A 57,671-nucleotide genomic window follows, 5' to 3' on the forward strand; every position below is an offset into this window, starting at 1 on the left:
AATCCATGCGCAGCCAGAGTGAAATCGTCGCTCAGGACATCGCCGAAGTGCTGGTCGCCCTGCAGTTCCAGGATCGCATCAGCCAGATGCTCGGCCATGTGCGCGACGATCTGGACAAGCTGCAACTGCACGTCGAAGAACGCCAGCGCCTGCGCTCGACGGGTGAAACGCCGCCAATGCTGGACAGCCAACGCTGGCTGCAGGAGCTGGCGCAGACCTACACCATGCCCGAACAGCACGCGATTCACCGGGGCGATGCGCCCGGCAAACGCAACGATTCCGAAATCACTTTCTTCTGAGGTACCCCATGGGCAAGACCGTACTCATCGTCGACGACTCGGCCTCCATTCGCCAGGTCGTGAGCATCACCCTGAAGGGGGCCGGCTACGACGTGATCGAAGGCTGCGACGGCAAGGATGCCCTGAAAAAACTCGATGGCCGCAAGGTGCACCTGATCATCAGCGACGTAAATATGCCGAACATGGACGGCATCACCTTCCTCAAGAACGTCAAGCAACTGCCCGCCTACAAGTTCACCCCGGTGATCATGCTCACCACCGAAGCCGGCGAAGCGAAAAAGGAAGAAGGCCGTGCGGCCGGGGCCAAGGCCTGGGTGGTCAAGCCCTTCCAGCCGGCGCAGATGCTCACCGCCGTCTCCAAACTGATCCTGCCATGAGAACGGCGCCATGACCGACGTGCCGGGCGAGAACCTGTACCGCATCCTGCCGCTGGAAGGTGGTCTGACCATCTACAGCGTCAGCGAAAACCTGGATCTGCTGATGCGCGCACTGGCGCCGGGTGCGGAGGTGGAACTGGATCTCTCCGCCCTCGACGAAATCGACTGTGCCGGACTGCAACTGCTGGTGCTGACCAAGCAGGAAGCCGAACGCCAGGGCTGCCAGCTGCGACTGAGTCATCACAGTCCGGCCGTCATAGATGCCTTCGAACTCTCTGGCCTGGCGTCCTTCTTCGGCGACCCCATCCTGATCAAACCCAGCGGCGAGTGACACGGCATGGATATGGACGAAGTACTCAAGATATTCATCGCCGAGAGCCGGGAACTGCTCGAACAGATGGAGGAAGCCCTGCTGGTGCTGGAAAGCGCCCCGGATGACGCTGACACCATCAATGCGATCTTTCGTGCCGCCCACACCATCAAGGGTTCGGCCGGCCTCTTCGGCCTCGACTTGATCGTCGGCTTCACCCATATCGCCGAGAGCGTGCTGGATCGGATTCGCAATGCCGAACTGCGCTTCGACGGCACCCTGACCGCTCTGTTTCTGCAGGTGGGCGACCACCTGGGCCTCCTGATCGACCTGCTCGACGAAGGCCAGACACTCGACCAACTCGACCCCGCCCTGCTCGAACAGAACCATCAACTGGGCGACCAGCTCAGCCTCTATATGGACGCGCCGCAGAACACGAGCAACCTGCCGTCCAGCAATGGGCTGGTCGAGCGCAGCAGTGTCGGCGGCGTCAGCGCCGACCATTGGCACCTCTCGCTGCGTTTCGGCCCGGACACGCTGCGCAATGGCATGGATCCGCTGTCGCTGTTGCGCTACCTCAACACCTTCGGACGCATCGTCAGCATCGTACCGCTGCTCGACCGCGTACCGCCGGCCGCCGAGATGGATCCGGAAACCTGCTACCTGGGCTTCGAAGTCGCCTTCTCCAGCGAGGCGGACAAGGCCACCATCGAAGGGGCCTTCGAGTTCGTCCGCGAGGACAGCCTGATCCGCATCCTGCCGCCCAACAGCAAATCCGAGGAATACCTGGAGCTGATTCGCACCTTGCCGGAAGAGGACATGCGCCTCGGCGAAATCCTCATGCGCTGCGGCACCCTGACCGCTGCCGAACTGCAGGAGGTGCTGCACACCCAGGTGCAAGGCCAGCAACAGGCTGAAGCGCGCCCCATCGGCCAGGTGCTGATGGAAGAGAGCCTGGTGCAGCCGCCGGTGATCGCCGCCGCCCTGCAGAAGCAGCAACAGGTCAAGGAAAACCGCAGCAACGAAGGCAACCTGATTCGCGTCGATGCCGGTAAGCTCGACCAACTGATCAATCTGGTCGGCGAACTGATCATCGCTGGCGCCGGGGCGCGCATGACCGCCCAGCAATGCGGCCATGCCGAAATGCTGGAATCCACCGAGCTGCTCTCACGCCTGGTCGAGGAAGTCCGCGACAGCGCCCTGACCCTGCGCATGGTGCAGATCGGCGCCACCTTCAACCGCTTCCAGCGCGTGGTACGCGACGTGTCCAAGGAGCTGGGCAAGGACATCGCCCTGTCCATCAGCGGCGGCGATACCGAACTGGACAAGACCGTCGTCGAACGCATCACCGACCCACTCACGCACCTGGTGCGCAATGCCATGGATCACGGCATCGAGTCCCAGGCCATGCGCCAGGCGCGGGGCAAACCGGCTCAAGGCAACGTACACCTGAACGCCTACCACGATGCCGGTAGCATCGTCCTGGAAGTCGCCGACGATGGCGGCGGTCTCGATCCGCAGCGCATCCTGGCCAAGGCCCGCGAACGCGGTCTGATCAGCGAAGGGCAGACGCTGACCGAGAAGGAAACCTTCAACCTGATCTTCGAGCCAGGCTTCTCCACCGCCGAGCAGGTCAGCAACCTCTCCGGTCGCGGCGTCGGCATGGACGTGGTCAAGCGCAACATCACCGCCCTGCGCGGCAGCATCGACCTGGACAGCACCCTCGGCGAAGGCACCTGCGTACGCATTCGCCTGCCGCTGACCCTGGCCATCATCGATGGCTTCCTGGTCGGTGTCGGCCAGGCCGGTTACGTGATTCCGCTGGATCTGGTCGAGGAATGCATCGAGCTAGAGGTCAGTGCCCGCCATGATCGCGGCCACATCTCGCTACGCGGCGAAGTGCTGCCGTTCATCCGCCTGCGCGAGTTGTTCGACGAAGCCGGACAGCCGCCCAGGCGTGAGAACGTCGTCGTGGTCAGCTACGCCGGGCAGCGTGTCGGCCTGGTGGTCGACCATCTGATGGGCGAGTTCCAGACCGTGATCAAGCCGCTGGGCAAGTTGTTCGAAACCTGCCGTGGCGTTGGGGGCTTCACCATTCTGGGCAGCGGCGCCGTGGCGCTGATTCTCGATATCCCCAGTCTGCTCACCGACCTGTCCAGTTCCACGACGAATGCGGCTCCGCTCACCAGCGAAGCCTGAAATCAGCCAATGAGCGCACATCATGAGTCTTCCTGATAATCCGGCGAGTTCGCCGCAGCACCCGGTGGCAATGCTCCCGCCCTCAGGTGCGGTGGTCGACGAGCAAGACGCCTCGCGCCAGTACCTGACCTTCGAACTCAACGCCCGACGCTATGCCCTCGACGGCCTGAGCGTGCGCGAGATCATCGAATACCCGCAGCTTACCCGTGTGCCCATGGCAGCCTCGTGCATCCATGGCGTGATCAACCTGCGCGGCGCCGTGGTGCCGGTGATCGACCTGGGCCTGCGCTTCGGCCAGGGCCCAAGCCGCATCGACAAGCGCAGCTGCATCATCATCGTCGAGGTGGTGGAAGAAGAGGACGCCCAGGTACTGGGCATCATCGTCGACGCCGTCAGCGAAGTGCTGGAGGTCGCCGCCGCGCAGATCCGCCCGGCGCCCGCGTTCGGCAACCCCATTCGCAGCGACTTCATTCACGGCATGGTGCGCCAGGGTGACGACTTCATCGTCCTTCTGACCATCGAAAACACCCTGGCGGTCGCCGAAATTGCGGCTTCCGGCAACAAAGCACGCACCTGAGCAACCGACCAGGTCATATGGAGAAAGTAACCATGTTCAAGAATATGAAAGTGGCGACCAAGCTGGGGCTGGGCTTTGGTGTGGTCATCGTGCTGCTGGTGGTATCACTGATACTTAGCATCTCTCGGATGCAAGTTATAGATAATGCCAGCACCATTATCGTTGAGGATAGCTACGTCACGGTTAGGCTGGCTGTCAGCATCAAGGAAGAAACCCTGAACCAGGCAAGATATATCCGCGACCTCCTGCTGATCGATGATGAGGCAACTGATCAGAAAACTATGGCATCGATAAATGACAGCCAAAAAAGGCGTAGCGATGCAATTGAAGAACTCGGGAAGATGGTCGAAACCCCTCAGGAGCGCGAAAGCCTGGCGAAAATAAACGCTGCGCGTGAAGTTGTTCGCGAGCGTCTGGAAGAACTGTATTCAATGCTCGGCGAACAGCAACGTGCAGAAGCCTATTTATACAACCAGATAATCCCTGCCAATAACGCCCTAATGGCCGCTGCGGATGAGATGTTAAAGCTGCAGGGCGACCTCATGCAGCAGACTTCTGATGACGGTACGGCCCTCTACGAGGAGTCGCGCCTGCAATTGCTGATCGTAGGCGGCGTTGCCATCCTTATGTCCATACTGATCGCCTGGTTGATCACACACAGCCTGGTACGCCAGCTCGGCGGCGAGCCGAGCTATGCCTCAGAGGTGGTGTCGCGCATCGCCGAAGGCGACCTGCGTGTGCAGATCAATACCCGTCCAGGCGACACCACCAGCATGCTGGCCGCCATCCACGGCATGTCGCAGCGCCTGGCGCAGATCATCTCCGAAGTGCGCAACAATGCCGACGCGCTGACCAGTGCCTCCGAGGAAATCTCCGCGACCGCGCAGAGCATGAGCCAGGCGGCCTCCGAACAAGCGGCTTCGGTAGAAGAAACCAGCGCCTCGATGGAGCAGATGTCCGCCTCCATCGCGCAGAACACCGAGAACGCACGCATCACCGACGGTATGGCGAGCAAGGCCAGCGGCGAAGCCGGCGAAGGCGGCCAGGCGGTCAAGGAAACCGTACGGGCGATGAAGACGATCGCCGACAAGATCGGCATCGTCGATGACATCGCCTACCAGACCAACCTGCTGGCGCTCAACGCCGCCATCGAAGCTGCCCGTGCCGGTGAGCATGGCAAGGGCTTCGCCGTGGTCGCTGCCGAAGTGCGCAAGCTGGCCGAACGCAGCCAGGTCGCCGCGCAGGAGATCGGCGAGGTGGCCAAGTCCAGCGTGCAACTGGCCGAACGCGCCGGCACCCTGCTCGACGAGATCGTGCCGTCCATCGCCAAGACCTCCGATCTGGTGCAGGAAATCGCCGCCGCCTCCGAAGAGCAGAGCTCGGGCGTGGGCCAGATCAGTACGGCCATGAATCAGCTCAACGAAATCACCCAGCAGAACGCCTCCTCCTCCGAGGAGCTGGCAGCCACTGCCGAGGAAATGAGCGGCCAGGCCGAGCAGCTGCAGCAACTGATGGACTTCTTCAAGCTCAACAGCACGCCGGGGGCTCGCAGCCCGCAGCGTCACGCTCCGGTACCGCGTTCGGGCCATGCGCCACGCGCCACTCAGGCCGATGACGATACGTCCACGCTGATGGCCGGCGGCCTGCCTGCCGGCTACGTGCGCTTTCAGGAGTAGTCGATGACTGCCGTCACCCGCAGTGTCGCCGGCCAGTACCTGACCTTCGCCCTGGCGCAGGAGCTGTTCGCCGTCGACATCCATGCCGTGCGCGAAATCATCGAGTACGGCCACCTGACCAGCGTGCCGATGATGCCGCCGAGCATCCTCGGCGTGATCAACCTGCGCGGTGCCGTGGTGCCGGTCATCGACCTGGGGCTGCGCTTCGGCGGCAGCGCGACCGTAATCGGCCCACGCACCTGTATCGTCATTCTGGAAATCGCCACGGAGGACGGCCTGCGGGTGATCGGCATGGTGGTCGATGCGGTCAGCGAAGTGCTGGAACTCGGTGCCGAGCAGATCGAGCCGGCACCCAGCTTCGGCAACCGTATCCGCGCCGACTTCATCCGTGGCATGGGCAAGGTCAACAATCGCCTGGTGGTGCTGCTCGACGTGGGTCGCGTTCTGTCCGATGACGAAATCAGCCTGCTGGAACAAGCCGGCGCGCAGCGAGCCCCCGCCCAGGAACAGTCATGAGCAGCACCGCAGTCGCGCTCAGTGATCGTGAGTTCGAGCAGTTTCGCCAGTTGATCCACGACATTGCCGGCATCAGCCTGTCCGATGCGAAAAAACCGCTGGTGGCCGGGCGCCTGAGCAAACGCCTGCGTGAATTCGAGCTGGACAGCTACGGCGACTACTTCCGGCGCCTGAACCAGAGCCCGGCGGAGTTGCAGCACTGCGTCGACCTGCTGACCACCAACGAAACCTACTTCTTCCGTGAGCCCAAGCACTTCGACTTCCTGCGTGAACGCCTGGGCCAGCCGGGGTTGATCCCCAGTGGGCGCCCACTGCGTATCTGGAGCGGCGCCTGCTCCAGCGGTGAGGAGCCTTACAGCATCGCCCTGCTGCTGGCGGATGTGCTCGGCGAGAGGCCCTGGGAAATCCTGGCGTCGGATATCAGCCAACGGGTGCTGGATCGCGCCCGCGCCGGCGTCTATCGTCTGGAAGACAGCGAAGACATCCCACGCCAGATGCGGGTGCAGCACTGCTTTCGTGGTGTGGGCGCCAACGAGGGCAGCATGCTGATATGCCCTTCGATCCGGCGACGCATACGCTTCGAACAGATCAACCTGAACAACCCACTGCCGGAGACCGGTCTGTTCGACGTGATCTTCCTGCGTAACGTCATGATCTACTTCAACGGTGATACCAAGCGTCAAGTCGTCAAGCGTCTGCTCAGCCGCTTGCGGCCAGGCGGCTACTTTCTGATCAGCCACTCGGAAAGTCTCAACGGTATCGATGACACGCTGAAGGTCGTGAAACCATCGATCTACCGCAAACCTGATGCCTAGGCCCGTTACAACGCGTGACGTCTACCTGCAACCGGGCGATGTGCACTTTGCCGGTGTCGGCACACGCATCCGCACGCTGCTGGGCTCCTGCGTGTCCCTGGTGTTCTGGCACCCGCGCCATCGACTCGGCGGCATGTGCCATTACATGCTGCCCACCCGTGGCCAACCCACTGCCAAACTGGACGGACGCTACGGCGACGAGGCCATGCTCATGCTGCTGGAAGCCATCAGCGCTCACGGCACCCGCGTCAACGAATATCACGTGCGCATCTTCGGTGGCGGCAATATGTTTCCGAACGTCGGAAATCGCGGCAAACGCCACGTAGGTCAGCAGAATATCGACATGGCCTACAAGCTCCTCGCCATGCACGGCTTGATGAGCCATGGCGAGCACGTCGGTGGAACCGGCCACCGGCACCTGCTTTTCGACATCTGGAGCGGCCAGCTCGCCCTGAAGCTGTCGCCCATCGTACCCGGCAGTGGAAGCCCCACTGGAGTGCAGTCTGCATGAAACCCATCAAAGTCATGATCGTCGACGATTCCGCCGTCGTGCGTCAGGTGCTGGCCTCGGTACTGGGCGCCGACCCGGCCATCGAGGTGCTGGGCACCGCTGCTGATCCGCTGTTCGCCCTGAGCAAGATGGAGCGTGAGTGGCCCGACGTGATCGTGCTCGACGTCGAAATGCCGCGCATGGACGGCATCACCTTCCTCAAGAAGCTGATGGCCGAGCGCCCGACGCCCGTGGTGATCTGCTCCACACTCACCGAAAAGGGCGCCAGCACCACCATGCAGGCACTGGCTGCAGGCGCCGTGAGCATCGTCACCAAGCCGCAGATGAGCCTGCGCAAATTTCTCGTCAACGCCAGCGATGATCTGCTCGGCGCAGTCAAGGCCGCCGCGCGCGCCAACCTGCGCCAGCTCAAGGAAAAACCCGCCGTCACGCCCAAGCTGGGCGCCGACGCGGTATTACCGCCCGCCAGCCCGAGCGCCATGGCCCGTACCACCGAGCGGGTCGTCGCCATCGGCACCTCCACCGGCGGCACCCAAGCGCTGGAATACGTGCTCACCGCCTTGCCGCGCGTGTGCCCGGGCATCGTCATCGTCCAGCACATGCCGGAGAAATTCACCGCGGCCTTCGCCGAACGTCTCAACGGCCTGTGCCAGATCGAAGTGCTCGAAGCCCGCCACGGTGACCGGGTCATTCCCGGCCGCGCCCTGATCGCTCCCGGCGGCCGCCACATGCTGCTCAAGCGCAGTGGCGCGCAGTACATGGTCGAAGTGGTCGACGGTCCACCCGTGAGTCGCCACAAACCCTCGGTGGACGTGCTCTTTCGTTCCACCGCCCGCGCCGCCGGCGCCAACGCCACCGGCATCATCATGACCGGCATGGGCGACGACGGTGCTCGTGGCCTGCGCGAGATGCACGAGGCCGGCGCCTTCACCCTCGGCCAGGACGAAGCCAGTTGCGTCGTCTACGGCATGCCCAAGGAGGCGAAGAAACTCGGGGCGGTCAGCCGCGAGATTCCGCTGGAGCAGATACCTGCGTACATCCTGCGCACCGAGCGCGCCTGAGCCGGGGCTCAATACGCCCGCCGCAACCTGAAAACTGACCCATACTGGAAAGGTCATGCCATCGGGGGAAGGCTTTGGAAGAGACGCATACGACAGATGCCCTGCGTGACGCAGCATGGCATACGGCACCGGTCGGTCTAGGCGTACTGGATCTCGACGGTTGCCTGAAGCAGGGCAATCCCGCCCTGCTGCGCTTGCTCGGTACGCCGCTGCAGGTGCCGACACACCAGCCGCTGACGCACTGGTTGCACCCGCAAGATCAGGACGCGCTCACTTACGCTCTGGAGCGCGCACGCCGCCAGCAGGCCGATATTCCCTGCGGCGAGTTGCGCATTGGTAACCCAGGCGAGGCCTACCAATGGCTGAGAACCAGTGTTTCCGGCATTTCGACGAATGGATCGGACGTCGATCATTTCCTCATTCGCCTGAGCCCACCCCGTTCGACCCAGGAACGTGCCGAGCTGGTCTATCTGCTCAGCTTCGCGCTCGACTTCACCGCCGACGGCGCCCTGCTGCTGGATGACGCGCTGAATATCCGCTACCTCAATGAAGCGGCCACCGTACTGATGGGCCAGGCTCGCAAGTATCTGCTTGGCCAGAACATCGGCCAGGCCCTGATACCGCTGGCCCTGCATAGTGACGAACAGTTGCAGGAGCTCATACGCGACCAGCAAGCGGTGCATCTGGAACTGAGCAATCCCATCGACGGTACACGCCGTCACCTGTCGGTGAAATTCACTCGTTTCCACTACGATCGGCGCGGCTACAGTCTGGCATTGCTGCACGATCTCACCGAACAACAACGTCTGACCGATACCCTGCGGCACAACGAGCGCCAGTTCCGTGCCCTGATCGAGAACACCCATGACGCCATCGGCCGCCTCACTCCCGACTTCCGCCTGATCTATGCCAACCCGGCGCTGGAAGCACTGTGCCGGCTGCCTCTGGTGGAGGCCAGAGGCCGCCCGGCACGTGATGCCTTTGGCGACAACTCACAAGTCGACATCATGGCCGAGATGGTGCGGGAGGTCGCCAAAAGCGGTAAGTCCCTGGAAGAAGAACTGATCCACGGCATCGATGGCCCCGTCGACCAGCACCTGCACTATCTGGTGCAACTGGTACCCGAGCGTGATGACCGCGGCGAGGTGACCAGCGTGCTGTCCCTGGCCCGCGACATCACCAACATCCGCAAGGCCGAGCGAAAGCTGGCCGCCAGCAACCAGCAACTGCGCGAACTGACCAGCCGCCGGGAATCGGCGCGGGAAGAAGAGCGCAAGCTGATCGCCCAGGAAATCCATGACGAACTGGGCCAGCACCTGACGGCCTTGCGCATGGGCATTTCCATGCTAAACCTGCAATTCGGCAGCCAGGCGCCGGGGTTGCCCCCTGCCGTGGACAACCTGATGGGGCTGTGCGACCGCACCATCCAGGTGGTGCGCACAATCGCCACCAGCCTGCGCCCGGCCGTGCTCAACATGGGCCTCTACCCGGCACTGGAATGGCTGATCAGCGAGTTTCGCCAACACACCCGGATTGCCTGCGAACTGACCACCCACAGTGAAGAACCGGCCTTGACCGACGACCAAGCCACCACCGCCTTTCGCATCGTCCAGGAGGCGCTGAACAACGTCGCCCGCCACTCAGGCGCGACGCGCACCGTGGTGAGCCTCGAGCGCATCGACGACACCTACCGCCTGGATATCACCGACAACGGTCGTGGCTTCGACCCCGCCTCGGTCAACAAACGTTCGCTGGGGCTGGCCGGCATGCGCGAACGCGGCATCAGCCTGGGCGGCGAAGTGGTCATTTTCAGCCACCCCGGCCAGGGCACCACCGTCCAGGCGACCCTGCCCATCAAGTCGGCCCAGGAGGCCCCATGACGCGGATCATGATCGCGGACGATCACACCATCATGCGCAACGGTCTCAAGCAGTTGATCGAGTTCGACAACCGCCTGCAGGTAGTCGCCGAAGCGGAGAACGGCGGCCAGGTGCTGGAAAGCCTGCGCAACGTGGAGGTCGATCTGGTGCTGCTGGACATGAGCATGCCCGGCATCAGCGGCGAGGATCTGATCGCCCGCATCCACGGCCATTACGCCAAGCTGCCCATTCTGGTGCTGAGCATGCACAACGAACCGCAGATCGCCCAGCGCGCGCTGCGGGCCGGCGCCAGCGGCTACCTGACCAAGGATCACAACGCCGAAACCCTGCTCGCCGCCATCAACAAGGTCGCCGGCGGTGGTCGCTACCTGGATCCGCGCATCGCCGAGCAACTGGCCTTCGCCAATTCCGAACCGCGCGACAGCGGCCTGGACAGCCTGTCGGATCGGGAATTCCAGATCCTGCGCCTGCTCGCTGACGGCCTGGGCGTCAACCAGATCGCCGAGCGCCTGGCCATCAGCAACAAGACCGTCAGTACGCACAAGACCCGCCTGATGGAAAAAATGGGCTTCAGCTGCAATGCCGACATCATCCGCTTCGCCATGACGGAGCGCCTGTCGAGGTAGGAATCGTCCTACAAAAAAAAGGAGTGGCCCTACGCCATCATCGGGATGCACCGATGCCCTGGCCAACGCCGACACACCATCCTGATAGCCAAGAACGGGCCGCCCATGCCCGGCTTCGCTGCTCGATGGAGTGTCAACGTGACCACCCAGACCAACGCCCCCCGGATCTCCTGGCTTCCCGCCACGCTGGCCAGCCTCGGCAGCCTGCTGCTCGTCTGGCTGGTGCTCATGCTGCCCAGCGCCTATTGGCTGATCGCCGCGCTGCTGCCCGGCGCTCTGGTGCACGCCAGCGTGCGCAGCCTGGCCGGCAAACAGGCCGAAGCGGCTGCGCAGGCTTACCAGAATGGCATCCGCGACGGCCAGGCAGAGGAGGCCCAGCGCCATGTCGACGGCCTGGCCGATCTGTGCCGTGGCCTGTCCCCCGTCTGGTCGCAACAGATCGAGGCGGCGCGCCAGCACACCGAAACCGCCATCGAATCGCTCAGCGCGCGTTTCACCCAATTGGCTCAGCGCATCAGTGCGGTGATCAGCACCGACAATCAGGATGACGAACAATCGCTGCTCAGCCTGCTGGCTAGCAGCGAGAGCGACCTGGAGGACATCGTCGGTCAGTTGCGCCAGGCGCTGAGCAGCAAGGAAACCCTGCTGGCTGAGGTGGTCAGCCTCAGCGGCTACACCACGCAACTGCGCACCATGGCCAAGGAGGTCGGTGACGTCGCCAAACAGACCAACCTGCTGGCCCTCAACGCCGCCATCGAAGCCGCACGGGCTGGCGAGGCCGGCCGTGGTTTCGCCGTCGTCGCCGATGAAGTGCGCAAGCTTTCCACCCTTTCGGAAGCCACTGGCAAGCGCATCGACGAGACCATCGAGACCGTCAGCGCGGCCATCGAGCGCACCCTGCAGGTTTCCAACGAACACACCGACCGCGACGCTAACACCCTGAAAAGTGCCAGCGAGGTGATCCACCACCTCATCACCGACCTGCGCGGCAGCGCCACTCGCCTGGTCGAGCACGGCACGGTGCTGCATCAGGAGAACAAGGCCGTGGGCGACGAAATTTCCGACGTGCTGGTGGCGCTGCAATTCCAGGATCGTGTCAGCCAGATGCTCGGCCACATGCGCGACGACATCCAGCGTCTGGGCACCCACCTGAGCGAACCCTGCGAACGGGTCGACGCGCGCACCTGGCTCAACGAGCTGTCGCACACCTACACCATGCCCGAGCAGCACGCCATCCATCACGGTCGCCGCAACACCGCCGCCGCCGATAGCGCTTCCGACATCACCTTCTTCTGAGGACATGCCCCATGGCCAAGACCATTCTCATCGTCGACGACTCCGCCTCCATTCGCCAGGTCGTCGGCATGACCCTGAAAAGCGCCGGCTACGACGTCATCGAAGGCGTCGATGGCAAGGATGCGCTGACCAAGCTCGACGGACGCAAGGTGCACCTGATCATCAGCGACGTGAACATGCCGAACATGGACGGCATCACCTTCCTGAAGAACGTCAAGACCCTGCCCAACTACAAGTTCACCCCCGTGATCATGCTCACCACCGAAGCCGGCGACGCCAAGAAGAGCGAAGGCCAGGCTGCCGGTGCCAAGGCCTGGGTGGTCAAGCCCTTCCAGCCGGCGCAGATGCTCACCGCCGTTTCCAAACTGATCCTGCCCTGATTCGCGAGGTGCGCCATGCACGCGACCACCACAGCCGATGAGATCCGCCGTCTGGCGCTCGAAGGCGCACTGAGCATCTACACCGCTGCCGATACCAAGCCACGCCTGAGCGTCGCCCTGCAGGGCGCCATCGCTCTCGAAATCGACCTGAGCGGCATCGACGAATTCGACTGCGCCGGCCTGCAACTGCTGCTGGCCACCCGCGAGCAGGCACGCCGCCAGGACATCGAGCTGCGCCTGCAGGGCGCCAGCAACGTGGTGCGCGAACTGCTCACCCTGAGCGGGCTGACCGATTTACTGACCGACCCGGAGGTCAACTGATGAACCTCGACAGTGTCATCGGCACCTTCATCGCCGAAAGCCAGGAACTGCTGCTGCAGATGGAAGATGCCCTGCTGCAGGTGGAACACAACCCGGACGATCCCGAGCTGATCAACGCCATCTTCCGCGCGGCCCACACCATCAAGGGCTCGTCCGGGCTGTTCGGCTTCGACGGCATCGTCGCCTTCACCCACGTTGCCGAAAGCGTGCTTGACCGCGTGCGCGGCGGCGAGCTGCACCTCGACGCCGACCTGATCGCCCTGATGCTCAAGGTCGGCGACCACCTCGCCGGGCTGATCCGCCATCTGGCTGACGGCGGCGACCTGGCGGAGTTGCCCGAAAGCGTGACCGCCAACGGCCAGGAACTGATCACCGCTCTGAGCCGCTACCTGCAGGCGCAACCGGCCAGCGCAGAGCCTGCACCATGCGCCAGCAGCGAACAGGAAATTCGCGCCACGGGTGGCAGCCCGCACTGGCACCTGTCGCTGCGCTTCGGCCCCGACACCCTGCGCAACGGCATGGATCCGCTGGCCTTCATCCGTTACCTGAGCACCCTCGGCCAGGTGCTGCATATCGAAACGGTGCTCGACCACCTGCCCACGCTCGACGAGCTGGATGCGGAAACCTGCTACCTGGGCCTGGAGCTCAGTTTTGCCAGCGACGCCGAGGCCAGCGCCATCGAAGGCGCCTTCGAGTTCGTGCGCGAAGAAGGCAGCATCCGCCTGCTGCCACCCGGCGCCAGCCTGAGCGACTTCCAGGCGCTGCTGCACGAGCGCGCCAGCGAAGGCGAGGCACAACTCGAACGCCTGGCGCGCTGCACCGGCCTGAGCGCTGAAATGCTCAGCGCCAGTGCCGGCGCACCGACCCTCATCGATGCCGCCACAAGCCAGGTCGACAGCAGCGCCCAGGTACCGGCGGCCAGCCCGGAGGCGCGCAGCAATTCGGGCAAAGAGGCCGCCCGCAGTGGCAACGATGCCAACCTGATCCGCGTCGACGCGACCAAGCTCGATCAACTGATCAACCTGGTCGGCGAGCTGATCATCGCCGGCGCCAACACGCGCATGCTGGCCCAGCGCAGCGGCCTGACCGACATGAGCGAGTCCGCCGAAACCCTCTCGCGCCTGGTCGAGGAAGTTCGCGACAGCGCCCTGACCCTGCGCATGGTGCAGATCGGCGCTACCTTCAACCGCTTCCAGCGCGTGGTGCGCGACGTCTCCAAGGAGCTGGGCAAGGACATCGTGCTGCAGATCAGCGGCGGCGACACCGAGCTGGACAAGACCGTGGTGGAGAAGATCGGCGATCCCCTCACCCACCTGGTACGCAACGCCATGGATCACGGCATCGAATCGGCCGATGCGCGGCGCGAAAGCGGCAAGTCGGTGCAGGGCGTGGTACGCCTCAACGCCTACCACGAGGCCGGCGGCATCGTCATCGAAGTCTCCGACGATGGCGGCGGTCTCAACCCGCAGAAGATCCTGGCCAAGGCCACTCAGCGCGGCCTGATCAACGAAGGCCAGCAGCTCAGCGACAAGGAGATCTTCAATCTGATCTTCGAGCCCGGCTTCTCCACTGCCGAGCAGATCAGCAACCTCTCCGGCCGTGGCGTCGGCATGGACGTGGTCAAGCGCAACATCACCGCCCTGCGCGGTACCGTCGAACTCGACAGCAAGCTGGGCCAGGGCACCTGCGTGCGCATCCGCCTGCCGCTGACCCTGGCGATCATCGATGGCTTCCTCATCGGCGTCGGCCAGGCTAGCTACGTGGTGCCACTGGACATGGTCGAGGAATGCATCGAGCTGCCCAGCGAGCAGATCTCCGGCCAGCAGCACCTCGACCTGCGTGGCGACGTGCTGCCCTTCATTCGCCTGCGCCAGATGTTCGATGACCAGGGCCAGCCACCACGGCGTGAAAACGTGGTGGTGGTGCGCTACGCCGGCGTACGCGCCGGGCTGGTGGTCGACCAGTTGCTCGGCGAATTCCAGACCGTGATCAAACCGCTGGGCAAGGTGTTCTGCCAGGTGCCGGCGCTGAGCGGCTTCACCATCCTCGGCAGCGGCGCCGTCGCCCTGATCCTCGATATTCCGGGCCTGCTGGCCCAGATCACGCAAAGCGGCGGCGCCCGAGCCGTTGCTTCATCAAGTCCGTCAAGGAGTGCCGTGCAATGAACATCAGCATTCGTATCGCGGCGCTGCTCGCGACGGCTACCCTCGCCCTGTTGGCCCTGGCCTTCAACCTGTCTGCCAGCGTAGCCATGCCCATTGCGATCCTGGCCATCATCGCCGTAGTCGTCCAGGGCCTGCTACTGCAGCTCAGCCTGCAGAAACTGGGGGCAGAGCCCCAGGCCCTGATCGATTTCGCCGAGCAGTTGACGCGCGGCGAAGTTGGCCGCCAACCGCAGATGATTGCCGCTGCCGGTTCGCTGCAAGATCGCCTGCAACAGATTGGCAGCCAGCTCGACGGGCTTGCCCGCAACCTGCGCCAGGTCAGCGACGAACACGCTCGCGGCGATATCGATGCGGTGCTCGATACCCGCCTTCCCGGCCTGTATGGCGAAGTGGCACAGGGCATCAACGCCCTGGTGGCCAGCCATATCGAGGTGAAGAAAAAGGCCATGGCCTGCGTGCGCTCGATTGCCGAAGGCGACCTCAAGGCTCAGTTGGAGCAGTTCCCCGGCAAGAAGGCCTTCATCAACGACAACATCGAAACCCTGCGCCGTAACATCACCGGCCTGATGGGCGAGATGCGCCATATGTCAGAAGCCCATGACAAGGGCGATATCGACGTTGCCATCGACGCCACGCGCTTTCCCGGCAGCTACGCCGAGATCGCACACGGCATCAACGCCATGGTCGCCGGCCATATCAGCGTGAAGAAGAAGGCCATGGCCTGCGTCAAGGCCATCGGCGAGGGCGACCTCAACGCCTCGCTGGAACAGTTCCCAGGCAAGAAAGTCTTCATCAACGAGATCATCGAGACCCTGCGCAGAAACCTCACCAACCTGATGAGCGAGATGCGCCACATGTCCGAGGAGCACGACAAGGGCGATATCGATGTGACCATCGATGCCTCGCGCTTCCAGGGTAGCTACGCCGAAATCGCCCACGGCATCAACGCCATGGTCGCCGGCCATATCAGCGTGAAGAAGAAGGCCATGGCCTGCATCAAGGCCTTCGGCGAAGGCGACCTGACCGCACCGCTGGAACAGTTCCCCGGCAAGAAAGCCTTCATCAACGACATCGTCGAAACCCTGCGCGGCACCCTCACCAGCCTGATGGACGAAATGCATCACATGGCCGAGGAGCACGACAAAGGCGATATCGATGTGGCCATCGACGCCTCGCGATTTTCCGGCAGCTACGCCGAGATCGCCCGTGGCATCAATGCCATGGTCGCCGGCCATATCAGCGTGAAGAAGAAGGCCATGGCCTGCATCAAAGCCTTCAGCGAGGGCGACCTGGCTGCGCCGCTGGAGCAGTTCCCCGGCAAGAAGGCGTTCATCAATGACAACATCGAGGCTCTGCGGCGTAACGTTCAGGCCCTGATCGAAGATACCCAGATGCTCAGCCAGGCCGCGCTCGAAGGGCGCCTCGACACCCGGGCCGATGCCAGTTGCCATCAGGGGGACTTCCGCCGCATCGTCGAGGGCATCAATGACACGCTGGAAACCATCATCCGCCCCCTGCGCGAAGCCATGAGCGTGATCGCCGGGCTCGCCGAAGGCGACCTGACGCGTACCATGAGCGGACAGCACAAGGGACATCTGGAGGAACTGCAGCAGTCGCTCAATACCACGGTGCACAAACTGGCCGATGTCATCGGTCAGGTGCAGCTATCCACCAGTACGCTCAGCAGCGCCGCCGAGGAAATTTCCGCCACGGCCCAGAGCCTCAGCCAGGCAGCCTCCAGCCAGGCGGCATCGGTCGAAGAAACCAGCGCGGCAATGGAGCAGATGTCGGCCTCCATCGCGCAGAACACGGAAAACGCCAAGATTACCGACGGCATGGCCGGCAAGGCGTCCTGCGAGGCCAGCGAAGGTGGCCAGGCGGTGCGCGATACCGTGGCGGCGATGAAGACCATCGCCGACAAGATCGGCATCGTCGACGACATCGCCTACCAGACCAACCTGCTGGCACTCAACGCGGCCATCGAAGCGGCTCGCGCTGGCGAGCATGGCAAGGGCTTCGCCGTAGTCGCCGCCGAGGTGCGCAAGCTGGCCGAACGCAGCCAGGTGGCGGCCCAGGAAATCAGCGCAGTGGCCAAGAGCAGCGTCTCCCTGGCCGAACGCGCCGGCAGCCTGCTCGATCACATGCTGCCGTCGATCGCCAAGACCTCTGACCTGGTACAGGAAATCGCTGCGGCGTCCGAGGAGCAGAACACCGGCGTCAACCAGATCAGCGCGGCCATGACCCAGCTCAGCGACATCACCCAGCAAAACGCTGCCGCCTCCGAGGAGCTGGCCGCCACCTCCGAGGAAATGACCAGCCAATCGGTCAATCTGCAGAGTCTGATGCAGTTCTTCCAACTGGCCAGTCAAGGCAGCAGCCACAGCGCCGTGCGCGCCACACCCGCTGCACGCAGCGCCCTGCCGAAAAGGGCCGACGATCAGGAAAGCGGATTCATCCGCTTCGGGAGCTGAGTCATGAGCATCGATATCAACGCCTTGATCAATCACGAGCAGCAACGGCAGTACCTGACGTTCCGCGTCGGCGACGATCCCTACGGCGTGGCGACTCGCTACGTACGCGAGATCCTCGAGTTCGACCAGATCACCCTGGTACCGATGATGCCCAGCCTGGTGCGCGGCGTGATCAACCTGCGCGGGGCCATCGTGCCGATCATCGACCTGGCCGAACGCTTCGGCCATGGCCGAACCGCACTGGGTGCGCGCACCTGCATCGTCATCGTGGAGATCCTCGACGAAGAGGAAACCCACCTGATCGGTGCGCTGGTCGATGCGGTCAACGCCGTCGTCGAAATCGAGCCCGAGGCCATCCGCCAGGCCCCCGCATTCGGCAGCCGCATCCGCGGCGAGTTCATCGAGGACATTGCCCGCCTGGATCAGCAATTCCTCACCCTGCTGCGCATGGAGCAAGTGCTGTCGATCAGCCAGATCGCTGACATGGCAGGTCAAACCCCCTCTTTCCATGCAATGCGCGCGAGCGCGCCGGAGCACGCAAATGACCATCAGTAAAAAGATGATTCTTCTGGTTCTGTCTGCCCTGTTCGGCATCCTGCTGTTGTCCGGCCTGAGCTATCAGCAGATGAACCAGGTCTTCACCGCCGCCAACTACGGCAACATCAACTCGGTGCCCAGCATCGTCGCCCTGAACAAGGTGCGCAGCGCCATCAACGTACAGATCCAGTTGCTCTATAGCCATATCCTGACCACCAACGATGCGGCGATGGCCGAGATAGAAACCCGCATCAAGAGCAACCGAGGCGACATCCAGCAAGCGATCGAGGAGTACTCCAAGCTGCTGTCCGACGAGAAGGACGGGCAACTGCTGGAAGCCGATCGCAAAGGCATCGCCAGCTTTCTGCAAGGCGCTGACGGCGCACTGGCTCTGTCGCGCAGGAATGAGAACGAGGCCGCCCGCGATGCCATGCTCGCGCTGCAACATGACGTCATCGAGCCGCTAAGCGAAGACCTCAATACGCACCTCCAATACAACGTCACGGCCGCCGACACGGGCAGCCTGGCTGCGCAGGACACCCTGCAGCAGGCGACGCTGGTGTCCATCACCGTCTCACTGATCACACTGGTGGTGATCGGGCTGATTGGCGGCCTGATCACCCGCAACCTGCTGCGCCAGCTCGGCGGTGAGCCGGCCTATGCAGCGGAGATGGTGGCGCGCATCGCCGCCGGCGACCTGACCGTCAACGTCGAGACCAAGGCTGGCGACACCGGCAGCATGCTCGCCGCCATCAAGGGCATGGTGGAAAAGCTCGCACAGATCATCGGCGAGGTGCGCAGCAACGCCGACTCGCTGTCCAGTGCTTCCGAGCAGATTTCCTCCACGGCCCAGAGCATGAGCCAGGGCGCCTCCGAACAAGCCGCCTCGGTCGAGGAAACCAGCGCCTCGATGGAGCAGATGTCCGCCTCCATCGCGCAGAACACGGAGAACGCCAAGGTCACCGATGGCATGGCCAGCAAGGCCGCCCGCGAAGCTGACGAAGGTGGCCAGGCGGTCAAGAACACCGTGGCGGCGATGAAGACCATCGCCGACAAGATCGGCATCGTCGACGACATCGCCTACCAGACCAACCTGCTGGCCCTCAACGCCGCCATCGAAGCCGCGCGAGCCGGCGAGCACGGCAAGGGCTTCGCCGTGGTCGCTGCCGAGGTACGCAAGCTGGCCGAACGCAGCCAGATCGCCGCCCAGGAAATCAGCGAAGTGGCCAAGAACAGCGTGTCCCTGGCCGAACGTGCCGGCGCCCTGCTCGACGAGATGGTGCCGTCGATCACCAAGACCTCCGACCTGGTGCAGGAAATCTCCGCCGCCTCCGAAGAACAGAGCGCCGGGGTCGGGCAGATCAACGCCGCGATGAACCAGCTCAGCGAGATCACCCAGCAATCGGCCTCCGCCTCCGAGGAACTGGCAGCGACCGCCGAGGAAATGAGCGGTCAGGCCGAGCAACTGCAGCAGTTGATGGACTACTTCAAGGTCAACGACGCAGGCGGCAGCGCCCGCCCGGAACGCGCCAGGCAGCCGCGTCGCAGCCGTGACAGCGCAGAAGCCACAGGCGACCGGTATGAGCAGGAATCGCTGAGCAGCGGCTTCATCCGCTTCCAGCACTGACCACGCCCCATTCGCAGGCGGGCACCATGGGGTGCCCCAGGAGCGAGACATGCCCAGCTTCAATCCACAGGCGGTGGCGGACACCACCCAGCAGTACCTGACGTTCACTCTCGGCGAAGAAGTCTTCGCCGTCGGCACCCGCAACGTCCGCGAAATCATCGAATACGGCCGCCTCACACCGGTGCCACTGATGCCGCAGAGCATCCTCGGTGTGATCAACCTGCGCGGTGGCGTGGTGCCGATCATGGATCTGCGCCAGCGCTTCGGCCAGGGCGCCACCCAGGTCAGCAGGCGCTCGTGCATCGTCATTCTGGAGGTGCAGCGCGATGGTATCGATCAGGTCATCGGCATCGTCGTCGAGGCGGTAAATGCCGTGCTGGAAATTCCTCCACAGGACATCGAGCCACCGCCCAGCTTCGGCAGCCACATTCCCACCGACTTTCTCATCGGCATGGGCAAGCTCGACAGCGGCCTGGTGGTGCTGATCGACATTGGCCGCGTGCTGTCACTCGACGAGCTGCACCGGCTCGCCGGTGCCGGACTGGCCGAGTCGGCCTGAGCCGAGGAGATGGCGATGAACGGCAGCCGCCAGAACGATCACCGCACCCTGCTTTTTCGCGGCCTGCCCGATGGACTTGATGCACTGATTCTCGACAACGGCAGTACCGCCGCTGCCCGCCAACCAAGGAGCAACATGCCATGAATCTGAACATTCGCCTTGCAGCGCTGGGCGCGACCGCCACCCTCGCCTGTCTTGTCCTGGCATCGGATCTGGCAGCCCATGCGGCCATGCCCATTGCCATCGTGGCCGTGATCGCCGTTGTCGCGCAGTGCCTGCTGTTGAACCACCGCCTGCAGCAGCAATTGGGCAACGAGCCCTCAGCTCTGCTCAACTTCGCGAAGCAGCTCGCACGCGGTGAAAGCAGTACATCGCCGGTTCCTGCCGTATCAGGCTCGCTTCAGGAACAACTGCAGCAGATCGGTGAGCAGCTTGGCGGACTCAGCCAGGATCTGGTGCATGTCAGCGACGAGCACGCCCGTGGCGACATCGACGCCACCCTCGGTACCCAGCGGCCGGGCCTCTTCGGCCAGATGGCCCAGGGCATCAACGCGCTGGTGGCCAGCCATATCGAGGTGAAGAAAAAGGCCATGGCCTGCGTACGCTCCATCGCCGAAGGCGACCTCAAGGCGCCGCTGGAACAACTGCCTGGCAAGAAAGCCTTCATCAACGACAACATCGAGACCCTGCGCCGCAACATCACCGGCCTGATGGATGAGATGCGCCACATGTCCGAACAGCACGACAAAGGCGATATCGATGTGGTCATCGACGCCTCGCGCTTTTCCGGCAGCTACGCCGAGATTGCCCGCGGTATCAATGCGATGGTCGCCGGCCATATCAACGTCAAGAAAAAAGCCATCGCCTGCGTGCAGGAACTGGGCGCCGGCAACCTCGACGCTCACCTGGAGACGTTCCCCGGCAAAAAGGTATTCATCAACGAGACCATCGAGCAACTGCGCGCCAACATGATCGCGCTGATCGAAGACACCAGCCTGCTCAGTGATTCGGCCATGCAAGGCAAGCTCGACGTGCGCGCCGACGCCAACCGTCACAAAGGCTACTACCGCAGCATCGTCAACGGCTTCAACGGTACGCTGGAAGCCATCATCAACCCGCTCAACGAAGCCATGGCGGTGATCAAGGCGCTGGCCGAGGGTGATCTGACCCGCACCATGAACGGCCAGTACAAAGGGCATCTGGACGAACTGCAGCAATCGCTCAACGCGACGGTCGGCAAACTGGCCGAGATCATCGGCCAGGTTCACCAGTCCACCAGCTCGCTCAGCAGCGCCGCGGAGGAAATTTCCGCCACCGCGCAAAGCCTCAGCCATTCGGCCTCCAGCCAGGCGGCCTCGGTGGAGGAAACCAGTGCAGCGATGGAGCAGATGTCGGCCTCCATCGCGCAGAACACGGAAAACGCCAAGGTCACCGACGGCATGGCCAGCAAGGCCGCACGCGAGGCCGCCGAGGGTGGCCAGGCGGTCAAGGAAACCGTGCGTGCGATGAAAACCATCGCCGACAAGATCGGCATCGTCGACGACATCGCCTACCAGACCAACCTGCTGGCGCTCAACGCGGCCATCGAAGCCGCCCGTGCCGGCGAGCACGGCAAGGGTTTTGCCGTGGTCGCCGCCGAGGTGCGCAAGCTGGCCGAGCGCAGCCAGGTCGCCGCACAGGAAATCAGCGCGGTGGCCAAGAGCAGCGTGTCGCTGGCCGAACGCGCCGGTGCTCTGCTCGACGAGATGGTGCCGTCGATCACCAAGACCTCCGATCTGGTGCAGGAAATCTCCGCCGCCTCGGAAGAACAAAGCACGGGAGTCCACCAAATCAGCGCGGCAATGAGCCAGCTCAGCGATATCACCCAGCAGAATGCCGCTGCCTCCGAAGAACTGGCGGCTACCTCCGAGGAGATGACCAACCAATCGGTCAATCTGCAGAACCTGATGCAGTTCTTCCGTCTGGGCAGCCGCAGCAATACGAACGTTCTCTCACGCCCTTTGCCGGCGACCGTGGCACCAGCACATGGCACCTCGGCTCATAACGATGAACATGGCAGCGGCTTCGCACGCTTCGTGAGCTGAGCATGACGGCTCCATCGCCTGACGTCCTGCGCCAGCTCACCGGCGCAGGATCCCTCGAATCGCCCCGAGCCCAGGAGCACAACCAGCCATGACTACCACCAGCCTGAGCAACCGCGAATTCCAGCAGTTTCGCGACATGATCTACGAGATCGCCGGCATCGCCATGAGCGACGCCAAGCGTCAGTTGATCGCCGGGCGACTGAGCAAGCGCCTGCGCCACTACGAGCTGAACAGTTACGGCGAGTATTTCCAGTTGCTGCTCAAGGACAAGGCCGAGCAGCAGACAGCCGTCGACCTGCTGACGACCAACGAGACCTACTTCTTCCGCGAACCCAAGCACTTCGATTTTCTGCGCGAGCGCCTGCAGGACGATCTGCGCAATGGCAGCCAGCCGCTGCGCATCTGGAGTGCGGCCTGCTCCAGCGGTGAGGAGCCGTATACCCTGGCCCTGCTGCTGGCCGAGCAGCTCAAGGCACGCCAATGGGAGATCCTCGCCTCGGACATCAGCACGCGCATTCTCGACCAGGCCCGCAGCGGCATCTATCCCATCGAGGAAGCCAGTCAGATCCCGCGTGAGGTGCTGCACCGTCACTGCCTGCAGGGCACCGGCCAGCATGCTGGCATGTTCACCCTGGAGCCGGCACTCAAGCGGCGCATCAGCTTCCGCCAGATCAACCTCAACAATGCCTTGCCCGAGGTGGGCGTGTTCGACGTGATCTTCCTGCGCAACGTGATGATCTACTTCGACCAGCCGACCAAGCGTCAGGTGGTGCAGCGTCTGAGTGCACGCCTGCGCCCTGGCGGCTATTTCTTCATCAGCCATTCGGAAAGCCTCAACGGCATCAGCGACGAGCTGCAACCACTGCGCCCCTCGATCTACCGGAAGCCCCATGCATAAGCCCAACGGCGTCATCGAGATATTCCTGCAACCAGGAGAGCTCTACTTCGGCGATCGCCATACACGCATCCGCACACTGCTGGGCTCGTGCGTATCGCTGGTGCTGTGGCACCCGCATGAACTCATCGGCGGCATGTGCCATTACATGTTGCCCAGCCGCCGCTATCGCGGCCAACAGCTCGACGGCCGTTACGCGGACGAGGCGCTGCACCTGTTGCTCAAGGAAATCCAGGCCAGCGGCACCCAGGCCGCGGACTACCACATCAGCCTGCTGGGCGGTGGCAACATGTTCGGCGCATTGACCCAGCAGAATATCGGCGAGGCCAATGTGGCCGCTGGCCTCCAACTGCTCGCCGCCCACGGTTTGCAATGCCACGCGCGACATGCCGGTGGCGACGGCTACCGCAACCTGATTTTCGATATCTGGAGCGGGCACATCACCCTGCGCTGCCCCTCTCAACAGCAGATCGCTGCACGCCGCTACGAGGCGCAACCATCATGAAGAACATCAAGGTGATGATCGTCGACGACTCCGCTGTCGTCCGTCAGGTGTTGGCTGGAAGTCTGGCCGAACATTCGGGCATCGAGGTGATCGGCACCGCGGCCGATCCCCTGTTCGCCCTGGACAAGATGCAGCGCGAATGGCCGGACGTGATCGTCCTGGACGTGGAGATGCCGCGCATGGACGGCATTTCCTTCCTGAAGAAGCTGATGGCCGAGCGCCCGACTCCGGTGGTGATCTGCTCGACCCTGACGGAAAAAGGCGCCGCCACCACCATGGAAGCCATGGCCGCCGGCGCCGTGGCCATCGTTACCAAGCCGCAGGTGGGCCTGCGTCAGTTTCTGCTGGAGGCCACCGAAGAGCTGGCCAACGCCATTCGCGCGGCTTCCCAGGCGCGCCTCAAGCGCCTGGCGCCGCCACCTGTGGCCGCCGCCCCCAAACTCAATGCCGACGTCATCCTGCCGGCCAGCACCGCCAGCGCCATGACCCGCACCACCGAGCGCATCGTCGCCATCGGCACCTCCACCGGCGGCACCCAGGCGCTGGAGTACGTGCTCACCGCACTGCCGCGCGTGTGCCCAGGCATCGTCATCGTTCAGCACATGCCGGAGCGTTTCACCGCTGCATTTGCTGAACGCCTCAATGCTCTGTGCCAGATCGAAGTGCGCGAAGCCAAGCACGGCGACCGGGTCATCCCCGGCCGCGCGCTGATCGCGCCCGGTGGCCGCCATATGCTGCTCAAACGCAGCGGCGCGCAGTACATGGTCGAAGTGGTCGACGGCCCGCCCGTCAGCCGCCATAAACCCTCGGTGGACGTGCTCTTTCGCTCCACCGCGCGCGCTGCTGGCGCCAACGCCACCGGCATCATCATGACCGGCATGGGCGACGACGGCGCCCGTGGCCTGCGCGAGATGCGCGAAGCCGGTGCCTTCACCCTCGGCCAGGACGAAGCCAGTTGCGTGGTCTACGGCATGCCCAAGGAAGCCAAGAAAATCGATGCGGTCAGCCGCGAGATTCCGCTGGAACAGATCGCCAATTACATCCTCAGGACGGAAAAACATTGAACAGGCAGGCCATCGGCCAGGGAGTGTCGCTCAACAGGGACACCTTTACGCACCCTTCGGTCATGCCACATTGCCTGACCGGTGAAATATCCGGAGTCCAACACGATGAACTTCTTCAACGCCGCTCTGAAACAAGAACTGGCCCGCTGCAAGGAAGAGCTGGCCCAAGCCTTGGCATTGCGCGAATCCCTCAATCGCTCACAGGCCATCATCGAGTTCCTACCCGACGGAACGATCCTCGGAGCAAATGACAACTTCCTGCAGACGATGGGTTATCGCCTGGACGAAATCGTCGGCCAGCACCACCGCATGTTCTGCCAACAGCAGGAGGCACAGAGCACCGAGTACCGGCAGTTCTGGGCCCGCCTGGCGCGAGGAGAATTCATCCGTGAGCGTTTCCTGCGTCTCGACAAACAGGGGCAGGACGTCTGGCTGGAAGCGACCTACAACCCCGTGCACGATGCCACGGGAGCGGTCACCAAGGTCATCAAGCTGGCAACCAACATCACGCCAAGCGTGACTCACGAGCACGAGGACGATGCGATCATCACGGCTCTCAACCGCTCGATGGCGGTCATCGAGTTCAACCCTGGCGGCGAGGTGGTAGCCGCCAACGACAATTTCCTCAGCGTCATGGGCTACCGAAGGCAGGATGTGATCGGCCGTCATCACCGCCTGTTCTGTGCCCCGGAGGAAACGTCCAGCCCGAACTACCAGCATTTCTGGCAAAGGCTCAACCGTGGCGAATACTGCAGCGGTCGTTTCCAGCGACGCAACCGGGATGGCAAGGTGATCTGGCTCGAGGCCAGCTACAACCCCGTGTTCGATACGCGCGGCCGGCTCTACAAGATCGTCAAATTCGCATCCGACATCACAGCCGAAATAATGGAGCAACAAGCCGAGTCCGAAGCGACTCATCTGGCCTATGAAAGCGCACTGCAGACCGACGCTGAAGCCCAAGGCGGTGCCGAGGTGGTCAGCCGTACGGTGGATATGGTGCAAGGCATCGCTGGCGGGCTGACTCATGCCGCCGAGCGCTTGAGTGCTGTCAGTCAGCAATCGGAGATGATCAACAGCATCGTCCAGTCCATTCGCGGCATCGCCGAGCAAACCAACCTGCTGGCGCTCAACGCCGCCATCGAGGCTGCTCGCGCTGGCGAGCAGGGTCGAGGTTTTGCAGTGGTCGCGGATGAGGTACGTAACCTGGCTTCCCGCACGGCCCAGGCCACTGAGGAAATCATCGAGGTCGTGAGGCGCAACCACGAGCTGGCCCAGGAAGCTGTCTCCAGCATGCAACAAAGCTGCGACAAGGTAGATCAGGGAGTTTTGCTGGCGCACGAGGCAGGCCGGGCCATCCAGAGCATTCAGGGCGGCGCGCAACGAATGGTGGAAACCATCCAACGTCTGACCCACAAGCTCAATCACGGCCTCTGACTCGGCGCCGCAGTACAACCTGGCCAGCCCTTCCCGGCTAGCAGCCTTTCCCCTCCAGCCCCGCCGGGCGTAGAATCAGCCGATTCCTCGCCTGGCATCCCCGGCGGGCCCGTGAGCCCAGGCCGCACGAGTGGTGATCCCGTCTCGTCATGCAGCCCTCCCCACGCGGCGATCAGCCGCCCCGACCTTGCTCACCGCACACATAACCGAATTAGCCGCAGGAAACCGTCATGCCCGATTACCGCTCGAAAACCTCCACCCACGGCCGCAACATGGCCGGCGCCCGCGCCCTGTGGCGCGCCACCGGGATGAAGGACGAAGACTTCAAGAAGCCGATCATCGCCATCGCCAACTCCTTCACCCAGTTCGTGCCTGGCCACGTGCACCTGAAGGATCTCGGCCAACTGGTCGCCCGCGAGATCGAGAAGCACGGCGGCGTGGCCAAGGAATTCAACACCATCGCGGTCGATGACGGCATCGCCATGGGCCACGACGGCATGCTCTATTCCCTGCCGAGCCGCGAGATCATCGCCGACTCCGTGGAATACATGGTCAACGCCCACTGCGCCGACGCCATCGTCTGCATCAGCAACTGCGACAAGATCACCCCCGGCATGCTGATGGCCGCCCTGCGCCTGAACATCCCGGTGGTGTTCGTCTCCGGCGGCCCGATGGAAGCCGGCAAGACCAAGCTGGCCAGCCACGGCCTGGACTTGGTCGACGCCATGGTGGTGGCCGCCGACGACTCCTGCTCCGACGAGAAAGTCGCCGAGTACGAGCGCAGCGCCTGCCCGACCTGCGGCTCGTGCTCCGGCATGTTCACCGCCAACTCGATGAACTGCCTGACCGAGGCCCTGGGTCTGTCGCTGCCGGGCAACGGTTCCACCCTGGCCACCCACAGCGACCGCGAGCAACTGTTCCTGCGCGCCGGCCGTCTGGCTGTCGAGCTGTGCCAGCGCTATTACGGCGAAGGCGATGACTCGGTACTGCCGCGCAACGTTGCCAACTTCAAGGCGTTCGAGAACGCCATGACCCTGGACATCGCCATGGGCGGTTCCACCAACACCATCCTGCACCTGCTGGCCGCCGCCCAGGAAGCCGAGATCCCGTTCGACCTGCGCGACATCGATCGCCTGTCGCGCCAGGTGCCGCAACTGTGCAAGGTGGCGCCGAACATCCAGAAGTACCACATGGAAGACGTGCACCGCGCTGGCGGCATCTTCAGCATCCTCGGCGAGCTGGCCCGTGGCGGCCTGCTGCACACCGACGTGCCGACCGTGCACAGCCCGAGCATGGCCGACGCCATCGCCCAGTGGGACATCACCCAGACCCAGGACGAAGCCGTTCACCACTTCTTCAAGGCCGGCCCGGCCGGTATCCCGACCCAGACCGCGTTCAGCCAGAGCACCCGCTGGGACAGCCTAGACGACGACCGCGAGAATGGCTGCATCCGCTCGGTCGAGCACGCCTACTCGAAAGAAGGCGGCCTGGCCGTGCTGTACGGCAACATCGCCCTGGACGGCTGCGTGGTGAAAACCGCCGGCGTAGACGAGTCGATCCACGTGTTCGAAGGCAACGCGAAGATCTTCGAAAGCCAGGACAGCGCCGTCAAAGGCATCCTCGCCGACGAAGTGAAGCCGGGCGACATCGTCATCATCCGCTACGAAGGCCCGAAAGGCGGCCCGGGCATGCAGGAAATGCTCTACCCGACCAGCTACCTGAAATCCAAGGGCCTGGGCAAACAGTGCGCCCTGCTCACCGACGGCCGCTTCTCCGGCGGCACCAGCGGCCTGTCCATCGGCCACGCCTCGCCGGAAGCTGCCGCTGGCGGCGCCATCGGCCTGGTGCAGGACGGCGACAAAGTGCTGATCGACATTCCCAACCGCAGCATCAACCTGCTGGTGTCCGACGACGAACTGGCCGCCCGCCGCGTCGAGCAGGACAAGAAAGGCTGGAAGCCAGTCGCCCCGCGCGCACGCAAGGTGTCCACCGCGCTAAAAGCCTACGCCCTGCTGGCCACCAGCGCCGACAAGGGTGCGGTACGCAACAAGGCGATGCTCGAAGGCTGATTGCTCCGTGCCGCTGTAATGAAAAGCCCGGCCATGCTTGCCGGGCTTTTTCTTGCCCACAGACTTTACCGGCAGCAAGCTGGCACCTGACTCATCACGGGAGGCACTCATGCGCATCGGCCTGATCGCCGACACCCACAACCTGCTACGCCCCGAGGCGCTGGCAGCGTTGCAGGGCGTCGATCATCTGATCCATGCCGGCGATATCGGCGGGCCGCATATCCTGGCCGAACTGCAGCGCATCGCGCCGCTGTCGGTGGTGCGTGGCAACAACGACCAGGACGCCTGGGCTGACACCATCCCCGAGCGGCTGAGGCTGACGTTTGGCGGCGTCACGCTGCATGTGCTGCACGATCTCAAGCAACTGGATTTCGACCCGGCTGAGCATGGCATCGACGTACTGATCGCCGGCCATTCGCACAAGCCGCTGCACGAAGAACGCGACGGCGTGCTCTACCTCAACCCTGGCAGCGCCGGGCCACGGCGCTTCAAGCTGCCCATCGGCGTGGGCCTCCTGCATATAGAGGATGGCCGGGCACGGGCCGAGCTGATCACGCTGCAGGTCTGATGCGGGAGCTGGAATTGAAATGGTGGGCTACAGCGGATCGCCGCCCGGCCCACCCTACAGCTGAAGCCCGGTAGGGTGGACGACGCTTCATCCGTCCACCGTCCACGCCACCCGGTGGACAAAAACAGCGTTGTCCACCCTACGCACTTTGTAGGAGCGGCTTCAGCCGCGATGCTTTGCGCCCAGCCACGCCTACGCTACCCCGCTGCCTGTGGCCCAGTTGCCACCCCGCCGGGAACCCATGCGGTCGCTCGCTGCCCTATAACCCAACCACCAGCCTTGAAAAACGCCATCGCCGCGTCCATCTAGGCAGGTACTGCTTTTTCACGCTTGATGGAGGCCCCATGACCCTCGACGAACTGAACACCCTGCCCGGCGTGACCGCCAAGCCCGACGTCGCCACCGCCGACTTCGTCTACAACCACACCATGATCCGTGTGAAGGATCTGACCAAATCGCTGGATTTCTACACCCGCGTGCTGGGCTTCACCCTGCTGGAGAAGAAGGACTTCCCCGACGCCGAGTTCAGCCTGTACTTCCTCGCGCTGATTGCCGACAAGTCGCAGATCCCGACCGACCCGGCAGCCCGTCATCAATGGCGCAAGTCGATCCCCGGCGTGCTGGAGTTGACCTACAACTACGGCACCGAGAAGGATCCGGAGTTTGCCTACCACAGCGGCAACAGCGACCCGCGCGGCTTCGGCCACCTGTGCGTGGCGGTACCGGACATCAAGGCCGCCTGCCAACGTTTCGAAGACCTCGGCGTGGACTTCCAGAAGCGCCTGACCGACGGCCGCATGCGCGACATCGCCTTCATCAAGGATCCGGATGGCTACTGGGTGGAAATCATCCAGTTCACCGCAGTCGACTGATCCGCCGGGCAACGCTCGGTCGCGGCTAAAGCCCCTCCCACACGCCCACTGAGCCGTGGGAGGGGCTTTAGCCGCGACGCCTCGTGGTGCAACTCGGGTAGAATCGCCGCTTTTTTCGCGGTCGACTGCCATGCACACCCCACCTGCCCCCGAATCCCGCAACGAGCTGCTCTTTGGCCTGGACGACAAGCCGCGTCCGCTGGCCGCCCTGCTCGCCGCCCTGCAGCACCTGCTCGCCATCATCGTGCCCATCGTCACCCCCGGTCTGCTGATCTGCCAGGCCATCGGCGTGTCGCCGCGCGACACCAACATCATCGTGTCGATGAGCCTGGTCATCTCCGGCATCGCCACCTTCCTGCAATGCAAGCGCTTCGGCCCGCTCGGCGCCGGCCTGCTGATCGTGCAGGGCACCAGCTTCAACTTCGTCGGCCCGCTGATTGCCGGCGGTGTGCTGCTGGTCAACCAGGGCATGGCAGTGGAAGCGGTAATGGCGGCGATCTTCGGCGTGGTCATTGCCGGCTCGTTCATCGAGATGGGCGTGTCGCGCATCCTGCCCTTCGTCAAACGCCTGATCAGCCCGCTGGTCACCGGCATCGTGGTGCTGATGATCGGCCTGACGCTGATCAAGGTCGGCCTGATCAGCATGGGCGGCGGCTACGCGGCGATGGGTAATGGCACCTTCGCCAATGGCGAGAACCTGCTGCTGTCGGGCGTGGTGCTGGCCGCGATCATCCTGCTCAACCGCCTGCCGCTGGTATGGCTGCGCAGTTGCGCGATCATCATCGCCCTGGCCATCGGCTATGCCCTGGCCGCCTACCTGGGCCGCCTGGACTTCACCGGCATGCATGAGGCCGAGCTGTTCCAGGTGCCGATGCCGCTGCACTTCGGCCTGGGTTTCTCCTGGAGCCTGTTCATCCCCATGGTGGTGATCTACCTGGTGACCTCGCTGGAAGCCATCGGCGACATCACCGCCACCAGCAAGCTGTCGCGCCAGCCGGTGGAGGGCCCGCTGTGGATGCAGCGGATCAAGGGCGGCGTGCTGGTCAACGGCGCCAACTCACTGCTGGCAGGTGTGTTCAACACCTTCCCCAGCTCGGTGTTCGCGCAGAACAACGGCATCATCCAACTGACCGGCATCGCCAGCCGCCATGTCGGCCTGTGGATCGCCGCGCTACTGGTGCTGCTCGGCCTGTTCCCGGTGGTGGCCGGCGTGCTCCAGGCGGTGCCGGAGCCGGTGCTCGGCGGTGCGGCGCTGGTGATGTTCGGCGCGGTGGCAGCGGCGGGCATCAACATTCTCGCTGGCGTCCAACTGGATCGCCGCGCACTGCTGATCATCTCGGTATCGTTGGCCCTTGGCCTGGGCTTCTCGCAGGTGCCGGAATTCCTCGCCCACCTACCGGCCGGGCTGCACAGCGTGCTGGAATCCGGCGTCGCCACCGGCGGTATCTGCGCGCTGCTGATGAACTGGTTCCTGCCGGAAACGCAGAAAGAAGGCTAAGGCTCAGCTCACGCCCACGTAGCGGTCGGCACGATGGTTGATGGCCAGCACCAGGTTCAGCACCAGCGCGCCGAGTACCGAGAGCAGCACCTTGTCCGGCGATACCACGAAGATGGCCGCCAGCACGATGCTCGCGTCGATGCCCATCTGCACCATGCCGGCACGCCAGCCGAAGCGTTCCTGCAAAAACAGCGCGAGGATGTTCACCCCGCCCAGACTGGCGCGGTGGCGGAACAGCATGAGCAAGCCCAAGCCCATCGCCGCGCCGCCAAACAAGGTGGCGTAAAGGCTGCTCAAGTGAGCGAAGGTAACCCAGTGCGGCGTCGCCTCAGCCAGCAACGACACCAACAGCACCGCGCAGCCGGTACGCAGGGTGAAGCCCCAGCCCAGGCGCCAGATACCCAGCAGGTAGAACGGCAGATTGACCAGGCAGAACACCAGGCCGAACGGCCAGCCGGCCAGGTAGTTGGCGAGGAAGGCAATCCCCACGGTGCCGCCGGTGATCAACCCCGCATGCGCGTAGAAGGCGATGCCCAGTGCCACCAGGGCGGTGCCGAACAGCAGGGCCAGCGCGTCCTCCCACAACGGGTGACGGACGAAGATGGCGGCCACCGCGCTGCGCGGCACCTCATCGGTCGGTTGATCAGTCATGACAGAACCTGCATCAGAGGGCACAAGCCACGATACGGCAGCGCGGCGGCGTCGACGCCGATGTCGTTATGCGCTGCGACGTTCCCATACCTCGAAGGCGTAGAAGGGAGTATCTGCGCCAGCAGGATGCTCGACACTGGACGCCAGGCGCCAATCAGCATCGTCGACCTCGGGGAAGAAGGCATCACCTTCCGGCTCCAGCCCGACGCGAGTCAGGTACAAGCGCTGAGCCAGTGCCAGCCCCTGGGTGTAGAGCTGCGCACCGCCAATCAGCATCAGCTCGTCGGCATCCTCCTGGCGCGCCCATTCGTCAGCCCGCGCGATGGCGGCTTCCAGTGTGGCGAAGACCTCAGCGCCTTCCAGCATCAACCCAGGCTGGCGGCTGACGACAATGTTGAGCCGGCCCGGCAACGGGCGGCCGAGCGAATCCCAGGTCTTGCGACCCATGATGATCGGCTTGCCCAGGGTCATCGCCTTGAAGTGCTTGAGATCCGCCGGCAGGTGCCAGGGCAGTTGGTTGTCGCGGCCGATCACACGGTTGTGCGCGAGGGCGGCGATCAGGGAAAGAGGGCGTGTCGTATTCATGGCGGCGAGCATAGCAGAGTGACAAGCGTCGTCGCAGCCAAGGCAGGTGGCTTGCCGCGCCACCTGCCGGGTTGTCGTCTCAGCTGACTGGAGCGTCCGGTTGCTGGGCGATCACGCCAGCGGCCTGCTCCTGTTCCAGCGCGACCGGCGTACCTTGCTGAAGCGCACGGGTTTGCTCGTTCATCTGGAAGATCTGGCTGGCCGACCTGAGGTCGACTTCGTTGACCCCGGCAATCGCCTCACGGCTTGCGAAGAACTCGTCCAGCTCACCCAGGATAGCCGCCAAGGTGTCATCGCTCTTTTCGAACGACAGCACGTGACGATATTGCTCCAGGTTCATGCTGCCCGGCCGCACGAAAGTGCTGGTCAGCAGCGTGCTGAGCAGGAACCACGGGGTGATGGTCGAGCGCACCACGACGTTTTCCGAACGAGTGCTGTCGTAGATGCTCTGTCCGGTGGATAGCTTGGACTGGGTGTAGGTGCCCTCGATAGAAAGATCGAGCAACAGCGAGCGGAACTGCATTTCAGCCCAGAACACATTGCTCATGCGGCTGATCACCAGACCGAACAACAACAGCAACAGGGGGTAACCCAGCAGCATGAGCTGCTCGGGACGGTAGGCAACCCGCGCCAGATCCCCCAGCAGTACCACCAGCCACAGTGCGCTACCGGCCAGCAAGAGTTGCCCCAGCGCGCTGGCAATGCTGCGCGTCAGGCGATAGGCCGCAGTGTGTTCGAGCGTTTGCACCACCGGCTGGGTTTCCACCAGCGTGCGCCCCTTGAAGGCACCCTTGTCCTGGCCGCCCTCTTCCATCATTTCCGGGTTGAACTTCAGGTACACCCGGTTAGGGATTTCCTGGTAACGGCGGTTGGCCAGAATGTGCGCATCGAGGCGAATGAACAGCTCACGCGGCACAAGGTTGCGCTGCCAGTTGTCGCGATGCTCGGAAACCTCGGTATGCGGATCGACGCTGCGCAGGCGCTGCAGCAACATGAACAAGCCCAGGCCGCAGGCCAGCAACGCCAGGCACAGCGCGGTCAGCAGCAGCGGCGTCGGGTTCACCGGCAGGGCAGGGATCGAATGGACGTGGCTGTGCACGTAAACCAGCGCGACCGGCAGCAGGATGGCCAGGCTGATGATGAAACCGATACGCGGCAGACCGATGTTCATGTCGCCCCGGCTGTAGTGCTGCAGTGGATTGCGCATGCCGAACCACAGCTTGAACAGATACAGGGTCAGCAGGCAGCCGAGCCAGGCCATCACCGGCGTACCGTTGAGACGTGCCAGGCCGCTGGCACCGGCGAACCAGGCCAGCGCGTAGGTCAGCAGCATGAAAAGGGTCATGCACAGGCCGAACAGCAGGTTTTCCGCCAGGCCGCGGTAGGTGGGCGGCAGGAAGATCAGCTTGGGCACCAGGGTATGAACTAAACGAGCGAAGAGGCTCTGCGGTTCCTTGAAGGTGGTGTTCTTGCGCCCCATGAGCATGTCGTGCAGTTGCTCTGCGGTATAGGCCAACAAGTGACGCGCCTCACCGTCAGCCTGATTCTTCGCCAGGCTGGAAGGCACGTTGCGCCCGACATAAAAGCGAAACACCTTGAGCAGACCATCGCCTAGTCCAACCAGGCCCCAGACCAGCAACAGCAGGCCGACACCAGCATGAAGCCAGCCTTCGATCTCGCGGCGAGAGTCGACCAGGCCCGCGACCTGAAATAGGCAGTACGCCCCGAGCAGCACGACCAACGCGCCACGTGCAGCGACCATTGCACCTTCGATCCGGAACGGATTACCGATGCCCAGCGACTGCGAGCCGAAATCGTATGACATAACAACGCTCTTGAATGTTTTGAGTGAACGTAAGGCGCGAGGCCAGCCCGTGCATGCCGGGCCGACCTCACCGAATGTAGCTCACCGCGCAGGGTGGGCCATCACAGGCTGCTGAGTTTCGGGTTCAGACGCTCGAACAGACGCCTGGCTGAACGCTCATCATCGAGCTTGCTCAAGTCGACCAGCCGAACCTTATCGGGACTGAGGCTGAGCTCGACCCCCTGTGCATCACCCCGTAACAGGTCACCAAGCAAATCACAGGCACCGTCGAGCGAGCTCCCGAGTTTCTCGTCTTCGCAACGCCCGACGATCTCCTTGACCTGCCGCTCGTAATGACGCGCACGCTGCTCGTCGGCACTCCCGGCGGTAGGATCCAGCGGCGTGTTGTAACGCTGCTGCAGGGCGATACTGCGTTTAAGCATGCCGTGATCCTTGAGACTCAGCGTGACACTGGCGATTTCTGCCCGTTCGAGCCCCTGTTCGAACCCCTGAAGCAGGCCAAGCACCTGGAAGAGGTTCTCAGCGTCGGCCAGTTCGTCCTGCACACGGACGAGTTGTCGATTGAGGCCACGCTGGTTGCTCAACTGATAGTTGACACGCATCTCGAACAACTCGGGCAGGCTCACCATCAGTTCACTCTCAAGCGTGCCGGCATCATCATCGATGTCAACGAACAGCTCCAGATCCGAAGGCGCAAGGGTCATCAAACCGCTATTGAGTGCAGGTTCAAGATCATGCATGGCACGTCGTGCACCGCCACCGGCCAACGCGCCGATACCGCGCAGATTGGCATAGGCCGAATCATCCGCCTCGATACCCTTGAACTGCAGCCGAATACGGCTGCGCTCGTCACCTTGCAACAGCTCACTGACGGTCATTTCCTCAATTCGCAATGGCGGTTGATTGCGCCCCGTCTCCAGCTCCACACCATGGATGCTAACGCGACCACCGAAGGGGCTCGATGACACCGATTGCCAGTGCAGCTTGTCATCCACCTCCATGTCGTACGCCCAATCCTCAAGGCGCTTCTCGGCCTGTTTTGCGGCATAGGCACTTAACCCCCAGTAACCGGCCGCCAACAGCACAACAGCACCGCCGGCGACTGCCATGACGCTCTTGTTCATTGCTCGTCTCCTTGCTCGACGGCCCGATCCGGCCAGGCTTTCTTGATCACATCCCTGGCACCTTCGACAGTCCAGCTCGGATCACCAATTTCATGACGCAGCAGGGTCAATGGATCACGCAGATCGGCACACTCATCCTCGTTACAGGCAATCAGCGAGCTGGCGGCTACCAACGTCAGTGGCAGTTGCTGGTTATCCAGGCGCTCCCCGTCCAGGCGCGCCTTGCCCTTGACCAGGAACCAGCCCTTATCGGCATCCTGTGCGCTATCGTCGGTATTGAGCACGGCCTGGTAGGGGTATTCGATCTCCCAACCACCTTCGGTTTTGCCACCGATGTAGACGATCTGGCTGTAATCGACCGCATTGCCCTTGAGCATGCCGGCGTAGCTGCCCCCACCTGTTGGCGAGTAACTGGCATCACGACTGATGCGCTGGTAGAGCTCTTCCGGTTTGCGAGTTTCCCGCCGCAACTGACGGTAAAGCTGCAGTTGCTGCTCAGCCTGACGCCCCAACAGCTCGCGCTGACGTTGCTCCTCGCGTTGGCGCTGCAACTCGGCCTGACGCTGCTGCTCGGCCTCTTTGCGCTCGAAGGCGAACAGATAGTTATCGGCATGTTGCAGGTTGTAATCCCAAACACGGGTGCGGTAGCGGCGTGACAGGCTGATTTCATACAGCCAGAAGTCGCGATCACCTTTGAATAACCCCTGATCCAGATCGCGCATGGCGTAGAAGCGTAGGTTGTCCAGATCAGGAGCGGCTTGATCCAGACGTGCAGTGGCCAGCTCGATCGTGCGCTTGATGCTGTCGGCATTGCGGAACAAATCGCGATTCTCGGTCAGAGCCAGCAGCATGCCGCTGCCGGCATTCCAGCTACCGTTGTAGTTACGCCCCAGACGCAACAGATAGTGCACCTTGCTGGCTGGCTCACTGAACAAAGACAGCAGCAGGTTGTTGCTGTCGTCAAAGCCGACCACAGGCAGGTCAGGCACCTTGCCGGCAACCGGTAACCCGGCGAGGAACCCGCCGTTATTGAAGCTGTACAGACGCACGCCATCGCTGCGCGTGACACTCAACTTGCCAGGCCCTTGAGCATAACCATCGGTGCCACAGGTCACGCCTTGCGACTCAGCGCGCACATTCTGTACGGGGTCTTCGAACTTAACCGCGAGACGGAAGCGACAGCCGGTCTGGTCGGTGACCTCAGTAAGAAAACTCGCCTTGGCCAGTGCCTCATTCGAAGAGGGAGGCTGCCAGCCAGATACCGTAAAGTCCGGGCTGGGCACGCTGGCAGGTGCAGCAGGTGCAGCAGGTGCAGCAGGTGCAGAGCTTGAGGCCGCGTCAGGCGCCTCGGCAACGACTGGCGCAGGCGGGTTGGCCACCTCAGGCGCAGGCTCAGCAAGAGGCTGGGGAGCGGGCTCGACGACAGCCGGTACCTCTGCCACAGGAGCCTGAACCGCCGGGGCATTCGGTGCGTTGACCTGAGCCTGCCAGCCTCCACTCTGTGCAGCACTGCCGCTGGCCAGACGCTGACCGGAACTGTCCGTGCTGTACCACTGCAATTGGTTGGCAGCCGCGCACTGATTGCTGATCAGGCCACCCAATTTGGGCAGCAGACGCCCTACAGCGGCCGAGTCCGGCGTTGCGTTGGCGAAGGCGAAGCGCAATTGCAGGCGCTCGCCACACCAGGGCTGCCCGTCGACATGCTCAACGAAGACCTCGACATTTTCAGCCTTCGAGTAGGCCAGGCGATGATCAGCCGCCTGAGCCGAAACGGCCAACGCAAGCAAGCTGAGTGCAAGTAAGGATTTCATCGAAGACTCCGTCAGATCAGTTCCCAGGCGCCATCTGCCGCCTGACAGGCCTGCACGGTCTGTTTCTCGTGCCCACCCTTGACGCTGACGTCATAGTCCAAAGTGCGGCAGGTGGTCTGCGCCGCCACAGTCTGCTGCACAGGTGCGGCATCCAGGTCGATGGCATCGAGGTCGATCCCCTTGCTCGATGCGGTACTGCTGTCGAGGCTATCAAGATCGGTTGCGCTATCGACCACAGCCTGTGTTGCGCCAGAAGCTGCAGGCGCCGGCTGTACTTCGGCCACAAGCGGTGCATAGACATAGCCGATGGTCACACCCCGGCGTCCCACCATGATCCAGTCATTATCTGTACGCCCGATAGCGGTGAACGTGGTGTCCACTGGCAGACCGCCGACCTTCTCGGCATTGAGATCAGGCGCGTTGCGTACATTGGCCGATTTCACAGCGCGGTAGGGTTTGTTGATCAACGTCATGTTGGCCACCGGCTGGACAGACGGGGCGCGCTTGACCTCGACCTGACGCTGAACGGTCTCAGTTTTGACCGGCGTGATGGTTGCAGTAGCGCCGCTGTGCGCCGACGCCCATTGACTGCTCTGCCCATCTTGGGAGAACTGCAATGCTTGCTGCGTCTGCTGTGCCAGAGCCTGGCGGTCGCGCTCATCGAGCTTGGCGCCAATGGTTTTACCCAGATAACCGCCGGCTAGAGCCCCTGCCAGCATCGCCACGGTACGACCGTTGCCATTACCGATTTGGCTACCAATCAGCACGCCAGCGGTTGCCCCGACCAGAGTGCCGATATTTTCCTTGTTGACCCACTGATTATCGGAGAGGTTGGCGCACCCCGACGCCATGACGATCGAGGCACCGAGCAGAAAAGCTCCGGTCTTTTTTGCAAACTCCATGGGATTCCCTTATTCGTGACTGAAAAACAGACGTGTTCAGGGAGGAGCCATGAAATTTGGCTAGATTTGGCGCTCTTCCCTGATGCTGGCGCCAATTTACCCACACAAAGGAATAGCAAAACAACATCACTCGACATAAATATTCACCCCCACCATCCCAACACGCCTCCTAGAAACACCGACTCATTCCGTTGATTCGCCTCCATAGGGCTCAGCGGTTATCCTCGGCCTCTAACCCGTACGACGAGACGCCACGTGACTGACGCCTCCTCCCCCTCCGTTTTCCAACGCCTCTGGCTCAGCGAGACGATTCGCCTGCGCGAAGAGCACGCCGGCCCGCTCGACGACGCCGAGGCCAATCGCCTGGCCCGCACCGAAGCGGGCGACCTGGCCGCACGTATCCAGCAGCGCGCCCTGCTGCTGGCGCGCCGCGATGGCCAGTGGCAAGCGTTGTTGCACTGGCTGCAGGGTGCACGCCTGGCTGGCCTGCTGCTGGTGCTGCTGGCCCTGCTCAGCGGTGCCGGCCTGGCACTGGCAGCGCTGGGTGATGGGCGCCAGCCGGTCAATGTGTTCTGGGCGCTGGGTAGTCTGCTGGGGCTCAACCTGCTGATGCTGACAGGCTGGCTGCTCGGCCTGCTGCTGACCCGTGACAGCCCCGGCGCCCTGGGCAGATTGTGGCTCTGGCTCAGCGAAAAGCTGGCGCGCGATGCCAGTGCCGCTCAATTGGCGCCGGCCCTGCTGTTGATGCTGCAACGCCAACGCCTGACCCGCTGGGGCCTGGGCTTGCTGGTCAACGGCCTGTGGACGCTGGCCATGCTCGCTTCGCTGGCCACCCTGTTATTGCTGCTCGCCACCCGCCGCTATGGCTTCGTCTGGGAGACCACCATCCTCGGCGGCGACACCTTCATCGCCCTGACCCAAGCCATCGGCGCCCTGCCCGCCTTGCTCGGCTTCAGCCTGCCGGACGTGGAGCTGATCCGCGCCAGTGGCGATTCCGCGCTGACCAGTGAAATCGCCCGACAAAGCTGGGCCGGCTGGCTGGTGGGCGTGGTGCTGGTCTACGGCCTGTTGCCACGCCTGCTGCTCGCGCTGCTGTGCCTGTGGCGCTGGCAATCCGGCAAAGGCGCACTGAGGCTGGATCTCGACCTGCCCGGCTACAGCCTGCTGCGCCAGCGCCTGCAGCCGGATAGCGAACGACTCGGCATCTGCGACCTGGCGCCCGCCGAACTGCATCAGCCGCAAGGCGGTGCCAATGGCCAGGCTGGCAGCGGCGCCCTGCTGCTTGGTCTGGAATTGGACGACCGCCGAACCTGGCCGCCGGCCTCATTGCCCAGAGGCGTGGCCAATGCCGGGGTGATCGACAGCCGCGAACAGCGCCGGCAGTTGCTCGAACAACTCACCCGTTTCCCGCCCGAGCGCCTGGCCATAGCCTGCGACCCGCGCCGCTCGCCGGATCGCGGCACCCTGGCGCTGCTCGGCGAGCTATCGCGCTGCGCAACCGCCACGCGCATCTGGCTGCTGCCACCCGCCCCCGGCGAAAGCCTGGACAGCGCGCGCCTGGCGGACTGGCACCAGGCACTCGCCAGCCTGGGGCTTGCGCACCGCGATACGGCGCCATTGAGCTGGCTGGAGACAGGGCATGACTAGAGAACTGCAGGCGCACGAGCTCGCTCCTACCTCAATCTACGCTCTGCCTCCGGGCTGCCTGATCGAGGCCACGCCATGACCCCGCCGCTGAAACTGGCACTGGTCGGCCATACCAACGTCGGCAAGACCTCGCTGCTGCGCACCCTGACCCGCGATATCGACTTCGGCGAAGTCTCGCCACGCGCCAGCACCACCCGCCACGTCGAGGGTGCGCGCCTGTCGGTGGATGGCCAGGCCCTGCTGGAGCTATACGACACGCCCGGCCTCGAAGACGCCATCGCCCTGCTCGACTACCTGGAACGCCTCGACCGCCCCGGTGAGCGCCTGGACGGCCCGGCGCGCCTGGCACGTTTTCTCGACGGCAGCGAAGCGCGCCAGCGTTACGAGCAGGAGGCCAAGGTGCTGCGCCAGCTCATGGCCTCCGACGCCGGGCTCTATGTGATCGACGTGCGCGAGCCGGTGCTGGCCAAGTACCGCGACGAGTTGGCGGTATTGACCATGTGTGGTCGCCCGTTGCTACCGGTGCTCAACTTCGTCGCCAGCAGCCAGCATCGCGAGGGCGAATGGCGTAAAGCGCTGGCTCGCTTGGGCTTGCATGCCCTGGTGGCGTTCGACAGCGTAGCGCCGCCGGAGGATGGCGAACGGCGGCTGTACGAAAGCCTGGCCTTGCTGCTGGAGCGCGCGCGCCTGCGACTGCAACGGCTGATCGAAGATCACGAGGCGCAGCGCCAGGCCCGGCGCCAGGCCGGCCAACGCCTGATCGCCGAACTGCTGATCGACTGCGCCGCCTGCCGCCGCAGCGTCGCCGCCCAACCTCTGCTGGAGCAGGCCGCCGTGAACGAGCTGCGTGCAGCCATTCGCCAGCGCGAACAGCGCTGCGTCGAGGCCCTGTTGCGTCTGTACGCCTTCCGCAGCAGCGATGCCAAGGCGGCCGATCTGCCGCTGCTCGATGGCCGTTGGGGCGACGATTTGTTCAACCCGGAAACCCTCAAGCAGCTCGGCATCAAGGTCGGCGGCGGCATGGCCGCCGGTGCCGCCACCGGCGTCGGCGTCGACCTGCTGGTCGGCGGTTTGACGATGGGCGCCGCTGCCGCATTGGGTGCGGTGATCGGCGGCAGCGCACAGACTCTGCGCAACTACGGAGCAAGACTGAAGGGAAAACTGAAAGGCCAGCGCGAGCTGACCGTCGACGACGCCGTGCTGCGCCTGCTCGCCCTGCGTCAGCAGCAACTGCTGGCCGCCCTGGACGCCCGTGGCCACGCCGCGATGGACGCCATCACCCTCAGCGCCCCGCAGGAAAGCCTGTGGCGCCAGGGCAAACTGCCCGCTCCGCTGAACGTGGCACGTGCTCACCCACAATGGTCGTCGCTCAATCCCGGCGCACGCCTGGAAGAGGCCGAACGCGCGGAACAAGTGGAACGCCTGCGCAACGACCTCTCTATGCAGTCGGTGGGCTAAAGCCCACCCTACGCGGGGGACGGCACACCTGTAGGGTGGGCTTCAGCCCACCACATCGGCGCCCCACTACTCCCCGAACTGTCCATCGCTATCACCTCGTCCACCCCAATCTGCCGGCAGGAGCCCGCGCGCCACATAACGATGGAAGCTCGAATAAGGCCAGTCGCCAACCTGACGCACCAAGCCATGCTTGACCGGGTTGAAATGGATGTAATCGACATGCCGTGCGAGGTCATCCTCATCACGGATGCGGTGCTCCCAGAAGCGTCTCTGCCAGATGCCTTTCTCACGTTTTCTCGATTTGCTGGCGCTGACGATAGGCCTGGCGGGTAGCGCCCGGGAAAACTGGCTTTTGATCGATGCCCAACGCAGGGAATAGTCCTGATCATCCTCGGGCAGCTCCCATACGGCATGCAGATGATCGGGCAATACGCAGATGGCCACGGTCTTGAACGGCATGCGTTTGCTCGCCTCGACGTAGACCTGGCGCAGCAGCACAATTTCCTCAACCAGTAAGCGCGAACGACGATCCGCGAGGGTGACCGTAAAGAAGTAGGTTGCACCGGAAATCCGTTCGCGGCGGTAGTTGGGCATGGGCAATCCTTTGCCTGATAGAGATAGGGCCGGCGGCACGATGAATCGGTGGGCTGAAGCCCACCCTACAGCGGAGCGCCACCCACAGCCATCTCAGACGGCCACAGGCGCCTTGATATGCGGGTGCGCTTCATAGCCCACCAGCTCGAAGTCCTCGAATTTGAAGGCCAGCAGATTCTTCACCTCGGGGTTGAGCTTCATGGTTGGCAGCGGCAGCGGCTGGCGGGTCAGTTGCAGGTCGGTTTGTTCGATGTGGTTGGCGTACAGGTGGCAGTCACCGCCGGTCCAGATGAACTCGCCCGGCTGCAGGTCGCAGACCTGCGCCACCATCAACGTCAGCAGCGCGTAGCTGGCGATGTTGAAGGGCACACCGAGGAAGATGTCAGCCGAGCGCTGGTAGAGCTGGCAGCTCAGCTTGCCGTCGGCGACGTAGAACTGGAACAGCGCGTGGCACGGCGGCAGGGCCATCTGCTCGACCAGTGCCGGGTTCCAGGCCGAGACGATCAGGCGGCGCGAATCCGGGTTCTTTTTGATCATCTCGATCAGCTTGGCGATCTGGTCGATGGACTCGCCATTGGGCGCCGGCCAGCTGCGCCACTGGTAGCCGTACACCGGGCCGAGGTCGCCGTTCTCGTCGGCCCACTCGTCCCAGATGCTGACGCCGTTGTCCTTGAGGTACTTGATGTTGGTGTCACCCTGGAGGAACCACAGCAGTTCGTGGATGATCGAGCGCAGGTGGCACTTCTTGGTGGTGACGAGGGGGAAGCCGTCAGCCAGGTCGAAGCGCATCTGATAGCCGAACACGCTGTAGGTGCCGGTGCCGGTGCGGTCTTCCTTGAAGGTGCCGTGTTCGCGCACGTGGCGCATCAGGTCGAGGTACTGTTTCATCAGGCGACTCCCTGCACGCGCTGGCGCTTGTAGGCGTAGGCGATCAGACCGAGGCCGCCGAGCACCATCGGCACGCAGAGGATCTGCCCCATGGTCAGCCAGCCCCAGGCCAGGTAGCCGAGCTGGGCATCCGGCACGCGGACGAATTCGACGATGAAGCGGAACACCCCGTAGCAGGCGGCGAACATACCGGACACGGCCATGGTCGGGCGCGGCTTGCGCGAGTAGAACCAGAGGATGACGAACAGTGCCACGCCCTCCAGAGCGAACTGGTAGAGCTGCGACGGGTGACGCGGCAACTGCTGCGGATCGGTGGGGAAGATCATCGCCCAGGACACGTCAGTGGCCTTGCCCCACAACTCGGCGTTGATGAAGTTGCCGATACGCCCCGCGCCCAGGCCGATCGGCACCAGCGGCGCGATGAAGTCCATCAGCTCGAAGAAGCTCTTGCCGTTGCGCTTGCCGAACCACAGGGTGGCGAGCATCACGCCGATCAGGCCGCCATGGAAGGACATGCCGCCTTCCCAGATGCGCAGGATCTTCGCGGGTTCGGCGAGGTACGCCGGCAGATCGTAGAACAATACGTAGCCCAGGCGCCCGCCGAGGATCACCCCCATGGCCACCCAGAACACCAGGTCGGACAGTTTGTCCTTGGTCCAGGTCGGGTCGAAGCGGTTCAGCCGGCGCGCGGCCAGCAGCCAGGCACCACCGATGCCGACCAGATACATCAGGCCGTACCAGTGGATTTTCAGCGGACCGAGGGCGACAGCCACCGGGTCGATCTGCGGATAAGGCAGCATCAGGAACTCCTTAAACGAGGAAACTCAAACCCACGCTGAACAACAGCAGGGCGAACAGGCGCTTGAGCAACAGCGGCGACAGGCGATGGGCCAGGCGCGCACCAAAACGGGCGAAGAACATACTGGTCAGCGCAATGCCCAACAGCGCCGGCAGGTAGACGAAACCGACGCTCCATGACGGCAACAGCGGGTTGCCCCACCCCGTCCAGATGAAGCTCAGGGCGCCGGCCACGGCGATTGGCAGCCCGCAGGCCGACGAAGTCGCCACCGCCTGCCGCACCGGCACGCTGCGCCAGACCAGAAAGGGCACGGTCAGCGAACCGCCGCCGATGCCGAAGATCGCCGAGGCCCAGCCGATCACACCACCCGCCACCGCCAATCCAGGCTTGCCTGGGACACCGCGGCTGGCACGAGGTTTCAGGTTCAGCAACAGTTGAGCGGCGACCAGCAGGGCGAAGACGCCAATGATCTTCTGCAACCACTCGCCGTGGATGGCTGCCGCCGTCAGCGCACCGAGCACGCTGCCGAGCAGGATGCCAAGGGTCAGCCAGCGAAACAGCGGCCAGCGCACCGCACCCTGGCGGTGATGCTCGAGCATGGAATTGATCGAGGTGAAGACGATGGTCGCCAGCGAGGTGCCCACGGCCAGATGCGTGAGAATCTCTGCCGATATGCCCTGTGAGGCGAAGCTGAAGACCAGCACCGGCACGATGATCAGCCCGCCACCCACGCCGAACAGCCCGGCCAGCACACCGGCAGCCGCGCCCAGCACCAGGTAGAGCAGCAGTTCCATCGACGTCCCCGAAAAACAAAGCGGCATGGTAGCGGAAATGCCCCGCCAGCGGCAGCCGAATCGACGTGCTGGTTGCCCAGCGGGCGAGCACTCGCTAGCCTGCGGGACTCAGCCTGGGAGAACCTGTCATGTGCCTGATCGTATTCGCCTGGCGGCCGCAAAGCGCAACCGTGCTGCGCCTGGCAGCCAATCGTGATGAGTTCTACGCACGCCCCAGCGCGGCCTTGAGCCAATGGTCGGATGCCCCCGGCGTCTTCGCCGGACGCGATCTGGAAGCCGGTGGCACCTGGCTTGGCGTGACCACGCAAGGTCGCTTCGCCGCGCTGACCAATATCCGCGATCCCCGGCAGAAGGTCGGCCCGCGTTCACGCGGTGAACTGACTGCCAACTACCTGCTGAGCCAGATAGCGCCAGGCGCCTACCTCGACCAGCTCGTGCCCCGCGCCGCCGATTACGCCGGCTTCAATCTGCTGCTGGGCGATGCGACCCAGCTCTGGCACTTCAATTCCCAGGAGAGCCAGGCGCGCCGTTTGCAGCCGGGTGTCTACGGCCTGTGCAACGCCAACCTGGATACGCCCTGGCCCAAGCTGCTGCGCGCACGCCAGGCGCTGCAAGAGGCTCCGGATGCCAATGACGAAACGTTGCTGTGGGTGATGGCCGATACAGCGCGACCAGACGACCACCTGCTGCCGAACACCGGCGTCGGCCTGGACATCGAACGTCTGCTGTCGAGCGTTTTCATCGCCAGCGCCGACTACGGCACGCGCGCCAGCACGGTGCTGAACCTTGGCCGGGATGGGCGTTGGAGCGTCATCGAGCGCAGCTTCGGCCCGCATGGTGCCCTTCTGGGCGAGGTGACCCTGCAGATGTAGCCCGAGCTTATGGCCCGGTCTCGGTCGAACGGCCAGCAGCGGAGTGTGCCTTGAAGTAGGAGCAAGCTCTGCTCGCGAAGCTTCTGCCGTTTGCCATGGTTCGCGAGCAGAGCTCGCTCCTACATGAAGCCTCTGCGCTTGGAGCTCTCCAAACGAGAGCCCGCGCCTACACCATTGGCCTTCAGGCCTGGATATTCGAGGCCGGGTTGATTACCCGGCCCAGGCCCAGGTTGCGCAGCGCCAGGTGCAGGGTGCTGTAGATCAGGTGCGGGCTGTCCATGCGCATCACCTGGCCCAGCAGTTCCTTGGCCTTGCTCTGGGTGATCTGGCGCAGCAGCCATTTCACCTTGGGCAGGTTGGTGGCGTTCATCGACAACGAATCGAAGCCCATGGCCAACAGCAGTACGGCCGCTGCCGGATCACCCGCCATCTCACCGCAGATGCTCACCGGCTTGCCTTCCAGATGGGCGTCATGCACCACCTTCTGCAGCGCCTGCAGCACCGCTGGGTGGAGGAAGTCGTACAGGTCGGCCACACGTGGGTTGTTGCGATCGACCGCCAGCAGGTACTGGGTCAGGTCGTTGGAGCCAACCGAGAGGAAGTCCACCTGCCGCGCCAGTTCGCGGGTCTGGTACACCGCAGCCGGGATCTCGACCATCATGCCGATCGGCGGCAGCGGCACGTCGGTGCCCTCGTCACGCACCTCGCCCCAGGCGCGGTGGATCAGGTGCAGGGCTTCTTCCAGCTCCTGGGTACCGGAAATCATCGGCAGCAGGATGCGCAGGTTGTTCAGCCCCTCGCTGGCCTTGAGCATGGCGCGGGTCTGCACCAGGAAGATTTCCGGGTGGTCGAGGGTGACGCGGATGCCGCGCCAACCGAGGAAGGGGTTGTCTTCCTTGATCGGGAAGTAGGACAGCGCCTTGTCACCGCCGATATCCAGGGTACGCATGGTCACCGGCAGCGGATGGAAGGCCTGCAGTTGCTCGCGATAGGTGGCGAGCTGTTCCTTCTCGCTGGGGAAGCGCTCGTTGATCATGAACGGCACTTCGGTGCGGTACAGACCAACGCCTTCGGCGCCACGCTGCTGGGCGCGGGCCACGTCGGCGAGCAGGCCGGTGTTGACCCACAGCGGCATGCGGTGGCCGTCGAGCGTCTCGCAGGGCAGCGCACGCAGGGCGTCGAGGCCTTCGGTGAGCTGGCGCTCTTCCTCGACCACATCGGCGTACTGCTTGCTCAGCAGCTCGCTGGGGTTGGTGAAGACTTCACCGTGATAGCCGTCGACGATCAGCTTGATGCCGTCGATCTTCGAGTACGGCAGGTCGACCACGCCCATCACCGTGGGAATGCCCATGGCGCGGGCGAAGATCGCCACATGGGAGTTACCCGAGCCAGTCACCGAGATCAGGCCGGCCAGCTTGCCTTCCGGCACTTCGCCGAGCATCGCCGGTGACAGCTCTTCGCTGACCAAGATGGTGTTGTCGGGGTAGACCAACGAGGTCTTGCGCTCTTCCTGCAGGTAGGCAAGCAGGCGCCGACCGAGGTCGCGCACATCGCTGGCGCGCTCACGCAGGTAGGCATCGTCCATCAGTTCGAAGCGCGCCACGTGATCCAGCACCACCTGGCGCAGCGCGCCTTGTGCCCACTGGCCGGTACGGATGACCTTGCGCACCTCGTTACCCAGAGCCGCGTCGTCGAGCATCATCAGATAGACATCGAACAGCGCGCGCTCTTCCTTGCGCAGTTGCGTGGCGAGTTTCTCGGACAGCTCCTGCATGTCCTCACGCACCCAACCCAGCGCCTTGTCGAACAGCTCCAGCTCGGCGGCGATGTCATCGACACTACGGTCTGGCACTACATTCAGATCGGCCGGCGGCAGCACCACGACAGCGGTACCGACCGCTGCCCCCGGCGCACCCGGCACGCCGACGAACTTGGCCTCCTGCACGCCTTTGCCCTGGCGCCCCAGACCGCGAATCGAGCCAGTCGCCTCAGCATGGGCGATGACACCGGCAAGCTGGGCGCTCATGGTGACCAGGAAGGCCTCTTCGCCCTCGTCGAACTGGCGGCGCTCCTTTTGCTGCACGACCAGTACGCCCATCACGCGGCGGTGGTGGATGATCGGTGCACCGAGGAAGGAGGCGTAGCGTTCCTCGCCGGTTTCGGCGAAGTAGCGATAGCGCGGGTGACTGGCGGCGTCTTCGAGGTTCAGCGGTTCTTCGCGGCTACCGACCAGGCCGACCAGACCTTCGCTGGGCGCCATGCTGACCTTGCCGATGGAACGCTTGTTGAGGCCGTCGGTGGCCATCAGTACGAAGCGGTTGGTTTCCGGGTCGAGCAGATAGACCGAGCAGACCTGGCTGCCCATGGCCTCCTTGACCCGCTGCACGATGATCGACAGCGCCGCCTTGAGATCCTTGGCGGCGTTCACTTCCTGGACGATCTTGCGCAGCGTGTTGAGCATGCTCGGTCAAAATCCCGTAATCAGTCGCGCACACTGAGGCGCGGTGCAAGTTCCTTGAGGGCCCGACGATAGACTTCGCGCTTGAAGGTGACCACCTGGCCCAGCGGGTACCAGTAACTGACCCAGCGCCAGCCGTCGAATTCCGGCTTGCCGGTCAGATCCATGCGCACACGGTCTTCGGCGCCGGTCAGGCGCAGCAGGAACCACTTCTGCTTCTGCCCGATGCACAACGGTTGACTGTGGGTGCGCACCAGACGTTGAGGCAGACGATAACGCAACCAGCCACGGGTGCAGGCAAGGATTTTCACATCCTGCTCTTCCAGCCCGACTTCTTCATTGAGTTCGCGGTACAAGGCCTCTTCGGGTGACTCGCGATCATTGATGCCACCCTGCGGAAACTGCCAGGCGTCCTGGTTGATACGGCGAGCCCAGAGCACCTGGCCGACATCGTTGGTCAGGATGATGCCGACATTGGGGCGGAAACCATCGGAATCAATCACGGCAAGCAACCTCATAGACGCAAGTTCCGGCATTGTTCCACAAAGCCGACGCCAGCAGCAACGCGGGTTTAGACACAGTTTGAAAGCCCCGCCAAAGCGGCTATTCTGGCGCGCCGCAAACCCTTGAAGAACAGGTACAGAACCGTGCGCTTGGCCCTTTTCGATCTCGACAATACCCTGCTGGCTGGCGACAGCGACCACAGCTGGGGCGAATTCGTCTGCCAGCGCGGCCTGGTTGACGCGGCCGAATACCTGGCACGCAACGATGCCTTCTATGCCGATTACTGCGCCGGCAAGCTGGACGTGGTGGCTTATCAGAATTTCAGCCAGGCCATTCTCGGCCGCAGCGACATGGCGCAACTGGCGCAGTGGCACCGCGAGTTCATGGCCGAGGTGATCGAGCCGATCATCCTGGCCAAGGGTGAGGCACTGCTGGCCGAGCACCGCGCCGCGGGTGACAAGCTGGTGATCATCACCGCCACCAACCGCTTCATCACCGCGCCGATCGCCGCACGCCTCGGCGTGGAAACCCTGCTCGCCACCGAATGTGGCATGCAGGACGGCCGCTACACCGGCCAGATTACCGGCACGCCGTGCTACCAGGGCGGCAAGGTAACACGCCTGAACGAGTGGTTGGCCGAGACGGGTCACAGTCTCGACGGTGCCTACTTCTACAGCGATTCGCGCAACGACCTGCCGCTGCTGGAAGCCGTAGCCAACCCGGTGGCGGTCGACCCGGACGACGTACTGCGTGCCACGGCCATCGAGCGCGGCTGGCCGGTAATTTCGCTGCGCGACTGACGCTTCACTCTCGGCCAGCCAGGAACCATTCCCAGGCGCCAAAGGAGTTGCCATGCCGCGCCACGTCGATCAAGCCGCTTCGCGACCTCTCGTGGTCGTGGCACTGGCAACGGCGCTTTGCCTGGCTGGCGACTCGATGTTGTATATCGCCTTACCTGTCTACTGGCGGGAAGTGGGCCTCGATGCGCTTTGGCAGGTCGGTGTACTGCTTTCGGTGAACCGGCTGATTCGTCTGCCGTTCAATCCACTGATCGGCTGGCTTTATCAGCGCATCAGCCTGCGAACCGGCTTGCTGTTGGCCACCTTGATCGGCGCCACCACGACCTTGGGCTACGGTATCGCCAAAGGCTTTATCGCCTGGCTGCTATTACGCGCCGCATGGGGAATCGGCTGGTCGCTGTTTCGCATTGGCGGCCTGTCGGCGGTGGTCTACTGCTCCAACGGACAGTCGCGCGGCCAGGCAATGGGCCTGTACAACGGCCTCTACCGGCTTGGCAGCCTTGCGGGCATGCTGCTCGGCGGATTACTGGTACCCATCTATGGATTACCCGCGCTGGCCTTGAGCTTTACCGGCCTGGCTCTGCTTGGTCTGCCGTTGCTGCTCTGCCACTTCCACCTACCCGCCGGCTATGGCGAACAGCGGCTCGCACCTGCATCCGGTATCAATGCCCCGCATGAACGAAGGTCGACCAGCGGAGCCTATGCAATCCTCGTCAACGGCTTTTGCGTCGCCTTGCTGATTCAGGGTGTGTTGGCCGCAACGCTGAGCGCGCTGATCGCTCATTTCTACGGCAGCGAGCTCGATGTATTCGGCCTGTTGCTCGGCGCCACTGCCTTGTCCGGCATCCTGCAAGCGCTGCGCTGGTCATGGGAGCCCTGGCTGGGTAAACGCGTTGGCGCCTGGTCTGATCGCCCGGCAGGTCGCTCGCGACTCTACGGATGGGCGCTGATGGGCGCTGCGGCGAGCTTTGGCCTGATGGCCAGCGGCCTGCCACTGATCGCCTGGATTGCGGTAAGCGTACTGGTGATGCTACTGGCGACCGGGCTGACCACACTATCGGACGCGCTTGCAAGCGACGTCGCCAGCACCGGTAATGTGGTCGCCTTCATGACGCGCTACTCGGTAGCCCAGGATCTCGGCGCCGCGCTTGGCCCCCTGCTCGCCTACCTGTTGATAGGCCTGAACAACGGCTTCGCCTGGCTGTACTGGGGCGGTTCGTTGATCTACCTGTTACTGGCCTTCACCTGGCTACGCCCGGCCAGGCCCATGCACGCCTGATCAGACCGGCTTGGCGCCCATCAGCGCCATGATGGCGATCAGCAAGACCAGAATGAGCCCGGCATAGATCAGACACAGACGCTTGAGCGCTGTCGGCGCCGGCGTATCGCCCAGCGCACGCCAGACGGCCAGACGACCGGCCAGCAGCAGGCCGAGCAACATCATCACGCCATACAGAATGCTACCCAGCAGCAGCCAGGTTTGCCCCAGCGGCCAGCCGGCGGTATTGACCAGCCAGTAGCCGGTAATCGGCAGGCTCAGTGCCAACACGGCGAATGCCGGGAAGCTGAACAACAGGGTCACACGCAGCTTGCGCGCCAGCACGGCCGCATCACCACCGCGCTGCGCCTTGAACAGCATGAAACTGTGGGCGATCAGGCCCAGCAGCAACAACACGCCTGGGGCGCTGTGGAGAATGCGAACCAGCAGGTAGTGTTCCATCGTGGTTTCCTTTTATTCGGCGATTAAGTAGGGCGGGTGCAACCCGCCAGAACGCGGCGGCGGGTTATACCCGCCCTACCCGTGCTCAGCCGAGAAACAGCTTGTAGGCCGGATTCTCGCTCTCGTCCCAGTAGGGATAACCGATGGCGTCCAGCGCCTCCGGCACCAGATGGCGTTCGTCTTCCGGCACCTGCAGCGCGGCCAGCACACGGCCATCGGCAGCGCCGTGGTTGCGGTAGTGGAACATCGAGATGTTCCAGCGCCCGCCCAGCTTCTGCAGGAAGTTGAACAGCGCGCCCGGCCGCTCGGGGAACTCGAAGCGCAGCACCATTTCGTCGCCGACGCCCGCTGCATGGCCACCGACCATGTGACGGATATGCAGCTTGGCCAGCTCGTTCTCGGTTAGATCCAGCACCGGGAAGCCCTGCGCGCGCAAGCCCTCGACCAGCGCGGCACGCGGATCGTTCTCCGGGTGAGTCTGCACGCCGACGAAGATGTGCGCTTCACGCCCCGTGTGATAGCGGTAGTTGAATTCGGTGATCTGGCGCTTGCCCAGCGCCTCGCAGAAGGCCTTGAAGCTGCCGGGCTGCTCGGGGATGGTCACAGCGATGATCGCCTCGCGCTTCTCGCCCAGCTCGGCGCGCTCGGCGACATGGCGCAGGCGGTCGAAATTGACGTTGGCGCCGGAGTCGATGCCCACCAGCACCTCGCCCTTGGCGCCCTCGCGCTCGACGTACTTCTTGATCCCGGCCACGGCCAGAGCGCCGGCCGGCTCGGTGATCGAGCGGGTGTCATCGTAGATGTCCTTGATCGCCGCACAGATTTCGTCGGTGCTGACGGTGATCACTTCATCGACGTGATGCTTGCAGATGTCGAAGGTGTGCTGGCCGATCTGCGCCACCGCCACGCCATCGGCGAACAATCCGACGGTTGGCAGCACCACGCGCTCGCCCGCTGCCATCGCCTGCTGCAGGCAGTTGGAGTCGTCCGGCTCGACGCCGATCACCTTGATCTCGGGGCGCAGGTACTTCACGTACGCCGCGATACCGGAGATCAGGCCGCCGCCGCCGACCGGCACGAAGATGGCGTCGATGCGCCCCTGGTGCTGACGCAGCACCTCCATGGCCACAGTGCCCTGGCCAGCGATCACCAGCGGATCGTCGTACGGATGGATATAGGTGTAGCCCTTCTCTTCCACCAGTTTCAGCGAATGCGCCAGCGCCTCGGGGAAGGCGTCGCCGTGCAGCACCACCTTGCCACCACGCGAACGCACGCCCTGCACCTTCAGCTCCGGAGTGGTGCGGGGCATGACGATGGTCGCCTTCACCCCCATGTGCTTGGCGGCCAGGGCCAGGCCCTGGGCGTGGTTGCCAGCCGAGGCAGTGACCACGCCGCGCGCCAGATCTTCGGCGGACAGCTGTGCCAGCTTGTTGTAGGCGCCGCGAATCTTGAACGAGTACACCGGCTGCAGATCCTCGCGCTTGAGCAGAATCTGGCTGCCCAGTCGCTCACTGAGCTGCCGGGCGGGTTGCAGCGGGGTTTCCACCGCGACGTCGTAGACGCGCGAGGTGAGGATCTTCTTCACGTACTGTTCGAGCATGGCGATTTCGCAGGCGTTCGGGCTTGGAGGGGACTGCCGAGTCTACCGCAGCGCCGCGCCGGGCGACCATACGAAACGCACGGGATTCAGCCCGCCAGAACGCCACTTGCGGCTATAATTCGCGCTTTATTCCCTCACCTTCCCAGGCATTCCCCCGCGATGAACCAGGATCAGCTGAAACAGGCCGTGGCCCAGGCCGCCGTCGACCACATTATCCCGCGCCTCGACAGCAAGAGCATCGTCGGCGTCGGTACCGGCTCCACCGCCAATTTCTTCATCGACGCGCTGGCCCAGCACAAGATGGAATTCGATGGTGCCGTGGCCAGCTCCGAAGCCACCGCCGCCCGTCTGAAAGGCCATGGCATCCCGGTGTACGACCTCAACGCCGTCAGTGATCTGGAGTTCTACGTCGACGGCGCCGACGAGAGCGACGAGCACCTGAACCTGATCAAGGGCGGCGGCGCCGCACTGACCCGCGAGAAGATCGTTGCCGCCGTGGCCAAGACCTTCATCTGCATTGCCGACGCCAGCAAGCTGGTGCCGGTGCTGGGCGAATTCCCGCTGCCGGTGGAAGTGATTCCGATGGCCCGCAGCCACGTGGCCCGCGAGCTGGTGAAACTGGGCGGTGATCCGGTCTACCGCGAGGGCGTGCTGACCGACAACGGCAACATCATCCTCGACGTGCACAACATGTCGATCACCGACCCGGTGAAGCTGGAAGCGGACATCAACGCCATCGTCGGCGTGGTCACCAACGGCCTGTTCGCCGCCCGCCCGGCCGATCTGCTGCTGCTCGGTACCGCTGAAGGCGTGAAAACGCTCAAGCGCTAAACCGTAGCCCGGATGAAATCCGGGAACATTGCGTCAGGTTCCCGGATTTCATCCGGGCTACGTAGGGTGGTGCTCACTTGCGCAACAGGCGCAAGCCGTTGAACACCACCATCAAGCTGACGCCCATGTCGGCGAACACCGCCATCCACATGGTCGCCTCGCCTGCCAGGGTCATACCCAGGAAGATCGCCTTGATGCCCAGCGCCAGGACGATGTTCTGCAGCAGGATCGCGTGGGTCTGTCGTGACAGGCGGACGAAGGCCGGAATCTTGCGCAGATCGTCGTCCATCAACGCGACATCTGCCGTCTCGATGGCGGTATCGGTGCCCGCAGCGCCCATGGCGAAGCCAATCTCGGCCCTGGCCAACGCCGGCGCATCGTTGATGCCATCACCGACCATGCCGACGACCTTACCCTGCGCCTGACGCGCCTCGACCCAGGCCAGCTTGTCTGTCGGCAGCAGGTCGCCGCGCGCCTCATCGACGCCGACCTGCTCGGCGATGGCAGCCGCGGTGTGAGCGTTGTCCCCGGTGAGCATGCAGGTGCGTACGCCCAGTTGGTGCAGTTCGGTGACCGCCTCGCGGCTGGTCTGGCGCACGGTGTCGGCCACTGCGAAAAGCATCAGCGCGCGCGTTTCATCGCACAGCACCACCACGCTCTTGCCCTGGCGCTCCAGCGCCTCCAGGCGCTCTTCCAGTTGCGCCGAGCAAAGCCCGAGGTCTTCGACCAGGCGATGGTTGCCGATATGAAGCAGCCTGCCGGCGATCCGCCCTTTGCTGCCGCGCCCCGGCAATGCCTCGAAATCCTCGACCTCAAGTGCCGCCTGCCCCTGCTCCTGGGCATGCAGAGCCAGCGCCCGGGAAACCGGGTGATCGGAGCGCGCGCCCAGGCTTGCCGCCCAGATGGCATGCACGGGCTCAGGCGTTTCCAGCAGGTGACGGCTGTCGGTCTGCACCGGCTTGCCATGGGTCAGGGTGCCGGTCTTGTCCAGCGCCAGCAGCGCCAGGTGCCGGCCATTCTCAAGATAGACGCCACCCTTGATCAAAATGCCCTTGCGCGCCGCCGCTGCCAGGCCGCTGACGATGGTCACCGGCGTGGAGATCACCAGCGCGCAGGGGCAGGCCACCACCAGCAACACCAGGGCGCGGTAGACCCAATCGAACCAGGCACCGCCCATGGCCAGCGGCGGCAGCACGGCGACCGCCAGGGCGAAGGCGAACACCAGCGGCGTGTAGAGACGAGAAAATTGATCGACGAAACGCTGGGTCGGCGCGCGCGCACCCTGCGCCTCCTCTACCGCATGAATGATGCGCGCCAGCGTGGTGTCGCGCGCTGCCGCCGTGACGCGGAACTCCAGCGAACCCACCTCGTTGATGGTGCCGGCGAACACCGGATCACCCACGCGCTTTTCCACCGGCAGGCTTTCCCCGGTGATGGGCGCCTGGTTGACGGTCGAAAAACCGCTGACAACCTCACCGTCGAGGCTGATGCGCTCACCCGGCCGTACCCGCACCACGGCATCGAGATCGATGGCCTGCACATCGATCTCCTGCCAGCTGCCGTCAGCCTGCCGCACCGTGGCACGCGACGGCGCCAGATCCATCAGCCCACGAATGGCATTGCGCGCCCGATCCAGTGAGCGCGCCTCGATCAACTCAGCGAGGGTGAACAGCACCATCACCATCGCCGCCTCGGGCCATTGGCCGATCAACACAGCACCGGTCACAGCGATGCTCATCAGCGCATTGATGTTGAGGTTGCGGTTCTTCAGGGCGATCCAGCCCTTCTTGTAAGTGTTCAGCCCGCACAGACCGATGGCGGCAAGGGCCAGCAACGCCACCAGCCACTCTGGGCCCAGCGAGACGAAGTGCACCCCCTCCGCAGCCGTCGCCATCAGGCTAGCCAGCGCCAGCGGCCACCAAGACTTCTGCTCTGGAGCGGCAACCGGCTGCTGCGTGCGGCCGGCCTCTTCGACCTGCGGGGTAAAGCCGAGGCCACGAATGGCGGGCAGTACCTGATCCAATGCACCCTGATCGTGACTGACGGTGAGCACACGCTGCAGCAGATTGAACTGCAGGCCCGCCACGCCAGGTAAGCGGCCCAGGGCATCGCGAATCAGGCGCTCTTCCGTCGGGCAGTCCATCTGTTCGATGCGGATACGGGTGTTCACCGCGCCATTGAGCGGCTCATCGACCGATGACACGAAGGTGCTGTGATCATGCTCGGCATGCTCATGGGGGTGGTCGTGGCGCGCGGGGGACTGCTCGTGCGAATGGTCGCAGCAGTGGCTCATGGCAACTCTCCGTCAGGTGTCTGTTGCCGAGTACACACCCTGTAGTCACTATAGGGTCAAGCAATCGGAGGGGATTCCATGAAAATCGGAGAATTGGCGAAGAAGGCCGGCTGCCAGGTCGAGACGGTGCGTTATTACGAGCGAGAAGGCCTGCTCCCGGCACCCGCACGCAGCGAAGGCAACTACCGCCTGTACGGCCCCGCGCACCTGGAGCGCCTGGTGTTCATCCGCAACTGCCGCACCCTGGACATGACACTGGAAGAGATCCAGCGCCTGTTGGCCCTGCGCGACCTGCCCCATGAGAGCTGCGCCGGCATCAACAGCCTGGTGGACGAGCACATCGAACACGTACAGGCGCGCATCGACAGCCTGCTGGCCCTGCGCGATCAGCTCAGCGAATTGCGTGATCGCTGCAACGGCCCGCAGGAGGCGGAGGACTGCGGCATCCTGCGTCAGCTCAACGTCAGCGGCGGCGTACAGCCGCTACCGGACGATGGTCATACCCATGTCGGCAAGAGCCATTCGCACTGAGCAGAACCACTCCTAAGGCTTGCGAAAGACGTAGAACAGATTCGGTTCACTGATCAGGTACAGGTTGCCGGCATCATCGGTCGCCACCCCTTCGGCCTGCGGTACGCTGCGTTCGAGGCCATGCTGGCCGCGCAACAGCGACAGGGTGCTGACCGGCTTGCCCTCGGCATTAAGCTCGATCACCAGGCGTGATTCGTCCGACAGCGCCAGCATATGGCCGGTGGCAGCGTCGAAATCCAGGCTGGAGAGATCCCGCACGAACAGGCGGGCATCGCGTTTGGGATCGGTATTGACCTGCAGCGCTAGCGGCTTGCTGTCGTCCACGTGCGGAAAGCCGAGCACTTCGAAGATGCGCACCGGGTCGCGCTCCTTGGCCACCAGCAAGCGCTGGTTGGCGGCGTCATAGGCCAGCCCTTCGAAGCCCTTGTTGCCATTGCGACCGATGCCCAGCGAAAGCTGCTGGAAGTCGGCCGAGTCGAGTACGCGCGTGGCATCGTCGATACGCACCTTGACCAGGCGCTGCTCACGCTCATCGGCAATCACGTAGGTGCCGGAGGCCACGTATTCGATGGCCTCGGGATCACCAAAACCTTGCAGATCGATGGTGCGCAGGAGGTCACCCTGCAGGCTCATCTCGATCACCTTGGCCGGTTTGTTGGTGACGCTGAACAGGCTGTTGCGATCCGGATCGAAGGTCAGCGCGGAAACATCACTGATCTCACCGATGGGCTTGGCCTCGATCACTGCGCGGTAGTCGCCCAGCCACAACGAACGCTCGCGCCACTGCTCGCCATGCTGCCACTCCTCGACGACGAACCAGGCACGCTCGAACAGACGATACTGCTGGGCTATTACGCCGACGGCCAGCAGCAGGAAACCAAGCAGATAGAACCAGGGATTGATGGCAAGCAGGCGGCGCATGGGCTCTCTCACGAAAAAACCCGCCACAGCGGGTCTGTGGCGGGTGAGCGGAACATCACGATCAGTTGATCAGTTCGACGCGGTCGACATCGATCTCACGGTTGTTGAAGTCCTTATCGACTTCGCCGGTCAGACGCACCTTGGCGGATTCCGAAACCTTCTGCGCCGGCCAGTCTTCGTCGTCGATCTCAACCTGGATGGTGCCGGTGGCGTCCTTGAACTCGTACAGCTCGTCCTGCAGGCGCTTGACGATCTGGCCTTCGAGTACGACATGGGTATCGTCGGCCGCCTGTTGCGCAGCGGATACGGTGGTGACCTGCGGAGTGGCGCCCGGGCCGGTGTAACCCGTGGCGAAAGCGGCGGTGCTGATCAGGGGAAGCATCATCAGAGCGAGAGCGGTGCGTTTCATGCTGTGAACCTCGTAGTTCGTAAGTGACGGGTTCAGATTAGTGCCGCTAGCTGAAGCCAGACTGAATCGCCGCTTAAGCCAAGCTGAACGCTCGCGTCCGCTCAGCCTGCGTCTGGCAGCGACTTGCGAAAGCGGTAGAACAGGTTCGGTTCGGCGACGATGTAGATATCACCGCTCTCATCCATGGCCACGCCCTCGGCCTGCTCGATGCTGCTGTCCAGGCCGTTGAGGCCACCTGCCAGGCTGAGGAAGCTGACCGGCTGACCGCTACGGTCGAGTTCCAGCAACAGACGCGATTCATCGGACAGCAGCAACAGGTGGCCGGTGCGCTCGTCGACGCTGAGCGAGGAAATATCGCGCAGCCCCAGATTGCCCGCCATCAGCGGCTGCAGCGTGCCTGCAGCGCCGTCCTCACCGGGGAAAGGCAACCTGAACAAGCCCAGCGGTCCGCGCTCCTTGCCG

General features: G+C 63.7%; 52 protein-coding genes and 4 pseudogenes (2 of these 56 cut by a window edge). 38 read left to right on the forward strand and 18 right to left on the reverse strand.

Annotated elements, in window-relative coordinates; all coding sequences use genetic code 11:
• From VC352_RS25345 to VC352_RS07285, 31 genes and pseudogenes are all read left to right on the forward strand, one after another.
• Positions 1-299 (forward strand): annotated as a pseudogene (locus VC352_RS25345) (methyl-accepting chemotaxis protein); its annotated part reaches 319 nt to the left of the window's first position; the annotation flags it as partial.
• 8 nt (positions 300-307) lie between these two features.
• Positions 308-676, forward strand: coding sequence for a response regulator (locus tag VC352_RS07140; RefSeq protein ID WP_322978889.1), 369 nt, complete (start codon positions 308-310; stop codon positions 674-676).
• Positions 677-686: 10 nt separating this feature from the next.
• Positions 687-1,007: an STAS domain-containing protein gene (locus VC352_RS07145; protein ID WP_322978890.1), complete on the forward strand. Its 321-nt coding sequence runs from the start codon at positions 687-689 to the stop codon at positions 1,005-1,007.
• 6 nt (positions 1,008-1,013) lie between these two features.
• Complete coding sequence (locus VC352_RS07150; protein WP_322978891.1) at positions 1,014-3,185, forward strand: chemotaxis protein CheA; 2,172 nt, start codon at positions 1,014-1,016, stop codon at positions 3,183-3,185.
• 22 nt (positions 3,186-3,207) lie between these two features.
• On the forward strand, positions 3,208-3,762 hold the full coding sequence (locus VC352_RS07155; protein ID WP_322978892.1) for a chemotaxis protein CheW: 555 nt from the start codon (positions 3,208-3,210) through the stop codon (positions 3,760-3,762).
• Positions 3,763-3,806: 44 nt separating this feature from the next.
• Complete coding sequence (locus VC352_RS07160; protein WP_416340114.1) at positions 3,807-5,438, forward strand: methyl-accepting chemotaxis protein; 1,632 nt, start codon at positions 3,807-3,809, stop codon at positions 5,436-5,438.
• Between the two features lie 3 nt (positions 5,439-5,441).
• Positions 5,442-5,954, forward strand: coding sequence for a chemotaxis protein CheW (locus VC352_RS07165; RefSeq protein WP_322978894.1), 513 nt, complete (start codon positions 5,442-5,444; stop codon positions 5,952-5,954).
• Positions 5,951-6,769 carry a protein-glutamate O-methyltransferase CheR gene (locus VC352_RS07170; protein ID WP_322978895.1) on the forward strand — a complete coding sequence of 273 codons (819 nt, stop codon included), beginning with the start codon at positions 5,951-5,953 and terminating at the stop codon, positions 6,767-6,769. The genes VC352_RS07165 and VC352_RS07170 overlap by 4 nt, the downstream gene beginning before the upstream one ends.
• A complete protein-coding gene (locus tag VC352_RS07175; RefSeq protein WP_322978896.1) occupies positions 6,762-7,280 on the forward strand; it encodes a chemotaxis protein CheD in 519 nt (172 codons plus the stop codon). The genes VC352_RS07170 and VC352_RS07175 overlap by 8 nt, the downstream gene beginning before the upstream one ends.
• Positions 7,277-8,341 carry a chemotaxis response regulator protein-glutamate methylesterase gene (locus VC352_RS07180; RefSeq protein WP_322978897.1) on the forward strand — a complete coding sequence of 355 codons (1,065 nt, stop codon included), beginning with the start codon at positions 7,277-7,279 and terminating at the stop codon, positions 8,339-8,341. Before VC352_RS07175 ends, VC352_RS07180 begins: the two co-directional genes overlap by 4 nt.
• Before the next feature lie 74 nt (positions 8,342-8,415).
• Entirely contained in the window at positions 8,416-10,221 is a 1,806-nt protein-coding gene (locus VC352_RS07185) for a PAS domain-containing protein (protein WP_322978898.1), read from the forward strand.
• Positions 10,218-10,847 (forward strand): response regulator transcription factor, encoded by a 630-nt coding sequence (locus VC352_RS07190; RefSeq protein ID WP_322978899.1) that lies wholly within the window; start codon positions 10,218-10,220, stop codon positions 10,845-10,847. The genes VC352_RS07185 and VC352_RS07190 overlap by 4 nt, the downstream gene beginning before the upstream one ends.
• Before the next feature lie 228 nt (positions 10,848-11,075).
• A complete protein-coding gene (locus VC352_RS07195) occupies positions 11,076-12,143 on the forward strand; it encodes a methyl-accepting chemotaxis protein (RefSeq protein WP_416340115.1) in 1,068 nt (355 codons plus the stop codon).
• An 11-nt stretch (positions 12,144-12,154) separates the two neighbouring features.
• A complete protein-coding gene (locus tag VC352_RS07200; protein ID WP_061240163.1) occupies positions 12,155-12,523 on the forward strand; it encodes a response regulator in 369 nt (122 codons plus the stop codon).
• 15 nt (positions 12,524-12,538) lie between these two features.
• Complete coding sequence (locus tag VC352_RS07205) at positions 12,539-12,844, forward strand: STAS domain-containing protein (protein ID WP_322978901.1); 306 nt, start codon at positions 12,539-12,541, stop codon at positions 12,842-12,844.
• Positions 12,844-15,009 carry a chemotaxis protein CheA gene (locus VC352_RS07210; RefSeq protein WP_322978902.1) on the forward strand — a complete coding sequence of 722 codons (2,166 nt, stop codon included), beginning with the start codon at positions 12,844-12,846 and terminating at the stop codon, positions 15,007-15,009. The genes VC352_RS07205 and VC352_RS07210 overlap by 1 nt, the downstream gene beginning before the upstream one ends.
• 353 nt (positions 15,010-15,362) lie before the next feature.
• Entirely contained in the window at positions 15,363-17,480 is a 2,118-nt protein-coding gene (locus VC352_RS25350) for a methyl-accepting chemotaxis protein (protein WP_416340116.1), read from the forward strand.
• Between the two features lie 3 nt (positions 17,481-17,483).
• On the forward strand, positions 17,484-18,035 hold the full coding sequence (locus tag VC352_RS07225; RefSeq protein WP_322978903.1) for a chemotaxis protein CheW: 552 nt from the start codon (positions 17,484-17,486) through the stop codon (positions 18,033-18,035).
• Positions 18,022-19,644: a methyl-accepting chemotaxis protein gene (locus VC352_RS07230; protein ID WP_322978904.1), complete on the forward strand. Its 1,623-nt coding sequence runs from the start codon at positions 18,022-18,024 to the stop codon at positions 19,642-19,644. Before VC352_RS07225 ends, VC352_RS07230 begins: the two co-directional genes overlap by 14 nt.
• A 49-nt stretch (positions 19,645-19,693) precedes the next feature.
• A complete protein-coding gene (locus VC352_RS07235; protein WP_322978905.1) occupies positions 19,694-20,203 on the forward strand; it encodes a chemotaxis protein CheW in 510 nt (169 codons plus the stop codon).
• A gap of 15 nt (positions 20,204-20,218) precedes the next feature.
• Positions 20,219-20,347 (forward strand): hypothetical protein, encoded by a 129-nt coding sequence (locus tag VC352_RS07240; RefSeq protein ID WP_322978906.1) that lies wholly within the window; start codon positions 20,219-20,221, stop codon positions 20,345-20,347.
• A gap of 287 nt (positions 20,348-20,634) precedes the next feature.
• Positions 20,635-22,287: pseudogene (locus VC352_RS07245) on the forward strand (methyl-accepting chemotaxis protein); the annotation flags it as partial.
• Between the two features lie 88 nt (positions 22,288-22,375).
• Positions 22,376-23,185 carry a protein-glutamate O-methyltransferase CheR gene (locus VC352_RS07250; RefSeq protein ID WP_322978908.1) on the forward strand — a complete coding sequence of 270 codons (810 nt, stop codon included), beginning with the start codon at positions 22,376-22,378 and terminating at the stop codon, positions 23,183-23,185.
• Positions 23,178-23,687: a chemotaxis protein CheD gene (locus VC352_RS07255; RefSeq protein ID WP_322978909.1), complete on the forward strand. Its 510-nt coding sequence runs from the start codon at positions 23,178-23,180 to the stop codon at positions 23,685-23,687. Before VC352_RS07250 ends, VC352_RS07255 begins: the two co-directional genes overlap by 8 nt.
• Positions 23,684-24,751 carry a chemotaxis response regulator protein-glutamate methylesterase gene (locus tag VC352_RS07260; protein ID WP_322978910.1) on the forward strand — a complete coding sequence of 356 codons (1,068 nt, stop codon included), beginning with the start codon at positions 23,684-23,686 and terminating at the stop codon, positions 24,749-24,751. The genes VC352_RS07255 and VC352_RS07260 overlap by 4 nt, the downstream gene beginning before the upstream one ends.
• A gap of 105 nt (positions 24,752-24,856) precedes the next feature.
• Positions 24,857-25,639 (forward strand): annotated as a pseudogene (locus tag VC352_RS25355) (PAS domain-containing protein); the annotation flags it as partial.
• Positions 25,640-25,744: 105 nt separating this feature from the next.
• Positions 25,745-26,185: pseudogene (locus VC352_RS25360) on the forward strand (methyl-accepting chemotaxis protein); the annotation flags it as partial.
• A 230-nt stretch (positions 26,186-26,415) separates the two neighbouring features.
• Positions 26,416-28,254 carry a dihydroxy-acid dehydratase gene (gene ilvD / locus VC352_RS07270; RefSeq protein ID WP_322978912.1) on the forward strand — a complete coding sequence of 613 codons (1,839 nt, stop codon included), beginning with the start codon at positions 26,416-26,418 and terminating at the stop codon, positions 28,252-28,254.
• A gap of 109 nt (positions 28,255-28,363) precedes the next feature.
• Positions 28,364-28,822, forward strand: a complete 459-nt coding sequence (locus tag VC352_RS07275) for a metallophosphoesterase family protein (RefSeq protein WP_322978913.1) — start codon at positions 28,364-28,366, stop codon at positions 28,820-28,822.
• A 344-nt stretch (positions 28,823-29,166) separates the two neighbouring features.
• Positions 29,167-29,694, forward strand: a complete 528-nt coding sequence (gloA, locus tag VC352_RS07280) for a lactoylglutathione lyase (RefSeq protein WP_322978914.1) — start codon at positions 29,167-29,169, stop codon at positions 29,692-29,694.
• A gap of 130 nt (positions 29,695-29,824) precedes the next feature.
• Positions 29,825-31,192, forward strand: a complete 1,368-nt coding sequence (locus VC352_RS07285; protein ID WP_322978915.1) for a nucleobase:cation symporter-2 family protein — start codon at positions 29,825-29,827, stop codon at positions 31,190-31,192.
• 3 nt (positions 31,193-31,195) lie between these two features.
• Here VC352_RS07285 and VC352_RS07290 read toward each other — a convergent pair whose 3' ends face one another.
• The 6 genes from VC352_RS07290 to VC352_RS07315 all read right to left on the reverse strand — a co-directional run bounded on the left by VC352_RS07290 (position 31,196) and on the right by VC352_RS07315 (position 38,090).
• Positions 31,196-31,843: a YitT family protein gene (locus VC352_RS07290; protein WP_322978916.1), complete on the reverse strand. Its 648-nt coding sequence runs from the start codon at positions 31,841-31,843 to the stop codon at positions 31,196-31,198.
• Between the two features lie 66 nt (positions 31,844-31,909).
• Positions 31,910-32,440, reverse strand: coding sequence for a dihydrofolate reductase (locus tag VC352_RS07295; RefSeq protein WP_322978917.1), 531 nt, complete (start codon positions 32,438-32,440; stop codon positions 31,910-31,912).
• A 67-nt stretch (positions 32,441-32,507) separates the two neighbouring features.
• The gene (locus VC352_RS07300; protein WP_322978918.1) at positions 32,508-34,253 is read right to left on the reverse strand and encodes a hypothetical protein; all 1,746 of its coding nucleotides are present in this window, start codon (positions 34,251-34,253) and stop codon (positions 32,508-32,510) included.
• A gap of 101 nt (positions 34,254-34,354) precedes the next feature.
• Complete coding sequence (locus VC352_RS07305) at positions 34,355-35,377, reverse strand: hypothetical protein (RefSeq protein WP_322978919.1); 1,023 nt, start codon at positions 35,375-35,377, stop codon at positions 34,355-34,357.
• The gene (locus VC352_RS07310; protein ID WP_322978920.1) at positions 35,374-37,188 is read right to left on the reverse strand and encodes a hypothetical protein; all 1,815 of its coding nucleotides are present in this window, start codon (positions 37,186-37,188) and stop codon (positions 35,374-35,376) included. Before VC352_RS07310 ends, VC352_RS07305 begins: the two co-directional genes overlap by 4 nt.
• An 11-nt stretch (positions 37,189-37,199) precedes the next feature.
• Positions 37,200-38,090: a glycine zipper 2TM domain-containing protein gene (locus VC352_RS07315; RefSeq protein WP_322978921.1), complete on the reverse strand. Its 891-nt coding sequence runs from the start codon at positions 38,088-38,090 to the stop codon at positions 37,200-37,202.
• A 255-nt stretch (positions 38,091-38,345) separates the two neighbouring features.
• On the opposite strand from VC352_RS07315, the gene VC352_RS07320 reads away from it, so the two are divergent.
• Complete coding sequence (locus VC352_RS07320) at positions 38,346-39,737, forward strand: DUF2868 domain-containing protein (protein ID WP_322978922.1); 1,392 nt, start codon at positions 38,346-38,348, stop codon at positions 39,735-39,737.
• A gap of 75 nt (positions 39,738-39,812) precedes the next feature.
• A complete protein-coding gene (locus VC352_RS07325) occupies positions 39,813-41,195 on the forward strand; it encodes a GTPase/DUF3482 domain-containing protein (protein WP_322978923.1) in 1,383 nt (460 codons plus the stop codon).
• 66 nt (positions 41,196-41,261) lie between these two features.
• On the opposite strand, the gene VC352_RS07330 is transcribed toward VC352_RS07325, so the two are convergent.
• From VC352_RS07330 to VC352_RS07345, 4 genes are all read right to left on the reverse strand, one after another.
• Positions 41,262-41,789 carry an REP-associated tyrosine transposase gene (locus VC352_RS07330; RefSeq protein WP_322978924.1) on the reverse strand — a complete coding sequence of 176 codons (528 nt, stop codon included), beginning with the start codon at positions 41,787-41,789 and terminating at the stop codon, positions 41,262-41,264.
• Between the two features lie 93 nt (positions 41,790-41,882).
• Entirely contained in the window at positions 41,883-42,677 is a 795-nt protein-coding gene (locus VC352_RS07335) for a thymidylate synthase (protein ID WP_322978925.1), read from the reverse strand.
• Positions 42,677-43,477: a prolipoprotein diacylglyceryl transferase gene (gene lgt, locus VC352_RS07340; RefSeq protein ID WP_322978926.1), complete on the reverse strand. Its 801-nt coding sequence runs from the start codon at positions 43,475-43,477 to the stop codon at positions 42,677-42,679. Before lgt ends, VC352_RS07335 begins: the two co-directional genes overlap by 1 nt.
• 10 nt (positions 43,478-43,487) lie before the next feature.
• The gene (locus VC352_RS07345) at positions 43,488-44,270 is read right to left on the reverse strand and encodes a sulfite exporter TauE/SafE family protein (RefSeq protein ID WP_322978927.1); all 783 of its coding nucleotides are present in this window, start codon (positions 44,268-44,270) and stop codon (positions 43,488-43,490) included.
• Positions 44,271-44,398: 128 nt separating this feature from the next.
• On the opposite strand from VC352_RS07345, the gene VC352_RS07350 reads away from it, so the two are divergent.
• Positions 44,399-45,142: an NRDE family protein gene (locus VC352_RS07350; protein ID WP_322978928.1), complete on the forward strand. Its 744-nt coding sequence runs from the start codon at positions 44,399-44,401 to the stop codon at positions 45,140-45,142.
• 181 nt (positions 45,143-45,323) lie between these two features.
• On the opposite strand, the gene ptsP is transcribed toward VC352_RS07350, so the two are convergent.
• A complete protein-coding gene (gene ptsP, locus VC352_RS07355) occupies positions 45,324-47,603 on the reverse strand; it encodes a phosphoenolpyruvate--protein phosphotransferase (RefSeq protein WP_322978929.1) in 2,280 nt (759 codons plus the stop codon).
• 20 nt (positions 47,604-47,623) lie between these two features.
• Positions 47,624-48,103, reverse strand: a complete 480-nt coding sequence (locus tag VC352_RS07360) for an RNA pyrophosphohydrolase (protein ID WP_322978930.1) — start codon at positions 48,101-48,103, stop codon at positions 47,624-47,626.
• A 144-nt stretch (positions 48,104-48,247) separates the two neighbouring features.
• Here VC352_RS07360 and VC352_RS07365 point away from each other — a divergent pair, with 144 nt between their 5' ends.
• Together VC352_RS07365 and VC352_RS07370 are read left to right on the forward strand one after the other, a co-directional pair.
• Positions 48,248-48,904, forward strand: coding sequence for an HAD family hydrolase (locus tag VC352_RS07365; RefSeq protein ID WP_322978931.1), 657 nt, complete (start codon positions 48,248-48,250; stop codon positions 48,902-48,904).
• Between the two features lie 52 nt (positions 48,905-48,956).
• Positions 48,957-50,183: an MFS transporter gene (locus VC352_RS07370; protein ID WP_322978932.1), complete on the forward strand. Its 1,227-nt coding sequence runs from the start codon at positions 48,957-48,959 to the stop codon at positions 50,181-50,183.
• On the opposite strand, the gene VC352_RS07375 is transcribed toward VC352_RS07370, so the two are convergent.
• On the reverse strand, positions 50,184-50,624 hold the full coding sequence (locus VC352_RS07375) for a DUF2269 domain-containing protein (RefSeq protein WP_322978933.1): 441 nt from the start codon (positions 50,622-50,624) through the stop codon (positions 50,184-50,186). It abuts the gene before it with no gap.
• A gap of 85 nt (positions 50,625-50,709) precedes the next feature.
• On the reverse strand, positions 50,710-52,224 hold the full coding sequence (gene ilvA / locus VC352_RS07380) for a threonine ammonia-lyase, biosynthetic (protein ID WP_322978934.1): 1,515 nt from the start codon (positions 52,222-52,224) through the stop codon (positions 50,710-50,712).
• 159 nt (positions 52,225-52,383) lie between these two features.
• Here ilvA and rpiA point away from each other — a divergent pair, with 159 nt between their 5' ends.
• On the forward strand, positions 52,384-53,055 hold the full coding sequence (gene rpiA, locus VC352_RS07385) for a ribose-5-phosphate isomerase RpiA (RefSeq protein ID WP_322978935.1): 672 nt from the start codon (positions 52,384-52,386) through the stop codon (positions 53,053-53,055).
• A gap of 73 nt (positions 53,056-53,128) precedes the next feature.
• Here rpiA and VC352_RS07390 read toward each other — a convergent pair whose 3' ends face one another.
• Positions 53,129-55,348, reverse strand: coding sequence for a heavy metal translocating P-type ATPase (locus VC352_RS07390; RefSeq protein WP_416340107.1), 2,220 nt, complete (start codon positions 55,346-55,348; stop codon positions 53,129-53,131).
• A gap of 78 nt (positions 55,349-55,426) precedes the next feature.
• On the opposite strand from VC352_RS07390, the gene cadR reads away from it, so the two are divergent.
• The gene (cadR, locus tag VC352_RS07395; RefSeq protein ID WP_322978936.1) at positions 55,427-55,879 is read left to right on the forward strand and encodes a Cd(II)/Pb(II)-responsive transcriptional regulator; all 453 of its coding nucleotides are present in this window, start codon (positions 55,427-55,429) and stop codon (positions 55,877-55,879) included.
• A 12-nt stretch (positions 55,880-55,891) separates the two neighbouring features.
• Here cadR and VC352_RS07400 read toward each other — a convergent pair whose 3' ends face one another.
• The 3 genes from VC352_RS07400 to VC352_RS07410 all read right to left on the reverse strand — a co-directional run.
• Positions 55,892-56,800: an SdiA-regulated domain-containing protein gene (locus tag VC352_RS07400; protein WP_322978937.1), complete on the reverse strand. Its 909-nt coding sequence runs from the start codon at positions 56,798-56,800 to the stop codon at positions 55,892-55,894.
• Between the two features lie 61 nt (positions 56,801-56,861).
• Positions 56,862-57,209, reverse strand: a complete 348-nt coding sequence (locus VC352_RS07405) for a NirD/YgiW/YdeI family stress tolerance protein (protein ID WP_322978938.1) — start codon at positions 57,207-57,209, stop codon at positions 56,862-56,864.
• Positions 57,210-57,310: 101 nt separating this feature from the next.
• Positions 57,311-57,671, reverse strand: the final stretch of a protein-coding gene (locus tag VC352_RS07410; RefSeq protein ID WP_322978939.1) for an SdiA-regulated domain-containing protein. It continues 557 nt past the right edge of the window; the window shows 361 of its 918 coding nt (coding positions 558-918); the start codon falls outside the window, past its right edge; the stop codon is at positions 57,311-57,313.

Source organism: Pseudomonas sp. C11 (assembly GCF_034683865.1).
GTDB lineage: Bacteria > Pseudomonadota > Gammaproteobacteria > Pseudomonadales > Pseudomonadaceae > Aquipseudomonas.

Excerpts from the sequence above, each read along its gene's own strand:
- VC352_RS07310 (WP_322978920.1), bottom strand. The coding sequence starts at position 37,188 with ATGAAATCCTTACTTGCACTCAGCTTGCTTGCGTTGGCCGTTTCGGCT.
- VC352_RS07175 (WP_322978896.1), top strand. The coding sequence starts at position 6,762 with ATGCCTAGGCCCGTTACAACGCGTGACGTCTACCTGCAACCGGGCGAT.
- VC352_RS07170 (WP_322978895.1), top strand. The coding sequence starts at position 5,951 with ATGAGCAGCACCGCAGTCGCGCTCAGTGATCGTGAGTTCGAGCAGTTT.
- VC352_RS07260 (WP_322978910.1), top strand. The coding sequence starts at position 23,684 with ATGAAGAACATCAAGGTGATGATCGTCGACGACTCCGCTGTCGTCCGT.
- VC352_RS07240 (WP_322978906.1), top strand. The coding sequence starts at position 20,219 with ATGAACGGCAGCCGCCAGAACGATCACCGCACCCTGCTTTTTCGCGGC.
- VC352_RS07210 (WP_322978902.1), top strand. The coding sequence starts at position 12,844 with ATGAACCTCGACAGTGTCATCGGCACCTTCATCGCCGAAAGCCAGGAA.
- rpiA (WP_322978935.1), top strand. The coding sequence starts at position 52,384 with ATGAACCAGGATCAGCTGAAACAGGCCGTGGCCCAGGCCGCCGTCGAC.
- ilvD (WP_322978912.1), top strand. The coding sequence starts at position 26,416 with ATGCCCGATTACCGCTCGAAAACCTCCACCCACGGCCGCAACATGGCC.
- VC352_RS07165 (WP_322978894.1), top strand. The coding sequence starts at position 5,442 with ATGACTGCCGTCACCCGCAGTGTCGCCGGCCAGTACCTGACCTTCGCC.
- lgt (WP_322978926.1), bottom strand. The coding sequence starts at position 43,477 with ATGCTGCCTTATCCGCAGATCGACCCGGTGGCTGTCGCCCTCGGTCCG.
- VC352_RS07400 (WP_322978937.1), bottom strand. The coding sequence starts at position 56,800 with ATGCGCCGCCTGCTTGCCATCAATCCCTGGTTCTATCTGCTTGGTTTC.
- VC352_RS07375 (WP_322978933.1), bottom strand. The coding sequence starts at position 50,624 with ATGGAACACTACCTGCTGGTTCGCATTCTCCACAGCGCCCCAGGCGTG.
- VC352_RS07190 (WP_322978899.1), top strand. The coding sequence starts at position 10,218 with ATGACGCGGATCATGATCGCGGACGATCACACCATCATGCGCAACGGT.
- VC352_RS07255 (WP_322978909.1), top strand. The coding sequence starts at position 23,178 with ATGCATAAGCCCAACGGCGTCATCGAGATATTCCTGCAACCAGGAGAG.
- VC352_RS07345 (WP_322978927.1), bottom strand. The coding sequence starts at position 44,270 with ATGGAACTGCTGCTCTACCTGGTGCTGGGCGCGGCTGCCGGTGTGCTG.
- VC352_RS07145 (WP_322978890.1), top strand. The coding sequence starts at position 687 with ATGACCGACGTGCCGGGCGAGAACCTGTACCGCATCCTGCCGCTGGAA.
- VC352_RS07295 (WP_322978917.1), bottom strand. The coding sequence starts at position 32,440 with ATGCTCGCCGCCATGAATACGACACGCCCTCTTTCCCTGATCGCCGCC.
- VC352_RS07335 (WP_322978925.1), bottom strand. The coding sequence starts at position 42,677 with ATGAAACAGTACCTCGACCTGATGCGCCACGTGCGCGAACACGGCACC.
- VC352_RS07370 (WP_322978932.1), top strand. The coding sequence starts at position 48,957 with ATGCCGCGCCACGTCGATCAAGCCGCTTCGCGACCTCTCGTGGTCGTG.
- VC352_RS07275 (WP_322978913.1), top strand. The coding sequence starts at position 28,364 with ATGCGCATCGGCCTGATCGCCGACACCCACAACCTGCTACGCCCCGAG.
- ptsP (WP_322978929.1), bottom strand. The coding sequence starts at position 47,603 with ATGCTCAACACGCTGCGCAAGATCGTCCAGGAAGTGAACGCCGCCAAG.
- VC352_RS07350 (WP_322978928.1), top strand. The coding sequence starts at position 44,399 with ATGTGCCTGATCGTATTCGCCTGGCGGCCGCAAAGCGCAACCGTGCTG.
- gloA (WP_322978914.1), top strand. The coding sequence starts at position 29,167 with ATGACCCTCGACGAACTGAACACCCTGCCCGGCGTGACCGCCAAGCCC.
- VC352_RS07330 (WP_322978924.1), bottom strand. The coding sequence starts at position 41,789 with ATGCCCAACTACCGCCGCGAACGGATTTCCGGTGCAACCTACTTCTTT.
- VC352_RS07195 (WP_416340115.1), top strand. The coding sequence starts at position 11,076 with ATGCTGCCCAGCGCCTATTGGCTGATCGCCGCGCTGCTGCCCGGCGCT.
- VC352_RS07235 (WP_322978905.1), top strand. The coding sequence starts at position 19,694 with ATGCCCAGCTTCAATCCACAGGCGGTGGCGGACACCACCCAGCAGTAC.
- VC352_RS07160 (WP_416340114.1), top strand. The coding sequence starts at position 3,807 with ATGAAAGTGGCGACCAAGCTGGGGCTGGGCTTTGGTGTGGTCATCGTG.
- VC352_RS07155 (WP_322978892.1), top strand. The coding sequence starts at position 3,208 with ATGAGTCTTCCTGATAATCCGGCGAGTTCGCCGCAGCACCCGGTGGCA.
- VC352_RS07250 (WP_322978908.1), top strand. The coding sequence starts at position 22,376 with ATGACTACCACCAGCCTGAGCAACCGCGAATTCCAGCAGTTTCGCGAC.
- VC352_RS07150 (WP_322978891.1), top strand. The coding sequence starts at position 1,014 with ATGGATATGGACGAAGTACTCAAGATATTCATCGCCGAGAGCCGGGAA.
- VC352_RS07140 (WP_322978889.1), top strand. The coding sequence starts at position 308 with ATGGGCAAGACCGTACTCATCGTCGACGACTCGGCCTCCATTCGCCAG.
- VC352_RS07225 (WP_322978903.1), top strand. The coding sequence starts at position 17,484 with ATGAGCATCGATATCAACGCCTTGATCAATCACGAGCAGCAACGGCAG.
- VC352_RS07290 (WP_322978916.1), bottom strand. The coding sequence starts at position 31,843 with ATGACTGATCAACCGACCGATGAGGTGCCGCGCAGCGCGGTGGCCGCC.
- VC352_RS07200 (WP_061240163.1), top strand. The coding sequence starts at position 12,155 with ATGGCCAAGACCATTCTCATCGTCGACGACTCCGCCTCCATTCGCCAG.
- VC352_RS07300 (WP_322978918.1), bottom strand. The coding sequence starts at position 34,253 with ATGTCATACGATTTCGGCTCGCAGTCGCTGGGCATCGGTAATCCGTTC.
- VC352_RS07305 (WP_322978919.1), bottom strand. The coding sequence starts at position 35,377 with ATGAACAAGAGCGTCATGGCAGTCGCCGGCGGTGCTGTTGTGCTGTTG.
- VC352_RS07325 (WP_322978923.1), top strand. The coding sequence starts at position 39,813 with ATGACCCCGCCGCTGAAACTGGCACTGGTCGGCCATACCAACGTCGGC.
- VC352_RS07405 (WP_322978938.1), bottom strand. The coding sequence starts at position 57,209 with ATGAAACGCACCGCTCTCGCTCTGATGATGCTTCCCCTGATCAGCACC.
- cadR (WP_322978936.1), top strand. The coding sequence starts at position 55,427 with ATGAAAATCGGAGAATTGGCGAAGAAGGCCGGCTGCCAGGTCGAGACG.
- VC352_RS07315 (WP_322978921.1), bottom strand. The coding sequence starts at position 38,090 with ATGGAGTTTGCAAAAAAGACCGGAGCTTTTCTGCTCGGTGCCTCGATC.
- VC352_RS07390 (WP_416340107.1), bottom strand. The coding sequence starts at position 55,348 with ATGAGCCACTGCTGCGACCATTCGCACGAGCAGTCCCCCGCGCGCCAC.
- VC352_RS07230 (WP_322978904.1), top strand. The coding sequence starts at position 18,022 with ATGACCATCAGTAAAAAGATGATTCTTCTGGTTCTGTCTGCCCTGTTC.
- VC352_RS07205 (WP_322978901.1), top strand. The coding sequence starts at position 12,539 with ATGCACGCGACCACCACAGCCGATGAGATCCGCCGTCTGGCGCTCGAA.
- VC352_RS07285 (WP_322978915.1), top strand. The coding sequence starts at position 29,825 with ATGCACACCCCACCTGCCCCCGAATCCCGCAACGAGCTGCTCTTTGGC.
- ilvA (WP_322978934.1), bottom strand. The coding sequence starts at position 52,224 with ATGCTCGAACAGTACGTGAAGAAGATCCTCACCTCGCGCGTCTACGAC.
- VC352_RS07180 (WP_322978897.1), top strand. The coding sequence starts at position 7,277 with ATGAAACCCATCAAAGTCATGATCGTCGACGATTCCGCCGTCGTGCGT.